Genomic DNA, 54107 nt, shown 5'->3' with positions numbered 1-54107 from the left:
AGCAAGGCGGTCTTGATGCTGGCCGCGGTCTTTTCCACGTAGCGCTGGTGGCGCTTCAGCTCCACGCTGTAGGGGTCGGCGGCTTGGCGGCCGCCGGGCAAGCCGGGCCGGCCGTACCAGGTGCGGGCGTTGCCGTCCTGGTAGTAGCAGACGAGTTTGGTGTGGGCCTGGTCGATGAATTTCTGCGCCGAGGCGCTGCGGGCGTAAGCCATGGGGAGAGAGAAGTGAGAAACAGAACGAATCAGGCGGTAGCGGCGCGGGGACAGGCCACTTGGGCGTAGAAGAGCTGCAGGGCCTCGGCGCCCAGGGCGCGCATCTTGGCCTCGCAGTCGCGGTAGAGCTGCAGGCGGGTCAGGTGCTGGTAGCGCTTCGGGGCCTCGCGCACGCGGTGCTGCTCCAGCAGCCGCAGGCAGCGCAGCAGCTGGCGCGTCATCACCTTGCGGCGCTGGTTACGCTCGTGGTTCACCAGCCACTGCAGCGTCTGGCCGAAGCCGTGGGGGTTCTCGGCGTCGAAGTAGCCGGTGCCGGCCACGAACTCGGCGAAGGGCATGGGCAGGAACTTGGTGGGGTGGCGGCGCAGGTAGCCCTGCACCAGGTTCAGGCGCTGAATGACCTGGGCGTGGTACCGCTCCCACTGGCCGCGGGTGAGGGCGTCGCCGAAGCCGCCGTACACCCCGTACCAGATGGCTTCCTCGGCCTTCTGCTCCTGGTGGGCCGAGAGCGGCAAGCCCCGGTACACGGTGCTCTTGGCGTAGCGCCAGCAGCGCCGGACCAGGTCGCGGGCCTCGTCCACCGGCAGCAATTCCGGCGGCGTAGCGGGGGCCGCCGCGCCCCCCGCCCCGTTTATTTCTTTCGCCGGTTGGCCGGCCTGGCGGGGCGGTGTAGGCGGCGTGGGCGCCGGTTTCGCGGCGGGCTGCGGCCCTGTGTTGCCAGTCAAAGCCAAGACCGCCGTGATAGTTTTCAACGAATCAACCGCGGTATCAATTTCCTTTTTACCCTGTTTATCCTGACCTACAATATGCGGAACTTTTGTAGCCCCGGCCGGGGCTAAAACGGCCTCGGGCGCTTTTGAGCGGGTTTGTGCCGGCTTGTGCTGCGCGGCCGCTGAGTCTGTTTCCCACAGCAGGTTTGTGCTGATCCACAGCTCGAAGTTGGCGTTGGTGCCGCGGAAGTGGCGGCGCACGATCACGCCGATGCGCGTGAGCTCGGCCAGGTGGTCGCGGATGGCGCGGCTCGACACCTTGCGGGTGCGGGCCAGCGCCTCGTTGTTGGTGCTCACGGGCGGCGGCACCGGCGGGCCGTCCGTGGCCGGCTCCAGCAGAAACGGCGTCTGGCGCACCAAGCGAATCGCCTCCAGCTGGAGGCGCAGCAGCAGCCGCAGCGTGGCCTGCGCCCCGTCGGAGCAGGGCTTGGGCGTGACGTAGTAGCGCTGCAGCTGCGGCACCGTCGAGCCGTCCGCCACCGGCACGTACACGGTGCGGGTGCGCAGCTGCGGCGTCAGGCGGGCCTTAAGCTGATCGAGCAGCGCGGAGGCTGCCCCGAACGCTCGGGTAAGGGTGTAAGGAGTCGGCAACATCTGGCGGGACGTTGGAAGCGTGGTGGAGAGAAAAAGGGGCCGCGAACGGTATGGACGCCAAAATCCATCCGCGGCCGAACCTGCGTGCAGGCCCTGTGCCTCCTGGCCAGCGTCGATGCTGGCGTTGCCCCGGCATTCCCACCCGCGGGGGCGACTTCGTTAGTCGACAGGAGGTTGCCCCCGGCTAAGCCGGCGGCGGTGCAATAGGGGTATCGAAAGGAGCCTTCGCGGCAGGCTCCGGCGCCGTACGGTCCAGCTCCGCCAGCACCAGCCACCGAAAGGCGAGGAGGAACCGGTATTCCTCCCAGTCGCGGCCGTGTTCCCGGGCCTGGTCGTCGAGCCAGGCGAGCAGCTCCACGGGCGAGGGAAACCGGCGCGGCCACGTGGCGGCTGGTGCGGGCGGAGCGTTCATGCTTGTTCGCGCAGGTGCTGCTCCAGCTCCTCGATCTGCTGGGCCAGGTTGCGCGCCTGGGTGGCCCACTGCCGGTAGGCCAGCGAATCCAGGGGCTGCTCGGCCATGTCGCGCTGCACGGCGCGCAGGTCGCGGCGCAGCTGGGCCAGCGTTTGGCCGGCCGCGTCGGCTTGCAGCAAGGTCATGCCGGCTGCCCTCCTTCCCCGCCCAGCCGGCGCTTCAGCTCCGCGATGAGCTGCTGGTGCCGCTCCTGGTCCCGGCGCAGCTGCGGCAGCTGCGCGTCGTAGCGCGGGGCGTGCTTCTCCCCCACCCCGAGCATGTGCTGGATCTGGGTCAGGCGGTTTTCGGCCTCGTGCAGCTCCGCCCGCAGCTTGGCATCGGGCGAGGTCAGGGCCGAGAACGGGAGGACTTCGACGTCCTTGCCGCTCACGCGGCGGATGTACGCCGCGAAGGCCTGCGCTTGCGGCGCATCGGGCGTGGAGGCAAATAAGCGAACCATACGGGCAGGTAGCGAGGAGTGACTAGGAGGCCACCCGCATGGGCGGCGGGGGCATGAGGCGGCTGGTGTCGAAGCCCACGCCCTGGCCGAAGGCGACCAGGGCCGAGCGCGGGATGCGCGGGAAACCGGGGGCGAATTCGAGCGTGTAGAGCGTGATGAGCTTGCCCTTGCGGTCGTACTTGCCCTGCGCAATCCACTTCTGCACCGTCTTGCGGTTGAAGCCGGTGAGCTGGGCCACCTCGTCGATGCTGAGGTAGTCGTCGCCGGCCGCGGGCGGGGGCGCGCCGGCCGCCGGGGCCAGCAGCGCTTCGAGGCGCTTGGCCAGGGCGTCCAGGTCGCCCTTGGTCACGAGGTCGTTCACGTTCATCGGGGGACGGGGGTAGCGGATGAAACAGCGGGGATGTGGGCGGCCTGCCGGCGCTGGCGGGCCGCGGCGAACTGGTCGTTGCCGAGCAGCAGCAGGCGCACGTCCTTGAGGCGGCGCACCTGCGTGTTGGCAAAGCACACGGTGGGCGCTTGGGCCCCGGGCGGCAGCACGCCCATGTTGCAGGCGGCCCAGGCCACCGGGCCGCCGGGCGGGTGGTGGTGGGCGTACTGAAAGCTGAACTGCTCGCCGGTCAGCCCGGTCCAGGTGCCGGTGACCAGCGACAGGCTCGGCACCGGCGTGGGTTGTTCCCACACCCGGAAGCCGAGTTGGCGCAGCAGCTGGGCCACGTGCGGGCCCAGGTCGCGGGGACCGTACGGCGCGTCCATCAGGCCGCGTCGGGTAAGAGCAGGCGGTACTCGCGCCGGCAGTCCGACCAGTCGATTTCGCGGATGCCGGCGGGCAGCTCCGGCACCAGCAGCACCTCGTGCGCGGTGGTGCCCTCCTGCTCGGCCGTGCGCAGGGCGGGCGGCATGGTCCCCCGCACGTACACCGTGAGGTGGCCGCGCTGGTAGGTGTAGCCCAGGATGGGCTCGGGCTGGGGCGCCGGCACCAGGGCCGCGCCGGCGGGCAGCTCCCGCACGCGCAAGCGCTTGCCGGTGCGGGCGTCGGTGAGCGAGAGGGGGCGGTCAAACAAGGGCTTGTGCATGGCTTAATGAGTGCCTTCGATGTGATGACGCAGTTTGTCGGGCGTGTTCAGGCCGCCCATCAGCAGCTCCAGCGTACCCAACTCGATGGCGCGGTGGCCGGCCGTGTCGGGGTGCTTGCCCAGGTCGCTCACGAAGCTGGCCCAGGCGTTGGGCAGGTCGCCGGCGTGGAGGTATTCCAGGGCGCGGTCTTTGGCCCATTGCAGGTGCGCGGCGCGGGTTGTGGTAGCCATAGCGGTTGGGGTTAGGCGACTTGGTCGGGTGATACCACCTGGGGGGCGGCGCTGAACTGGCCGCGGCGGCGCTGCTCGTAGGTCAGCACCAGGGGCGTTTCCTCGCGGTAGTGGGGGTGCGTCACGTTGATTTCGCGGCAGCGGCGCTCCAGCTCCGCCAGCGGCGTGAGCATGACCAGCGCCGGGGGCAGCAGCGTGGCGGTGAGCGTGGCCAGGTCGCGCAGGCACGGCCGACGGGCCGGCTCCTGCGGGTCGGTGTTGAGATGCATAGCGGTAAGGGAAAAGGATGAGTTAGCTCGCGAATAGGGGCGCCGTGGCCCGGGCCGGCGCGGCTGGCAGCAGCTCCGGGGGAATCTGGAACTCGGGCAGGCCGAAGCCGATGAGCGCCACCAGGTGCTCCAGGTTCATCACCCGGCCGATGCGCACGTTGGCCAGCATGGTGGCGGAAGCTTCGTAGTCCGCGCGGACGGCCGTATCGATGGCGCTGGTGGGCAGGTCCTCGATGACCATCGACAGCAGCCGCAGGTATTTCTGACGCTCAGTCATGCTCGTGATTGGCACAATTCACCCGGCAATTGCTTTCTTGCAGCTGCTCGGTACTGTACACCGCACAAACATACGCCTGTTACACACAAGTGATTATACACTTGTGATAAAAAATAAGCAATAGTGCAACAAACAACTATTAATCAACGACTTAAATTTTTGATTGAGACGCTATCAACTAGCGTCAGAGACTTTAGCGAGCAGATTGGGGAAAGCAGTGGCAACACAAACAACTATATCGGCTCCCGACAGCTGGCACCTAAACACGAGTACTTAGCTAAAGTGCTTAAACACTTCAGCAACATAAATGCTCACTGGCTCATTACTGGAGAGGGCGACCCCTTCACTGGTGAGGCTCCGAGCACATCCATCGACATCGACGCCAAGAAGAATAAGGGCAACGTCCAGAGCACGAACAGCGGCTCCAATACCATCAACCACATCACCCTGTCCGAATGCCAGCGTGACTTGGAGGCGGCCCGCAAGGAGGCTGAGCTGCTGCGGGAGCACATGAAGACCAAGGATGCCCTGCTGGACACCAAGGATGCGCTCATCGCAGCCAAGGAGGAGGTGCTAACACTGCTGCGGGGCAGCCATAACCGCCCGAATTGATCTTTACTGGTATGACTAGCTTCTCACAACGATACTCCTACAACCGTCCTAACCAAGAAATACTGATTCGGGAAGACGCGCCCAAGGGCTTACGAGAGTTCGTCGTCGAACTTGCGTACGGCACCGGCTATCACGAACCTGATCTACTCGACGTCATCTGCGCCACTCTGCACCGCAGAAAGTCTGATTTGGTAATCTGGCTTCCTGATTATCGAAAAGAAGTTATCAAATTCATCAAATCCTGCTCATGGAATAAAGTCTACGATATCATAGAAGCTCTATACAAATCTTCCACGCAGCCAGAAGCTTTTGCCGAAGAGATTAACAGCTTTTTTTTCAGCAACGGGATAGGTTGGCAGTTAGAAGACGGTCACATTAAACACAGAGGCGACGAAGGATTTGAAAGCCAGTTGCGACAGGCAGAACAAGTTCTTACAGCGGCTAATCTGCCGACGGCCAGAACGCAGATACACGAAGCCATCAATGACCTTTCACGTATGCCAAAGGCAGATGTTACTGGAGCTATCCAACACGCTTTGGCTTGCTTAGAGTGCGTTGCACGGGAGTCTGTCGGTGGATCTAAGGAAACGCTTGGGGCACTCATCAAGAAAAACAAGGGAATCGTCCCTCCTCCTCTTGACAGCGTAATCGAGAAAGTATGGGGATTCTCTTCTGAGCAGGGCCGTCACTTGGTAGAAGGTGGAGAACCCAGCTTCGAAGAAGCCGAGCTACTCGTTGGCCTTTCAGCGTCTCTTTCAACATACCTAGCGCGAAAACTTCAGGGCAAGCCCTTGCCCAGCTAATCGCGGTTGCCACATCTCATTACGCCTTCCGCCTCCTACCCCTGGAGCCGCAGCTGCCCGCATGAGCACGTGAAGACCAAGGATGCCCTGCTGGACACCAAGGATGCGCTCGTCGCGGCTAAGGACTAGGTAATCAGCTTGTTACGAGTTAGCCACAATCGCCCTAACTAGTATTCCTAATTCTGGACTCACATCCCATTTTTAGAAAATTCATTTATTACGGGTTCGTATAAGTATTTCCTCTTTTTTCTGCATTACTTAGTATCGTGCAAACTGTATAGTACAGTATCAATCTATTGCAGTGCATGCAATGGATTCTTTGGCTGCTTTCAGCTTTCGTCGTGCTAGTAAGCGACACGGCCTTCGCTTTCGTAATTCAATTCCTACTCTTTAATGGTCCGAGTAACTGTTGACTCTAGTAACATTGCTTCTATCGGCTATTCAGATGCTGATAGAATCCTAGAAGTAGAATTCCTGAATGGTAGTATCTACCACTACTACGGAGTGCCAGCGCACGTTCACGCCGGCATTATGGGAGCCGATTCGCACGGCAAATATCTAAACTCCGAAATCAAAGGCACTTACGGTTACGACCGGCTGGCATAGTGTTCCACGCTTAAAAGACCTGCTGTTCGACGCACCTACGAGGAACAGCAGGAAACGTGCTCTTTTCCTACTCGCTTACCGCTTACGCATAAGGCATTATGCTGCTTACCAAACTCACGATCAAAAATTTCAAGTGCCACGATAGCTTGGTCTTGAACAACCTCGATCCGCTGTGCATCATCATCGGGGAGAATGATTGTGGTAAGACAATCGTCCTTGATGCCATTGAAGCATTGCTTAGCCCCCAACCCTGCAAGGCCGACGACTACCGCACAATCGAGGATATAATAGCTGAGAAAGTTGAGTTGATAGGCGACTTTGTGCTTGATCATACTGACACCCTACCAGAGCATCTACGGCGAAGCGCTACGCATTTCCGCCTCACGAAGATTTGCACCAAGTCCTCCACGCGGTTTTTTGTAGATGGAGACGGATATGACCATGATGGAGCTAATAGTTTCCATGCTCAAACGGTGCCCGTTAAACAGGAAATCCTTGCTAGTCTTGGCGTTGCCAAGCCAGCTAAAACAATACCCAAGCTACAAGAACAGTTTAACGAACTGGTAGAGCAGGGTGTGCTTAAGAAGGACATAAGATCCGTTTTTACACCCTACGCCGATATCCGGCCCTTTTTACCTCGTGTCGAGCGCTTTTCTTCAGAAGATTACACTGATCCACAAACGGTTATACAACGCGGGTTAAAATCCGTGGCGTTGTCCGTAATGAAGCCTTTAGATACGACCACCGGCGAGCATGTGGAGGTAGAAGAACTGCAGCAAGTTCGTTTCAATATCACAGCTGCCCTAGATGACGAAATCAGGAAGGCGAAAGAGACTATCAGCCGAATCATTCCCGGGCTGGAGACAGTCAATATCATTCCAACTATTGATTTCGGCAACGCCCTCACCAATGTCCAACTGGCTATCAACGCGGGCAGTGGGCGGCGCAATGCTGCTTTATTCGGCCAAGGCACAAACCGCCGCTTATGGCTGGGCCTGCTGGACTGGCAACGCCAAGTAGAACGTGAAAACGCTGTCGGGGGCGTCATTTACTTATACGACGAGCCAGAAACTAACCTACATTACAACGCCCAGCAGCAGCTGTTTAAGCATATTTCTGATCGAAGCCGCGACGCAGTACCAGCGCAGAGCATTGTATGCACGCACTCGGTTCACCTCATCGACCGTGCCCCAGCTGACGCAATTCTTCTGCTTGAAGGCATCGGTGCCAGTCGTCGTCAAACCCGGCGCATTGATGGCGACACCGCTGAAAACATGCGCACCTTCTTTGACAGAATTGGTCGGAATTTGGGGTTATCCAACACGGCTCTGCTGTATGAGAAGGCCTTTTTAGTAGTAGAAGGCGCAACAGAGGATGAGGCGCTCCCTATTCTGTACCATACACTGTATGGCCGCACGCCAGCTGAGGACGGTATTGTGTTGGTGAATCTTTACAGCTGTAGCGCTTGGCCCACTGCTATGCGCATCTTGCTAAAAAGTCGCCAGGAATTCGTGCAAATGCTACTTGACCAAGATTGCACTTCGCCACACTCATCGGCCGATTTAACAATTGAACGCTTAGTTGAAGAAGGATGCTCAGAAACCTTCTTAGTCGAGCAAATTTCTTTTGTTGGCACAAAAGAATACGAAGATGCCTTCAGCAATGAAGTGATCCTAGCTGCTCTTAATGATACGTACCATCGCGAAGATGGCCGTGCATGGAATGATGTTGACATCGAGGCATTAAGATTGGAGCCCAAGTTCTCAGACGCTGTGATGAAGTCTCTGAAAACTCACTGTCAACCCATCCTTCGCTCGAAAGCAACAAAGCCCAAAATTGCGGTGGCTGTTGCCTCAAAGTGTACTGCAGCTGATGTGCCTACCGCAATTAAGCAAGCTTTCTATTTGCTGCGTCGACGTGCTGGCTTGGAGTCCACCGTTACGACCTCGCCAGTGGTTCTTACTAGTTCACCGTTTGAGCGCCCACTTTCGGATGAAAATCCTGCTTAGCAATAGCTTGGTTTTCATTTCTAAGTCCTTTGCCTGCTGCTACCTATTGCTGTGACTTTTTACGTGCTAGGAAGCGACACGGTCTTCGCTCCCATTATTTCCATTTTTCTTACCATGCCTGACGATTTAACCAATCGCGGCCCGGCCGATAGAGCCCGGGTCAATGTGAACGAACCGCACGAGCGCCGCTACTGGTGCCGTGAATTCAACTGCAGCGAGGCGCAGCTTCGTGCGGCTGTAGAAGCTGTAGGCGTTATGGCGGATAAAGTCCGCCGGTACATAGCAGGCCACTAACCTTTTACCCAGCCCCTCCACCAGCCGGTACTGGTGGAGGGGCATTAACTACCGTGATGCATGCGCAAAGCGATACTTATTGCAGCACTCTTCTTTTCATCCATTTGCCTTCATGCACAAACGTGGCGCGACTCCGTCGAAACGTCATTTGCAGATGCCGCTGATGATGCCAAGCTTGCTGGCCTGACCAAGCTCGATACCAAGTATGGCTTCCGGGACTTGAAGTTTGGAACCACCGTTGCATCTGTCAAAGGCTTGGCCCTGCTTGAAAGCAAAGGCGGCATGCGAGTTTATACCCGCGTAACCGATTCCAAGAAGGTTGGCAACTTCCAGGTATCACGTATTCTTTACTACTTCTACCGCGGTCAGCTGAGTAGTATCCGCCTCGACACCAAAGGCTATCTAAATAGCCGTGGCGTACTGGCAGCTTTTCAGGGCCTGTATGGCCCCGGCGAACAAGACAACGAGTACATAGAAGAATACTCGTGGGTAGGTGACCGGGTAGTGATGAATTACGAAGAAAACTCGGTCAGCAACAATGCCACCATCTACCTATTCAGCAGGAGCATGCTGGAGCGGCAGCGAGTTGATGAGGAAAAGGCCGCCCAAAAGGCTGGCGCTGATTTGTAACTCCTATCACCAGCCCTCGAAAAGCACTGCTACATTAAGTTTCCTTTCCCCATGAGGCACATTTTACTTTTTTCATCACTTCTACTGGCTTCCTGTACCCGGTCTGGCACTGACAGCTTCTACTCCGATCCAACAGCCACAGCCTCTGTGGCTGAGCGTCAGTTGACCTACGCTGAACAGCGCCAGTTGCTTGGCCAGCAAGAAGGCCGTGGCTGGGCAAGGTTTATTAACTACAACGGTCTTAGCAACCGCGGTAATCTTATTGGCCAAACCGTTATCGAGGGAGTAGTAACCAGCTCTGCTTCCGTAGCCACCTACAAAGACCTGGTACTGCACGTTGTCTTCGCCTCCAAAACCGGAACGCCGCTCAGCGAGCAAGACGTGGTGATTTATGAGTTTTTGCAGCCCGGCGGCTCCGTCAGACTCAAGCACAAATTCAATACCCCTGCCGACGCGGCGACGGTTCAATACGACATTACCGGTGCGGATTACTCCATTCGGTAACTCTTTTTGGCAATTCTTCTTTTCTCACATTAAATTTTAATACGATGTCTGGTTCTGGTGGCGGTGGCAATGGTGGTGGAGGTATTGGCGGTGGTAGTGGCGGCGGAAATGGCGGTGGCGGTGGTATGAGTGCAGATGCTTGCCTGCTTCTTTTCAAGCGCAAGGCACTCTCGTCACCTAATCCGGTAGCCCTAGGTGCGCTAAAAAAAGGAGACCGACTTTTGGTTGAATCACGCGGGACGGCATTAGAGATAGTATCACCTGGCGGCGTTGTTTGCGGGCGAATCATCTCTGATATTGAAGATGTTATCGCCTGTATAGAAGCTGGCAATGACTATGTCGCCATAGTGGAAGATGTTGCTTCTGGCAGGTGCACCGTAACTATTCGTCACCAATAAAGCCTGTACACATGCTAACTGTAGTTGGCGGTACGTACCGCGAAATCTGTCACGAGCCGCACTGGGATGAACTTTATGGTTCAGGGCTACGCGCTGCTGAGGTCATTTCCCATTTCGCGGGCGCAGCACGATATGTCACGCTGGTGGGTGCTGATGAGCAGCGCGAATTGGCCTTCAAATCCAAAGCACTACACCTAGACTCTGAGAGCGAGCGTATAGCAACTACCGTCCGGTTCGAGTATACTCATCCTCTCGCCACGCCCTACATTTACCCATCCGTAGAGCGGCTTGTTGAGCAACGGCATGACCTGGGTGTCACAGCACAGCACTTGCTTCGTTTCGGCATGTTGGAAGGGAATGCCGTGGTGCACGGCGAGTATGTTGTATACGACCCTCAATCTCCAAACAACCCGGCCCACTTCGAACAGAATGGCTCTACTGCCCAGCATTTGGCTGTTATCCTTAACCTTGGGGAGGGGAGGCTGCTCACTGGTCAAGAGGAAGTAGATTCGATTGGCCAGGCGCTTTTGGCCAGAGGAGCCGAAGTAGTAGTAGTTAAGCAGGGAGCTGCCGGCGCTACGGTGTTTGAAGCCTCGCAAAAAAAGACAGTTCCCGCTTATAAAACGGCGGCAGTGTGGCCCATTGGCTCAGGTGACGTCTTCTCGGCCGCGTTTGCCTATTACTGGATGGACCAGCAACTTGCTCCTGATAAGGCGGCAGACCTTGCGTCACGTGCCACAGCTTACTACTGTCAAACGCTGAGCCTGCATATCCCCAGTGAGGCAGAGGATTTTCAATCTTTGGGGATAACTCCGCTGTCTTCTGAGAAGCGCACGCCCAAATATGTCTACCTCGCTGGGCCATTCTTCACCATGGCAGAAAGGTGGCTGATCAACGAGAGTCGGCTATCCCTCCGGCAGACGGGTAACACTGTGTTCTCACCACTGCATGATGTAGGCCACGGCTTAGCGGACGACGTTGTCCCGCTAGACATCCAAGCCCTCGATAAGTCCGACGCTGTCTTTGCCATTGTCGACGGGCTCGATTCCGGTACTCTCTTCGAATTGGGCTATGCTCGTGCAAAAGGCATCCCCGTGGTAGCTTTTGTGCAAAATGAAACGGCCGAAAACCTTAAGATGCTGCAGGGGACCGGCTGCGTTATCTGCTCTGACTTCTCGACGGCCATATACACGCTGAACTGGTTGACGTGAAACGAGCAATACTACTGTCTGGGGGCATTGATTCAATAGCGCTTTCCTATTGGTTGAAACCCGAGCTAGCCATTACCATCGACTACGGACAGTTGCCGTACCAGGGTGAGTTGCGCGCTGCCACGCAAATCACCCAGCAGTTGGGAATCGACCATCATTTGCTAAGGATCAATTGCGAAGCTATTGGCTCCGGTGACTTGTCCGGCAAGGCCCCAAACCCGTTCGCTCCTGCCTCGGAGTGGTGGCCATATCGTAATCAGTTATTGCTAACAGCTTGTGCAATGAAGGCCATCGACTTAGGGGTGACGGAAATTCTTATTGGAACCGTGGCCAATGACGGCTTCCACAAGGATGGCACCCCGGAATTTGTGCGCATGATGAATGATGTCGTCTCCTACCAAGAGGGTCATCTGACGGTAAGTGCCCCTGCAATTGGAATGACCTCTACCGAGTTGGTTAGGCAGGCACAAATCCCCGAAGAGCTGTTATTTTGGGCCCACTCCTGCCACAAATCAGACTATGCTTGTGGTAACTGCCGGGGATGCAACAAGTACCGAAACGTAATGCACGAACTGTATGGGTCTGACTCAACTTCTAGCTGACCCAAAACCTCGAACTGTCATAAAATCAGTTGTTGGCGGGGGCAAGTACCACATTGTGGACAAATTTTATTTGCCCCCGCCAGCAGAGCCGCGGAGTCAAAAATCGTTCTTCAAGGTGCTTGGCGCACGTGCTTCACGACGTCGTTTTAAGCAAATTGCAGACGAGAAGTTGGCCGATTTCTTATGGTATAGCGCGAAGGCACTTACCATGAGCCAAGGCCCAGATGCTATTTTTTGCCAGCACCGGTATGTACCCTCTGCGGGCGGCATCCACCCAATAGATTTACTGATCATCTCTCCAGTGGAGCGAACGGTCAGCCTCTACGACCCGGTCGCGCATGCTCTATGCCTGCTAGACATTTCGGATGATCGACTTAATGCCTTCCTGACATACACGGAAGCCGTTCTAAATCCCGAGTCGGGAGTTATGATATGGTATGCAGCTCGCCCCGAAAAGGTCAGTGCCAAATACCAAAACGAAATAAGCCTGATTTGGCGGGATGCTGGGGCGCTCATCGCGTCGATGTATCTGATAGCGGAAGCACTCCGCCTAAACTGTTGCGCATTGGGTGTTTTGGGAAATAATGAACTCCGGGCTTTAACCGATAACTCGTCCATTTTGGGAGTTGGCGGTTGTATTATTGGCTCACGCTGAGCCAATGGAAATAACCCGCCAGCTGCGCAAGGACAAGCTTACCAAGAAAGGCTTTGCCCCCATCCAAATCACCATCTGCTGGGCGGGTCACCGCGTGCGCGTCTTCAGCGGCGAGAAGTGCCGGCCCGAGCACTGGGACGCGGACGACAGCCGGGTAAAAGCCATCAAAGGCTCCTACTACGCCCAGATTAACCCCAAGCTGGACGCCATCCAGAACGCCGCCGAGCTGGCCCAGGACGCGGCTGAGCAGCAGCGCCGGCGCCTGACGGAAGACGAGCTGCTGGCCGCCGTGGAGGCCGTCCTCAAGCCCCAGGAGGATGCGGTAGCTCCCCCACCCGCAGAGCCCGCGGATGAACGGCCCGAGTTCTTTCAGCTCATGAGCCGCTGGATCGAGGAATACGAGCAGAAGGTCAACCCGCGCACCTACCGGCCCATTCCGCCGCGCACCATCGAGGCGCTGCGCTCCACCCAGCACCGCTTCGAGCAGTTTGCTCAAGCCACCGGCCAGGAGCCGACCCTGGCGGGCATGAACCCCGAGTTCTACGACGCGTTCCGCCGCTACGTGCTCGAAGACTTGGGCCAGGAGCTGAACACCTTCGGCAAGCACATCAGCCGGCTGCGCACCTTCCTGACCTGGTGCGAGGAGCAGGACCTGGCTGTGAACCGCCGCTACCGCAAGTTCGTGGCCCCCTCGGTGTACGTGGGCGTCGACGCGCTGACCGAAGCGGAGCTGCGCCGCCTGCAGGCCCTGGACTTTGCATCCGCCGAGGTGCAGCAGCGGCTGCTGGAGCTGCGGGGCGCCACCCACGAGAAGGGCAACGACGCGGCCCGCTGGAGCTTTCAGCAGTGGGCGGCCAACGTGGAGCTGGCCCGCGACAAACTGCTGGAGTGCGTCTACACCGGCCTGCGCATCAGCGACGCGGACCTGCTCAGCTGGCAGCACGTCAAGCAGGACCAGCTGATTCACCTGCGCGCCGGCAAAAACCAGCATCTCTGCTACATTCCCTTCTACGACGACGAGCTGTTTCACCTGGTGGCGCTGGCCCGCAAGTACGAGGCGCGCACCGGCGGCACCCTGCTCGTGCCCAAGTGCTACCGCGTCAACGACTTTCTCAAGGTCGTGCAGGAGCTGGCCGGCATCAAGCGCCTCTCGCTCACGACCAAGATCGGCCGCAAGACCTTCGTCACGCTGAAGCTCTACCAGGGCGTGCCGCAGCGCCTGGTGATGCAGGCCACCGGCCACACCACCGAGAAGGCGTTCAACCACTACGTGGGCGTGGACACCTTGAAGCTGCTGCAGGAGTTCGTGCGCAAGTCGCCGGGCTTGCGCCGGCACGTGGCCTGAAAAAAGGGTGGCAAAAACGGGTGGCAGATTTGGGGGCAACGCCTTCCCGGCGGTTCCCACCCGCTCCCTGGCAACCGCCTGCACACGTCGCCCGCCCGGATTGCGTAGGAACCCTTGGGAACCTCTACCCCTCTGCTAAGTCCTGGCGCGACCACAAAAAACCCTCTTTGCACAGCGCAGAGAGGGTTTTTCTTTTCTAAATATCCCGGTTGGTAGACCGGAGAGTACCTACAGGCGCCGAGCGGTTCAACCGGGCTCTGGACCCCGGAAAAAGGCCGACAGCTCCATGGACACTGAAAAGTATCGCAGCAGGCCGCCGGCTCCGTACCCGTGGGCATTACTTGACCACCAAGTGGCCGCGCAGCATGCCCATGCCGCAGGTAAACTCGTAGCGCCCTGGCTTATCGGGCAGCAGGTCGATGTGGGTGGTTTGGAAGGCGGGCAGGTCGCGGCGGATGCGGAAGGCGGGCAGGAGCAGTTCTTCGGAGCAGCTGTTCTCCTCGTCGCGGTAAAAGCTCAGCCGCACGGGCGTGCCGCACTCCACCTCAATCACGTCGGGCGCGTAGCCGCTCTGCACGGTGATGTCCACCTGCTGCACCCCGCTCGACGAGGACGCGGCGCGGACCGGTTGGCGGGCCGCCAAGAAGAAGTACCAAAGGACGAAGGCGGCCAAGCCGACCCCAGCCAGCGTCACAAAGATTTCGGCGGTATCCATAACGGTTTAGCTTTTGAGCGGGGAAAAGCCACGCAGGCGCAGCGAGTTGGTCAGAACCGACACCGAGCTCAGGGCCATGGCCCCGGCCGCGAGCATGGGCGAGAGCAGCACGCCGAAGAAGGGATAGAGCAGCCCCGCGGCGACGGGAATTCCCAGCGTATTGTAGACGAAAGCAAAAAACAGGTTTTGCTTGACGGTCCGGATAGTCTGCCGGCTCAGGGCAATGGCCGTGACAACCCCGTTCAGGTCGGAGCGCATGAGGGTGATGCCGGCCGCTTCCATGGCTACGTCGGTTCCCCCACCCATGGCCAGTCCGACATCGGCCTGGGCGAGGGCCGGCGCATCATTGATGCCGTCGCCGACCATGGCGACGGTGCGGCCTTCCGCCTGCAACTGCTTCACCTTGCCGGCTTTGTCCTGGGGCAACACCTCGGCGAAGTAGCGCGTGATGCCTACCTGAGCGGCCACCTGGGCCGCCGTCTGCGGGTTGTCGCCGGTCATCATTACCACCTCCAGGCCCAGGGTCTGCAGCCGTTGGATGGCGGCCGCCGACGTTTCGCGCACGGTATCGGCCACCCCGATCAGTCCTGCCGCTTGCCCACCGATGGCTACGTAGAGCACTGTTTTGGCCTGGGCCAGCAGCGCTTCGGCTTGTGCTTGCAAGGCAACAGGCAGGCTTATGCTTGCTTCCGCCAGCAGACGAGCGTTGCCGATGAGCACTGGCTGGCCGTCGACGGTGGCAGCAGCGCCCTTGCCTTCCACGGCCTGAAACCCGGCTGCGGAACGCGCGGGCGCCTGTTGCGCGTCGGCGTGGCGCACGATTGCTTCGGCCAGCGGATGCTCGCTCTGTCGCTCGACGGCCGCCGCTACCGCCAGCAGCTGGGCCGTGTCCTGGCCCGGGATGGGTACCACGTCCGTCACGGCCGGCTCGCCGCGGGTGATGGTGCCCGTTTTGTCGAGTAACACGGTATTGACCCGGTGGGCTTTTTCCAGGGCCTCGGCGTTGCGGATGAGCACGCCGTGCTCGGCGCCCTTGCCGGTGCTCACCATGATGGCCGTGGGCGTGGCCAGGCCCAGCGCGCAGGGGCAGGCGATGATGAGCACGGCCACGAAGTTGACCAAGGCCAGCGGCAAGCGGGCCTCCACGGGTGCCAGGTCAAACCAGAGCACGAAGGTGAGAATGGCAATGACCACGACCGTGGGCACAAAGACGGCGCTGACTTGGTCGGCCAACCGCTGAATGGGCGCGCGGCTGCCCTGCGCGTCTTCCACCAGCTGCACGATCTGCGCGAGCAGGGTGTCGGCCCCCACCTTGGTGACGCGGAAACGAAAGGAGCCCGTCTTGTTCAGCGTAGCGCCAAACACCGGGTCGCCGGCTTTCTTCTCGACGGGCAGGCTTTCCCCGGTGAGCATGGCCTCGTCCACGGCCGAGTGGCCTTCTTCAATCACCCCATCCGTCGCCACTTTCTCACCGGGGCGCACCATCACCACGTCGCCCAGTTGCACCTGCTCGATGGGCACGTCCATCTCTTGCCCGTTAGGGCGCACCACGCGGGCGGTTTTGGCCCGCAGGCCCATCAGCGCCTTGATGGCCGCCGAGGTGCGGGTCTTGGCGCGCATTTCCAGCACTTTACCCAACAAGATGAGGGCAATGATGGTAGCGGTGGTGTCGTAATAGACCTCGGGCATCAGGCCGCGGTGCATAAACCAGCCCGGCGCCACGGTGGCGGCCAGGCTGTAGAGAAAGGCCGCGCCGGTGCCCACGGCAATCAGGGTATCCATGTTGGCGGCCCGGTGCTTGAAGCCGTTCCAGGCCGAAGCGTAGAACTCGCGGCCGCTGTACAGCAGCACCGGCAGGGTGAGCAGCAGCAGGACGTAGTTCAGCACCTGCATGTTCACGCGCTGCATCAGGGCGGGCCACAGCATGAGCATGCTCAGCGGCATGATGACAACTGCCAGCGCGGCGGCCACCCCGAACCGCCGCTTGAGCTTCAGGTACGCCAGTGCCTTTTGCCGATCGAGTTCGGCCTGCCGGTCCGCCGCGCTGGTGGCCGGTGCCCGCTCTGCCACCCCGTAGCCGGCCTTGACGACGGCTGCTTTCAGCGTGGCCGGCGAGGCTTGGGTGGGCTCGTATTCCACCGTGGCTTTCTCGGTGGCCAAGTTGACCATGGCCCGCTGCACGCCGGGTGTGCGGGATAAGGATTTCTCCACGAAGGCCGCGCAGGAGGCGCAGGTCATGCCTTCAATGTCGAGGGTTTCGGTTTTTGTGGTAGGCTCCATGGCAGGAATTGACGGCTGGCGCTGAACGCTCGTACAAGGTCCTGATCGAGCCGTTTAGCACCCTACAAAGGAACGGCCGCTACCGACCGAAGTTGGTACGGAATCCGTCCTCAGACTTGCATAATTCCGCCCTGCCCCAGCGCGTGGTAGTTTATAAAATTCGACTTGGGGGTTATATAATTTGGCCCCCTAAGCTCCGCCTGCCGGGCTGCCGTTCAGGCCTAAAGCCGTTTTCCCCGGATCTGGACGCGCATTTTCTGAGCGATGGGCAGGTAAGGGTTCCTCGTTGGGAAACCCTTTCTTGGCTACTGCTGTACAGGACCCGTCTTCTTTCATGCGGAAGAAGCCTATTTTTGCGGCAGCCTCCCTCCCGTTATGTTCCGTAGCCTGTTCCCTTTCCGACGACTGTTGGCGACGAGCTTTCTGCTCGTCTTCGTCAATGTGTTCGTAGGACAGTGCTGGTGCGCGGTCATCAACCCGGTAGTGGCGGCGCCGGTGCCCAAGACCTTGCCCCCCGTGGGCAAGCCCACGCATGCGGGCTGCCACGGCCACGCCACCAAGCAACCGGCGCCGGCCAACGCCAAGCATGCGCAGCAGAAGTCGGAATCCAAGCCGGGCAAATCGGCTGGTTCGCACGACTGCTGCAAGGACAACTCGGCAGCCGTTTTTAAGTCGCTCGCGACGCCCGGCGAAAAGCAGCTGCTCGCGCCGGCTCCGGCCCTATTGCCGGTAGCGTCGGATTTTTTCTTCCGGCCAGCCGCAGGTCGCTGGGACCGTTCCCGTTCGGTGGTGCTGGTGCCGCGCAAGCACCTGCCGCCCAAAATCCCTGACATCCGGATTTTCATTCGGTCCCTGACGGTCTGATTCCGTTGACGCGCCAAGGCTCGCCCTGGCATAGCTGTGCTATGTCCCGGGGCGGGCCTTGGCGTTGGCGTACCTGCTGCCCAGCGCCTTGGCGGTGCGCCCCCGCTTCCCCTGTTTGCTTGGAGTCCTTGCCTGCCACCACAGCGCGGTGGCCGGGAAACGGGTACCTCTATCCATCGAAACCCTCTCGCCGCCCGCTTTCCGGCCCTCGCGCTGTGGTGGCGCCGTGCCTGGTACCGTGCCCCGGCAACAACGGCAATCCATGAGCCGGCACCTGCGGGCGGTGGCCTTTCCCTCTTCTGTTCAACCCCGATTTCTTTTCGCATGTACCGCCTTCCTCTTTCCCTGCTGGCCCTCGCCGGCCTGCTTACCGCCACCAGCTGTTCGTCGGATACCGATTCCGGCAGCGACACCAATACCGTGACGACGCCGACCAACGGTTCGGCCGAAGGCACGGCTGAGCACGCCGGCGGGCACACCTACGCCTGCCCCATGCACCCCGAGGTAACCAGCACCAAGGCTGGCGAAAAGTGCCCCAAATGCGGCATGAACCTGGAGCACAACGACAACGTGGGCAACGGCAAGACCTACCAGATGCAGCTGGTAGCCACGCCGGCTCAGCCTACCGCCGGCCAGCCCACCACGCTGGCCTTCAAGCCCCTGGACGCGGGCAACACCGCGGTACCCGTGCCGCTGGATGTGGTGCACGAAAAGAAGATTCACCTGATCATCGTCAGCAAAGACCTGGGGCAGTTCTACCACGAGCACCCGGAGTACACTGCCGACGGCGACTACAAGGTGAAATACACGTTCCCCAAGGGCGGCGAGTACGTGCTGTTTCAGGACTACACGCCCACCGGCGCCGGCCACCAGCTGGGCCGCCAGCCCCTCACGGTAAAAGGCCCCGCTTACGCCCCGGTGAAGTTCAAAAACGACGACATGCAGTGGGAAAAGGACGGCTACCAGGCCACCCTGTCCTTTGACAAAGACCTGAAAGTAGGCCAGCTGCTGGGCATGAAAATCAACATCACCAAAGGCGGCCAGCCCGTCACCGACCTGGAGAACTACCTCGGCGCGCTGGGCCACGTGGTCGTTATCAGCGAAGACACCGAGCAGTACCTGCACGTGCATCCCAACGACCAGGCCGACAAAGGACCCGCCATTGGCTTCGGTACCAGCTTCGAAAAGCCCGGCCTCTACCGCGTCTTCCTGCAGTTCAACCACGGCGGCCAGATTCGCACCGGCGACTTCACCATCAACGTGAAGGCCTAAATCCCTCGCACTTACTTTTTGCTCCCTCCCATGAAGCTTTTGCAATTGCTCGCCGCCCTGCTGCTGGCCGCTCCCCTTTCTCTCTCAGCCCAGCACGGCCACAAGCCCGGCGCGGCGGCTCACGGCCACAACGCCGCCGGCGAAACCCACGCCCACGCAGCCCCCCACGGCGGCATCGTACGCACCGCGGGCAAGTATCACGTGGAGCTGCTGCTCAAGGGCGGCCAGATGACCGTGTACCTGCTCGACGACAAAGAGCAGAGCCAGTCCAACAAAGGCCTCACGGGCACGGCCATGCTGCAGCAGGGCGGCAAGACGACCACCGTGAAGCTGGCTGCCTTCGGCGACAATCAGCTGCGCGCCCAGCTGCCGGCTGGGGCCACGCCCACCACGGCCATCATCACGCTGCGTCGCGGCACCGAGACCATCAACGCCCGCTTCGACAAGCTGGCCAGTACCGCCGCCAAAGCCAAAGCCCTGAGCTACGCCTGTCCCATGAACTGCGCAGGTAGTGCCAGCGACAAGCCCGGCAGCTGCCCCAAGTGCGGCATGGCCCTGGTGAAGAAGTCGTAAGTGCCCGTTGGCCGGGCGCTGAGTGCCCGGCTCCGCCCTAGCCGCTCGGTGCTGCCTGCACCGGGCGGCCCCGGGGGCGGCTTTCCCCTGATGCTATGAAGTACCCTGGAATGCATGTACTCCTGGGCTGGCTGGCCCTGCTGACCTTGCTGCTGAGCGGCAGCGCGGGCCAGGCCCAAACGCCCATCAGCCTCGACAGCGCCGAAGCCCAAAGCCTGCGCCGCCACCCGCGGCTGCGGCAGAGTGAGCAGGAAATAGCCGAGCAGCGCGCCCTTAAGCGGGGCAGCTTCGCGCCGGCCAATCCGGATTTTCTGTGGGCGGCTCCCACCGGCGAAATGTGGGCGCCGGGCGTGGTCCAGACCATCGACCTGCCCAATGTGTACCGACGCCAGCGCCAGGTAGCCGAAGCGGGCGTGACCCTGGCCGAGCGCAACCGCGACGTGAGCCGCGCCACCGTGCTGCGCGACACGCGGCTGGCTTACCTCACCTTGCAGTTTGCCGAAGCCCAGGTGCGGCAGCTGACCTACCAGGACAGCCTGTTTCAGGTCCTGCGCGTGGCCACGGAGCGGCTGTATGCCGCCGGCGAAGTCACCTCCCTGCAGCGCATCAGCACCGATGCCGAGGCCCGGCAGGTAACCGTGCAGCGGCAGCAGGCCGAAGCCGACCTGAGCGCTGCCCGGCGGCGGCTGGGCTTGCTGCTGGGGCGGCCCGATGACGTGCTGACCACCAGCACCGATTTGCGCCGCAGCGGCCCCGAGCTGGCCCAGGCGGGCAGCTCCCTGCTCAGCGGCCTGCCCTCCGACGACAGCACGGCCCTAGTGCGCAGCCCCACGCTGGCGGTGGCCACCCAGAACGTGGCCCTGAGCCAGTCGGGCATCAGCCTGGTGCGGGCCCGGCGCACGCCGGCGCTTACCCTGGGCTATCAGAACCAGGGCTTTGAAAACTCGCCCATCCGGTACCGCTTTCAGTTCGGCGTGTCGGTGCCCATCTGGTTTTGGACCTACGGCGCGCAGCTGCAGGCGGCCACGGCCCGCAGCCAGGCGGCCAGTTACCAGCTCCAGACCCAACGCCTGGAGCTTAGCACCCAATACCAGCAGGCCCTGGCCGACTCGCGCAAGTTTGCCGCTTCGCTGGGCTACTACGAGCAAACCGGCCTGCCCCAGTCGCGGGCCATCATCAGCCAGTCGCAGCGCCTGTTTCGGGCCGGCGAAATCAGCTACCTGGTGCTGATTCAGAGTTTGAACCAGGCCTTCACCATCCAGAACACCTACCTGACCACCATCCGCGACTACCGTCAGGCCCTGGTGGAACTCACTTACCTGCGGGGCGACTAACATGAAACACCTCCTGATCCTGTTGCTGGGCCTCCTGCTGCTGAGCGGCGCGGCCCGTGCCCACGGGGGCGAAGACCACGGCGACGAGGCCAAGGCCTCTACCCCGGCCGGCGCCACCAGCTTTTCCGTGGCGGCACTGTCGGAGCAGTTTGAAGTGCTGCTGCGCTTCGAGCCGCTGGAAGGCGGCGAGCCGGCCGACCTGCGCCTGTTTCTCTCCGACTACGTCACCAATGCCCCCATTAAGGGCGCCAAGCTTACCCTCACCAATCCCGAAGACGCCAACCTGAAGTGGGCCGTGACGGAACAGGAGCCGGGCATCTACTTGGTGGAGGGCGAGTTTCCGGCCAACAAGCCCTACAGCTTTGCCCTGAACGTGGTGGCCGGGGAGCGGGCCGATCTGCTGCTGCTCGAAGGCATCCGGGTGGGCGAGAAACTGCCCGTGGCGGCCGCCGAGCCAGCCGCGGGTTCGTCGCTATTCGCTTCCTGGAAAGTCGTGCTGGCCCTCATTGGGGCCTTTGCCCTGGGCATCGGCCTCACGGCGCTGCTGTTGCGCCGACGCCGCGCCGTACCCCCGGTATCCACCCCAACGTCTCCCGTGTATGAAAACCGCGCATAAATTCCTGACTGCTTCGGCGGCCGCCGGCCTCGTGCTGACGGTATTGCTGCCGCCCCCGGCGGCCGTGTTTGGCCACGGCGGCGAAGACCACGGCGAAGCGGCCAAAGCCAGCACCGGCACGGCCCTCGCCGACGAGGTGCTGCTGCCCAAGGAAAGCCAGTTTCTGTTTCAGGTGCGCACTGCGCTGGCGACCTACTCCGCTTCCTACAGCCGCGCCACGCTCTACGGCACCGTGTCGGCCGCGGCCGGCGGCGAAGGCCGCATTGTGGTGCCCCAAACCGGCCGGGTGGTAAGCCTCTCGGCCCAGGTAGGGCAAGCGGTGCGGGCCGGTCAGCCGCTGGCCGTCATCGAGCAAACCCTGGACGCTACCCAGCAAATCGGGCTGAGCACCGAGCGCGCCAACGCCCAGGCCGAACTGCGCGCCGCTCAGCAGGACTACGCCCGCCTGCAAAGCATTGCCGATATAGCGGCCCGCAAGGACGTGGTGGCCGCCGAGCTGCGCCTGCGCCAAGCCCGGCAGAACGCGGCCATTCTTAACGGGCAGGGCCAGCAACGGCGTACCACCATTACCTCGCCCGTGAGCGGCACCGTGGACGTATTCAACCTGGCCGTGGGCCAGCAGGTAAACCAGGGCGACGAGCTGTTCCGCGTTATCAACCCCGGCAAGCTGCGCGTGGAAGCCCAGGTGTTTGCTCAGGACCTGGCCAAGGTGACGCCCGGCGCCCGGTTTCGGGTGGAGGGCCTGCAGGGCCAGGCAGGGGTGCCGGCCCGGCTGGTGGTGTTCAGCAACGTGGTAAATCCCGTGAATCAGGCCCGCCAACTCATTCTGGAGCTCGACGCCACCGAGGGCAGTGCCTACCGCCCCGGCCAGGCCGTGAACGTGCAGGTGCTAGGCCAAGGCGAGCAGGGCCGCAAACAGCTGGTGGTGCCCACCGCGGCCGTGACCGACCTGAACGGCAAGCCCGTGGTGTTTGTGCACACCGAGCCCGAGCACTTCAAGATCCGCTACGTGCAGCCCGGCGCCGTGAACGGCCAGCAAACCGTACTGGTGCAGGGCGAGGTCAACGAAAATGACCGCGTGGTAACCCAGGGCACCTACCAGCTCAAATCCATCTACCTGAATCAGTAGGCATGCTCGACAAGATCATTCGCTTTGCGCTGCAGAACCGCCTGCTGATGCTGGCCTTTGCCCTGGGGCTGGTCATTGCGGGCACCTACACCTCGCGCCAGCTGCCGGTGGATGTGCTGCCCGACCTGGACCGCCCCCGCGTGACCGTGTTTCTGGAAGCGCCGGGCATGGCCCCGGAAGAAGTGGAAGCCCTGGTGACTTTGCCGGTAGAAACGGCCCTGAACGGCGCCACCGGCGTGTCGGCGGTGCGTTCCAACTCGGCCATCGGCCTGGGCATGGTGTTCGTGGAGTTCGACTACGGCACCGACATTTTCACGGCCCGCCAGATTGTGAGCGAGAAGCTGCAAACCACCGGCGAGCAGCTGCCGGAGGGCATCACGCCGGTGCTAGGGCCCATTTCCTCGGTGATGGGCCAGATCATGCTGGTTGGGCTGTCGGTGGATGAGAAGGTTGGCGTTAAAAGCCAGGGGGCCGGCGCGGCTGCTTCAGCTGACAACCCAAAAACCAACGCCGCCGACCTGCGCACCCTGGCCAACTATACGGTGCGGCAGCGTCTGCTCTCCATTCCGGGCGTGGCCCAGGTGATTCCCATCGGCGGCGACAACCTGCAGTACCAGGTGCTGCTGGACATGCCCCGGCTCAACGCCACGGGCATCACCGTGAATCAGGTGGAAGACGCCCTGCGCCGCTCCAACCTTAACACCACCGGCAACTTTATCGACCGCAACGGCTCCGAGGTGCTCATCCGCAACCTGGGCCGGCTGCGCTCGGTCGCGGACATCGAGAATATCATCGTGGGCTACCGCGACCAGTCGCTCGTGCGGGTGGCCGACGTGGCCAAGGTGGAGTTCGGGGCGCGCTTCAAGCGCGGCGACGGTAGCGTAAACGGCCGCCCGGCCGTGATTCTAAGCATCGAGAAGCAACCGGGCGCGGCTACGGTAGGGCTGACCGAAGCGGTGGAAAAAGCCCTGGTGGAGCTGAAGCCTTCGTTGCCGAAGGATGTGCAGGTAAACACGCGCCTGTTCAAGCAGTCAGAGTTCATCAACTCGTCCATCACCAACGTGGAAGAGGCCCTGCGCGACGGGGCCATTCTGGTGGTTATCGTGCTGTTTGCCTTCCTGCTGAACGTTCGCACCACCTTTATTTCGCTGGTGGCCATTCCCCTCTCGCTGCTAGTCACGGCGCTGGTGTTTCGCTTTGTGGGCATCAGCATCAACACCATGACGTTGGGCGGGCTGGCTATTGCCATCGGCGAGCTGGTGGACGACGCCATCGTGGACGTAGAAAACGTGTACCGGCGCCTGCGCGAAAACAAGCAAAAGGCCAGGCCGCAGCCGGTGCTGCAGGTAGTGTACGCCGCGTCGTCGGAGGTGCGCAATTCCATCGTATATGCCACCATTATCGTGGTGCTGGTGTTTCTGCCGCTGTTTGCGCTGGAGGGCATGGAAGGCCGCATTTTCGCGCCGCTGGGCATTGCTTACATCACCAGCATCGTGGCTTCGCTCTTTGTCTCGCTCACGGTCACGCCGGTGCTGTGCTACTACCTGCTGCCGCGCATGAAGCAGATGGACCACCCCGAAACCGACGGACCGCTGGTGCGCTGGCTCAAGCGCAAAGACACGCGCCTGCTGCACTGGGGCCTCACGCACCCCAAGCTGGTGCTGACCACCACCGGGCTGCTGTTTGTGATGGCCGCGGCCATGGTGCCGTTTTTCGGTACCGAGTTTCTGCCGCCCTTCAACGAAGGCTCGCTCACGGTGAACTTCTCGGCGCCGGCGGGCACTTCGCTGGCTGAGTCGAACAAGCTGGGCACTTTGGGCGAGCAGCAGATGCTGCGGATTCCGGAAGTGGCCTACACCGCCCGCCGCACCGGCCGCGCCGAGCTGGATGAGCACGCCGAATCGGTCAACAACTCGGAAATCGAGGTGGCCTTTAAGACCGAAGAGGAGCTGGAAAAAGAGGGCAAAACCATGCGCAGCCGCGACGAAATCCTGGCCGACATGCGCCAGCGGCTGAGCCTGATTACGGGCGTGAACGTGAACATCGGCCAGCCCATTTCGCACCGCCTCGACCACCTCCTCTCGGGCGTGCGGGCGCAGGTGGCCATCAAGGTATTCGGCAACGATTTGCTGGAGCTGCGCCGCTACGCCAACGACATTCGGGCGGTGGCCAGCACCGTGCCGGGCGTGGTGGATTTGCAGGTGGAAAAGCAGGTGCAGATTCCGCAGCTGCTCATCCGGCCCCGCGACGAGGCCCTGCGCGCCTACGGCATGGCGCGCGGCGAAGTGGTGCGCGACCTGGAAACGCTGTTTCAGGGCGCGGTGGTGTCGCAGATGCTCGACGGCCAGAAGCGCTTCGACCTAGTGGTGAAGCTGCCTGAAACCCAGCGCAACGACATCACGGCCATCAGCCAGACCCGCATCGAAACGCCCAGCGGGGCCCTGATTCCCGTCAGCCAGGTAGCCGACATCAGCTACGAGCCGGGGCCCAACACCATCAACCACGAAAACACCCAGCGGCGCATCACCATCTCGCTGAACGTGGCCGAGCGCGACCTGGGCTCTACGGTGAAGGAAATTCAGCAGAAAGTAAGCCAGCAGGTGAAGCTGCCGCCGGGCTACTACCTGACTTACGGCGGGCAGTTCGAGAGCCAGCAGTCGGCCTCGCAAAAGATTCTCTGGCTGAGCCTGTTCTCCTTGGCCGGCATTTTCCTGGTGCTGTTCTCGCACTTCAAGTCCAGCTACATGGTGGGCCAGATCATGCTCAACATCCCGCTGGCCCTCATCGGCTCGGTGGTGGCGGTGCTGCTCACCGGGGGCACGTTCAGCATTGCCTCCATGGTAGGCTTCATCACCCTCACCGGCATTGCCTCGCGCAACGGCATCATGATGATTTCGCACTACATCCACCTCGTGGAGCACGAGGGCGAGACGTTCGGCAAGGACATGATCATTCGCGGCTCCCTGGAGCGCCTGGTGCCGGTGCTCATGACGGCGCTGGTGGCCGCCCTGGCGCTGGTGCCGCTCACGCTGGCCAAGGACGCGCCAGGCAAGGAAATTCTGTACCCGGTGGCCACCGTGATTCTGGGCGGCCTGCTCTCCTCTACCTTCCTCGATATCATCGTGACGCCGGTGGTGTTCTGGCTGGTGGGCGAAAAAGCCCTTGCTCAGTACTTTGCCGCGCACCGGGAAACGGGCCTGGACGACCACCCGCAGGAGCTAGATGCGGCGCCGCTCACGCCGCCTTCGGATCTGAACCCGGTGGGCCGCGCCTGAGCGGTGCACCGGTGCTTTCTCGCCGCAGGATGGTCTTTAGGAAAGGGTGATTCTCGGCATAGCCGCGCGGCCGCGCCAGTGGGCTTGCGTGGGCCGTTGTTGCCATCCGGCGCCAAGCCCTGGGGGCTGATTTTTTGCGGGCTTGGCAATCAGGCGTAGCGGCCCACGCCCTGCGCGCAAGCTCGCCGGCTTTTCTCCCGCTCTGGGTCGCGTACAGCAGCTTTTGCTGCGATATATAGCGGAAGCCCGATCCGACTGCCGCGCAACGCCGTAGATCCACCACAATTCCAACCACACCAAATCCCTAAACCCATGTTGAAGCACGTTTTTTCCGCGGCAGCCCTCCTGCTGGTCGTGAGTACTGGTTTGTCGACGACCTCGCTGGCCCAGACCAAAACCAAGACCAAGGAAGACAAGATGAAAATGAAGGAAAAGAAGGCCATGAACGGCTCTTCCACCGGCGGCAGCATGAGCAGTTCAGGCAGCATGGCGGGCTCTTCGGCCGGCGTGATGGTGGGCGGCGCCATGATGACGCCCGACAAGGACATCGTGGCCAACGCGCTGGGGTCGGCCGACCACACGACGCTGGTGACGGCCGTGAAAGCCGCCGATCTGGTACCGACGCTGCAGGGCGCCGGCCCGTTTACCGTGTTTGCGCCCACCAACGCGGCCTTCAACAAGCTGCCCGCCGGCACCGTGGAAACGCTGGTGAAGCCTGAAAATAAGCAAACCCTCACCACCGTACTGACCTACCACGTGGTGCCCGGCCGCTACCTGGCCGCCGACCTGGCCGATGGCCAGACGCTGACCACCGTGCAAGGCGAAAAGCTGACCGTAATGAAGAAAGGCGGCGCCGTGATGCTGCGCGACAGCAAAGGCGGCATGGCTACCGTCTCGATTCCCAACGTGGTATCGAGCAACGGCGTCACCCACGTGGTGGATACCGTGCTGATGCCGGGCCGCTAACCGCGCCGCGCGGCGTCGTGCCCAAAGCCCTTCCCGGTGCGCCGGGGAGGGCTTTTTTGTGCCCGCCGTGCGGCGGCGGCGGGCGCGCCGAAACCACGGCCGTTACCCTTATAGCTTTGGCTGCGTATACAGCCCGATTACCGTTCCTTTCCACACTCCCAACCCTGACTCGCCATGTTGAAAAAAACCATTTCCGCCCTAGCCCTGACGCTGGCCCTGTGTACCGTAGCCGAAGCCCAAACAACCAAGACCTCGAGCGACGGAGAGAAAACCAAGTCGAAAGACATGGACGGCACCAAGACCAAGACCAAAAACGACGACAACGGCAATACCAAGATGAAGGGTAAAACCGAAGCCGGCGACAAAATGAAGTCGAAGGTCAAGCCCATGAACGGCTCGACCATGGACGGCTCGATGAATTCGTCGGGTAGCTCCACCGGCGGCTCGATGATGAATTCCTCGGGCACCATGGACAACTCCGGCAACACGTCGGGGAGCATGAACTCCTCGTCGGGCACGGGCACGACCACCCCAAGCTCGACCGGTACCATGAGCACCCCGAGCTCGACCGGCACGATGAGCACCACGCCCGCCACGACCACTCCGACCACCACCCCCACCGGCACGACCACCGATCCGAGCATGAACTCCTCGGGCACCATGAGCGGTAGCGGCACCTCGGGCTCGATGAACAACAGCACGGGCACGATGACGACCACGCCCAGCTCCACCGGCACCACTACGGCCCCAATGGGCACCACGGACTCGTCGACGGGCACCATGAGCACCGGTTCGGCCGACGACATGCGCGTAGGCCGCCGCATGAAGCCGGGTAAAGAAACCAAAATGAAGGCCAAGAAGGATAAGATGAAAGCGAAGTCGGAAATGTAATTCTCCCGGCCAGCAGCCATTCCGCCGCGGCGGGTCACGAAAACATCATCGTGGCCCGCCGCTTTTTTTGTACCCACATGGTTCGCTAACTAAATGATTTGCGCACTTTTGCCGACGTTTTTCTTCCCTTTTTTTCTCCCGCTTACCGCATGAAACACTTCTTCGCCGCACTGCTGGCGGCTGGGCTGGGTCTGGCTTCGGCCACGGCTCAGGTGCTGCCGCCGGCTGCTCCTTCCAACCTCCAGGGAGTGGCCCTGCGGGACTGGCTGCGCCAAAACTGGTACGACGGCCTGCGCGTGGACCTGGGCTACAGCGACGCCCGCGGCAAAATGTACAACTACGTGGACGTGTTCAACAACCAGTTGACCTGCGTGTACTCCGGCTATTCGGTGCCCAAAACCCTCGACTCGACCAGCGTGAGCACCGCCAACGTGGGCCTCATCAACTGCGAGCATAGCATTCCGCAGTCGTGGTTCAACGAGGTAAGCCGCATGCGCTCCGACATCCACCACCTGTACCCTACCTACACGCAGTGGAACTCCAACCGGGGCAGCGACCCGTTCGGCGAGTTGCCCGACGCGCAGACGCAAACCTGGATGCGCGGCACCGTCAGCCAAAGCACTATTCCGACGACCAACATCGCGGAATGGAGCGAGGACACGAACAGCATGTTTGAGCCCCGCGAAGACCACAAGGGCAACCTGGCCCGCACGGCGTTCTACTTCTATACCATGCACGCCAACGAGACGTTCGACCCGGGCAAAAACGTGATTACCGCCCTGGCCGACCTGCCAACGCTCTACCAGTGGCACCTGGCCGACCCGGTAGACGCCCGCGAGCGGGAGCGGAACCGCCGCGCCGCCAAGGCTCAGGGCAACTTCAACCCCTACATCGTGGACCCCTCGCTGGTGGCCCGCGCCTGGGGCTTTGCGCCGGCCGGCCCGACGGTTTCCTTTGCTGCCGCTACGGGCAGCGCCGCGGAAGGCAACAGCGGTACGACCACCTACACCGCGACGCTGACCGTCAGCCCCGCGCCCACCGCCGCCGTGACGGTGCAAGTGGGCTTGAACACGGCCAGCTCCACGGCCACTTCGCCTGCCGACTACACCTTCAGCCCGCAGACGGTAACCTTCGCGGCGGGCCAGACTTCGCAGACCGTGGCGGTGACCATCAACGGCGACACGCAGCCGGAAGCCGATGAAACCGTGCGCCTGGTGCTGCAGACCACCTCGGCCGGTCTCTCCGTTGGCTCGCCGAACACCCACGACCTGACCATCCGCAACGACGACGGCAACCCCGCCCAGGTGCAGTTCTTCACGACGGGTGCCAGCAGCCCCGAAGGCAACAGCGGCCTGACCAACCACACCATCATCGTTTCGCTCTCGGGCGTGACGACGGGCGTCGCCTTCCCCCTCACCGTGCCCGTGACGGTGGACCCCGCCAGCACCGCCAGCAGCCCCGGCGACTACAACATTCCCGTGGGCAGCGTGACTTTCCAAAACGCGGCCGCCCAGACGGCTTCTTTCTCACTGGAAGTCAACGGCGACACCCAGGTAGAGCCGAACGAAACGGTTCGCCTCGTGCTGGGCACGCCCTCGGATGCGTCAGTGGTGCTGGCCGTCAACCGCACGTACACCCACACCATCGCCAACGATGACGCCCCGGCCCCCGGCAGCGGCGGCTGCGACGAGCTGTTCTTCTCCGAGTACGTAGAATCGAGCGGGGCCACCCGCGCCGTGGAAATCTACAACCCTTCGGCTAGCCCGGTGGACCTGACCGGCTACCGCTTGCTGCGCTTCGCCAACGGCAGCCGCACGCCCCAGGCGCCCTACAGCCTGAGCGGCACCATCGCCCCGGGCGGCACTTACGTGGTAGCCACGCCGGGTTCGGTAGCGGCGGTGCTGGCCCTGGCCAACGCTACCAGCACAGTGGTTGACTTCAACGGCGACGACGCCATGGCCCTCTTCAACGGCACCGACACGCTGGACATCATCGGCGTGATCGGGCAGCAGCTTAGCTGGCCCGTAGCCGGCGGCACCACCCTCAACAACACCCTGCGCCGCCTCGCGACGGTGGGCGGTGGCAGCACCAACTGGACCACTGCCGCTGCGGGCTGGCAGGCCGCCGGGGTGGATGCCTTTGCGGACCTGGGCCGCCACACCAGCACCGCCTGCACCGTTACGGGCACGGCGAAGGCTGCCGCGTTGGGCACTGGCATTCAGGTGTTTCCGAACCCCGCCGCCGACGCCCTGTACCTGCGCCTGCCCGGCCTGAGCGGCCGCCGCGCCGCCAGCATCGGCCTCTACGACGGCCTGGGCCGGCAGGTGCTGCGCACGCAGCGCACCCTCAACGGTGCAGAAGCGGCGGCGCTGACCTTGCCGGTGCTGCCGGCCGGCCTTTACACCGTGCGCGTCACGGTGGACGGCGTGCAATACAGTGCCCGCGTGGCCGTACAGCGGTAGCCCCCGCTTCGGCGTTGCTCGGCCATTTGTTCGAAAAGCCTCCCCGGTAGTGCCGGGGAGGCTTTTTTTGCGCCGAAAGCAGGGCCGGGGCGGGGCATGCGCGCCAGCTCCGCACCGGGTAGGCAACGCGCGCGAACCAGCAAACAAACGGCGCAATATTAACCCCGCTTAACACTTGACCAGCAAGACTATACCGCGTTTGCAAGCCCGACTGCAGCATCGTAACTTGGCCACCCCGCAACGCCCGCTGCGCCGCGGACTACCCCGTTTTCCCACCCCACTGACCACCTATGCTGAAATCTTACGCTCGTTGCGGCCGTGGCTGGCTGCTGTTGCTGCTGCTGCTGTTGCCGGGCTTGTCGGGCCGGGCCCAGCAAACCGACAAAAAAATAGTGCTCCAGGCTTTCTGGTGGGACTATTGGAACACCAACTACCCCGCCGGCTGGGCCAACTACCTGGCTGACTTGGCGCCGCGCCTCAAGGCCATGGGCATCGACGCGGTGTGGATTCCGCCCGTCTCCAAAAACAAGGATGCCATCAGCAACGTGGGCTACTCGCCCTTCGACCACTACGACCTCGGCGACAAGTACCAGAAGGGCGCTACCACCACCCGCGTGGGCACCAAAGACGAGCTGCTGCGCATGATTGCGGTGCTCCACGCCAACGGCATTGAGGTGGTGCAAGATGTGGTGCTCAACCACGCCGACGGGGCGGGCGGCACCAACGGCTACGGCGGCTACGACCCCGACCCCTACTCCACGCAGAGCAACGCCGGTTACAAGAGCTTCCGCTACGCCAGCTACGCCACGCCCGCCCCCGAAACCGAGCCCAGCCCGGCGGCGGCCCACGAGAGCAGCATTGCGGCGGAGTACCTGACCCGCCGGGGGCGCTGGCCAAAAAACTACGCCAACTTTCATCCCCACTTCGGCCACAACAGCACCTCGGGCGCCCTGGCCGAACCCATGTTCGGGCCCGACTTCTGCTACGGCGACGACGGAGCCGGCAACGGCTACGGCGGGCTGAGCAGCGCCGTACTCGCCCAGTACCCCGCCGCCTACAACCCCGCCCAATCCAACGACTACTCCCGCAACGAAGCCCGCAGCTGGCTGCTGTGGCTTAAAAAGCAAACCGGCGTGGACGGCTTCCGCTGGGATGCCGTGAAGCACTTCAGCTACGCCGCCCAGCAGGACTGGAGCTACAACCTGAAGTACCTGAACGGCTGGGCCAACGGCGGCCAGGCCATGTTCAACGTAGGCGAATACGTGGGCGGCAAGGCCGAGCTGGACGGCTACGTGAACGACGTAAACGCCCGCAACGGCGGTTCGGAGTTCATGCTGGGCACCTTCGATTTTGGCCTGCGCGAGGGGCTGTACGGGCTAGTGACGGGCAGCGGCAACTTCGATGTGGGCAGCCTGCCCAGCCGCCAGCAAGACCGCCGCGTGGCCCAATACGGCAGCGGAACCTCGGCCGTGTACGTGCACCGCACGGTGCCCTTCGTGAACAACCACGACACCTTCCGGCCGCAGCTGAGCGCCACCGGCACCTACACCGGCTGGAACACCGGCTCGGAGCTGGCCCCGCACATCGACCCGTTTGAGCCGCGCCTCTCGGCCGCTTACGCCGTGGCCCTGGCCGTGGACGGCGCCCCGCAAATCTTCTTCGAGGACCTCTTCAACGTGGGCGGCACGGGCAAGCGCTTCAGCCACCTGCCCACCTCCGCCACCGACCTGCCGGTGCGCCCCGACCTGGAAAACCTGATCTGGTGCCACCAGAACCTGCGCTTCAAGGACGGCGCCTACCGGGTGCGCTGGCAAGCCCAGGACCACCTGGTCATCGAGCGCAGCGCCCGGGCCCTCGTGGGCATCAACGACAGCTGGGACCAGTGGCAGAACCACACCGTGGAAACGGATTTTGCGGCCGGCACCCGCCTCAAGGACTACTCCGGCGCCAACGGCAACGACGTGAAGACCGTGTTTACGGGCGGCGACGGCAAACGCTACGTGAACATCAACACCCCGCCCTGCAACGGCTCGGCCGCCCAGGGCCGCCGCGGCTACTCGGTGTGGGGCCCCGAAAACCTGGGGGCCGCCTACGCTCCACCGCGCAGCGTGCGCACCGAGCAGGAGTGGGAAATGGCCGACGACCTGGGCGACCGAAACTGCCAGAGCCTGGGCCAGGGCGGCCGCCTGCCCGACTACTCCACCAACACGCGCGTGGTGGGCAAGATCTTCGTGCGGAGCGGGCAGGCCGTGAACTACGAGCTGTACCCCGAGTTGCCCAACACCGGCCGCCAACTTACGCTGAGCCTGCACGACGCCCAGGGCCTGCGCCTGCACGCGGCCGATGGCGCGGCCGCCCTCATCGGCAGCTACACGCCGGCCGCCACCGGCTGGCTCACGCTCAAAGTGCGCAACGCGGCCGCCACCTACACCGGGCAGCGCTGCTTCGTGAAGGCCAGCTACGTGGCTCCGGCTTCCCTGGACGCGCGCGCCACCCCGGCCGCGCCGGCTGTGGCCGTGTGGTCGGGCAACGACCTGACGGCCGACCCGACCAATTGCCGCAATTGGGAAGGCGGTTTGCTGCCCTCGGCCAGCGTGGACGTGCGTATTCCGGCCGGCAGCATGGTGATGCCGGCCTTGGGCACTGGCTCCCTGCAAGCCCGCCACCTCACCGTGGAAGCCGGGGCCACCTTGGCCGTGGCCGCCGGGGCCACGCTGCGCCTGAGCGGCAACCTCAGCAACGCGGGCACCCTGGCGGCGGCTGGCACCGTGGAGCTGGCCGGCAGCAGCCGCCAAACGCTGGAAGGCCCCGGCACGCTGAGCTTCAACCACCTGACCATCAACAACGCGGCCGACGTGCGCCTGCTCAGCTCCGCCATCGTGACGGGCACGCTGGCTTTCACCACCGGCCGCCTGCTGCTCGACAACCAGTCGCTGACGCTGACCGCCACGGCCACGCTGGCCGGCACCGACGCGGCGCGCTACGTGGTGACCAACGACGCCCCGACCGGGGGCGCGCTGCTGCGCCCGGCCGCCGCCGGCGCCACCCTGCTGTACCCGGTGGGCACCGCGGCCAGCTACACCCCGCTCACCCTGCAGAACACGGGCAGCACTGCAGCCGACGTGGCGGTGCGCGTGTTCGGCGGCACGCTGCAAAACGGCACCAGCGGCGCTCCGCACGCCCAGGCGGCCGCCTTCGTGGGCCGCACCTGGCAAGTGACGCCCAGCGGCCCGCTGACGGGCACGCTCACGCTGCAGTGGAACGCCGCCGACGAAAGCGCCAGCTTTGACCGCAGCCGGGCCACCGTGCTTCAGTACAACGGCGTGAGCTGGGGCTCGTGGAGCAGCACGGCCGCCGTGAGCGGCACCGGACCGTTTACGGCCACGGCCGCTGGTGTGAATAGCTTCTCCTCGTTCGGGGTGGGCACGGGTGGCGCCGTGCTGCCCGTGTCGCTGCTGGGCTTCCGGGCCGAGCGGCGCGGGCCGCGCACGGTGCAGCTGCGCTGGGCCACGGCCCAGGAGAAAAACAATGACCGCTTCGAGGTGGAGAAATCGACCGACGGCCACCGCTTCGGGCGGGTGGGCGTGGTGAGCGGGCACGGCACCACTACCCGGGCCCAGGCCTACGTCTTCGCTGATGCCGAAGCCCCGGTGGCCGCTTACTACCGCTTGCGGCAGGTGGACAGCGACGGCACGGCCACTTATTCCGATGTGCAGTACGTGGCTGCGGCCGACGCCGCCCTGGCGCTCTTCCCGAACCCGACCACCGGCGAGGTGCACCTGACGGGCCTGCCCGAGCACGCCCCGGTGCGCCTGGCCTTGCGCTCGGCCACGGGCCGCGACATTTACCGCAGCTCGGAAACCATGCCGGCCGCCGCCGCCCAGCAGCAGCTCAGCACCGCGCTGCGCCGCGCCGCGCCCGGCCTCTACGTGCTCACCGTGGACCTCGACGGCCACCTGCGGCAGCTGAAAGTACTGAAGCAGTAGTCGCGGCCCTGTGCACTACCCTTCGGGTGGCTTTTCGGCTGGTCTGATGATCGGCCGAAAAGCCACCTCTTTTTTGGGCGCCGGAGCCGGCCCACTCAAGCAGGCCCAGGGCGCTTATTCTGCGCCGCGCCGCTGGGTACACACATCCCAGGAGCCCACCCGGCTGGTGCCTGCCGGGTGGCAACTACTGCGCGGGGCGGCCGGCCGTTTCGAGCAGGTCCTGGTATTCGGCGTGTTGCTGCACGAACTTGGCCACGAAGGGGCAGCTGGCCCGTACGCGCAGCTTCTGCTGCCGGGCCCAGTTCAAGGCCTCTTTGGCCAGGGCTTCGCCGGCGCCTTTGCCGCGCAGCCCCTCGTCGACGTAAGTATGCTGGATGTCAACTAAATCAGCCTGCGGGCGGCTGTACGACAGCTCGCCTTCGTAGCCGTGGCTGGTGAGGTAAAAGGTCTGGTCTTCGGATTGGTGCTCGATGTGCATGGCCAGAATGAAAACGGTGGGAGGGGCGGCACAAGGCGCACCCGCCTTCACGAGTACGGTGCGCGGGCTTCGTCCGTTCAGCCGGCTGTTGCGTATAAGCACAAGCGCCGGCGTCCCACCGCTGTGTTTCTCACTCCCCTTTTATGAACCCACCCACTACCACCGCCGAGTCCTCCCTGACCCGCCCGACCGCTATCAGTACCGTCACCAATTCCGCTACGCCGACGGCAGCTCTGCCAGCGACGAGTCGGCCGGCCGCCACCGTACGCGTGCGCTACTGGGAGCACATGGACCCGGCCAGCAAGAGCCTCTACCCGGTAGATTAGGCAGCTCAGACGGCTGGCCTTTCACACCATCCTTCCCTTACTCCGATGAGTTCCAACCAACCTGAGAAGGCTGCCGATTCGCAACGGCCGCAGTCTACATCTGCAGCGACGGAGGCTTCCGAAGGCACTTCGCAATCCATGCTGGACCGCGAAACCTACGGGCAGATCCTCGACCAACCTGCCCCGGACGCGGACACTTCCGATCTGACGTCGGGCCTGAACCAACCCGCCTCGCAGCACCTCGGCAACGAAGAGCGCGTGCCCGGCGAGGAAAACCGCAACGCCCGCGGCGAATAAGCTCGTTGAGCGCCGCATGCACGCCCCGGCGCGGGGCGTGCATGCGTGGTCCTGCCAGCCAGCTTTGCGTACACTACTTTACGTTTCATTTACATCCGCAACCATGGCATCGACACCTCAGCCTCCGCAATCCGATAACTCCAACAAGCAACCGGCGCAGCGCCCCGACACAGCGGACCGCCCCACGCCCGCCGAAGAAAACAACAACACCGAGGGTGGCAGCACAGGCATGCTCAACCGGGAAACCCACGGGCAGATTATGGCTCGCAACACCGCCGACAGGATCTACTCCGACGGCAGCGACGACACCGAGACGCCGCGCCCGCCCACGCTCAGCGACGACACCGCGGGCTTCGACCCGACCAACCGCACCCGCTAGCCCACAGCGAGACGATTACGCCGCCCGGCCGCGGCTTCCAGCACCTGCTGGAAGCCGCGGCCGGGCGGCCTTTTGCGTGGGGAGGCTACCGCTTGGGCTAGTCTTAGGAGTTGCCGACCCGTGGCCATCAGTCTGCCACGCCCGGGCGTGTATATTCGCGCTGTTCATCACGCTAACCGCGCCGGTCTCCGCGACTGAGGCGCTCCGTACATGGCTATCCGCCCCCTCTCCGAAGTGCACTGGCCCGAAGCCCGCGCCATCTACGAAGCCGGCATTGCCACCGGCAACGCCACGTTCGCCACGGCAGCCCCCGACTGGCCGACGTGGGACCAGGACCACCTGGCGCACAGCCGCTTCGTGGCCTTGGATGATGCCTCTGGCCAGGTGCGGGGCTGGGCGGCGCTGTCGCCCGTGTCGGGGCGCTGCGTGTACGGAGGCGTGGCGGAGGTGAGCGTGTACGTGGCGGCGGCGGCCCGCGGCCAGGGCGTGGGCCGGCAGCTGCTGCAGGCCCTGGTGACTTCATCTGAGCAACACGGCATGTGGACGCTGCAAGCCGGCATTTTTCCGGAAAACGAGGCCAGCGTGCGGCTCCACGAGGCGGCGGGTTTTCGGCTGGTAGGTCGCCGCGAGCGAATCGGGCGGATGGGCGACCGGTGGCGCGATACGCTGTTGCTGGAGCGCCGCAGCGCCGTGGTCGGGGCTGAGGCGACGCTGCATGGCCGCTAACGGCTGGCCGGCCTGGCCCAGGCTACTGCTGGCGGAGCTGTTGGGCACCGGGTTTCTGGTCTTTTTCGGCACGGGAGCCGTGGTGGTGAACCAGCTCTACGGCGGAGCGCTGGGGCACGCCGGCGTTGCTGGCGCCTGGGGCCTGGTGGTGCTGGCCCTCATCTACGCATTTGGCGAGGTATCCGGGGCGCACCTGAACCCGGCCGTGTCGTTGGCCTTCGCGGCGGCGGGGCGCTTCGGGTGGCACTTGGTACCCGCGTACGCTGCGGCGCAGTGTGCGGGTGCCGTAGGGGGCAGCTTGCTGCTGCGGGGGCTATTTCCGGCCGCCGCCACGCTGGGGGGCACTTTGCCTTCCGGACCGCTGCTGCAGTCGTTCGTGCTGGAAACGGTGCTTACGCTGCTGCTGATGCTGGTGGTGCTGCGCGTTTCATCGGGGGCGCGCGAGAAGGGCATCACGGCGGGACTGGTGGTGGGGGCCGTGGTGATGCTGGAAGCCCTGGTGGCCGGCCCGGTATGCGGCGCGTCCATGAACCCGGCCCGTTCGCTGGGCCCCGCGCTGGTGAGTGGGCAGTTGCAACACCTTTGGCTGTACCTAGCGGCGCCGGTGCTCGGGGCGCTGCTGGCCGTGCCGCTGGCCCGGGCCCTGCGCCCCCCGGCCGAGCCCAGCTAGCCGTTCGGCATGCACGGCGGGCAGACCTAGCGCCCGACAAAAATCCGACAGGCCGCCGCCATTTCACGCGCAAGCCGTAAACTACGGCCCCGGACGCGCGCCACCGTCGGCGCCTCCGCAGCCTCACTCCCGGCCATGCTCACCCTGCTTGTCCTGACTGATTTCTCCCCCGCCGCCGACCATGCCCTGCAGTACACGGCCGCGCTGGCTGCTGCCGGCGGCGCACATCTGGTGCTGTTGCACGTACGCCCCTCGCTGCTCAGCTCCAATGCTCTGACCGCCTCTTCGGTGGTGGAAACCGACGAAGACGCGTACGCCTTGCTGCGGCAGCGCCTGCTCACGCTGCCGGCCGACCTGCCCGCCAGTGCGGCTGTCACCAGCGGCGAGGTAGCGGCCGAAGTAAGCGCGGCCGTGCGCCAGCGCGACGTGTCGGTGGTGGTGGTCGGGCGCCCCGACCTGAGCGAGGAGCCCGAGGAGTTGGCGCATACCACTGCCCTGGGGCTGCTGCGGCACCTCCCCTGCCCGCTGCTGGTGGTGCCCGACCAAGCCGCCGGCGCCGTGCCGCCGCAGCGGGCCCTGCTGGCCGTCGATGACCAACCGCTGCCGAGCACCCCCAGCACCGCGGCGCTGCAGCCCCTGCTGGGGCTGGCTGCCCTCACCGTGGCCTTCGTGGCCGACGACCCAGCCCACGCCGATCCGGCCCGCGCCTTCGCCAACGCTCAGTTGGCCGGCCTCACGGCGGGCTTCGGACCGGCCGAGGCGCGCGGGCTGGTGCAGGCCGACGTGGCCCGCGGTATTGCTCAGGCGGCGCAGCAACTGCCCGCCGATCTGCTGGTGCTGGTGGCGCGGCGGCGCAGCCTGCTGGGGCGGCTGTTTCACCGCAGCGTGACGGCCGCCGTGGTACACGCGGCGCAGGTGCCGGTGTTGGTGCTGCCCGAACACGCCGATTGAGCCGTAGCTTTACCTCAAGTTCCAGTCAATCACTACCCCGGCTGCCTCAAACGTGGTCCGGCATTCCGGCGTACGCCGGCTGTTATGCGCCTTTTCCCCTCCTTCTTGCTCATGCTCTGGCTGACCGCCGGAGTTGCCCAGGCCCAGATTCCGCAGGCTTTTCCCGCTGCCGCCCCGCCGGATACGATTAAGAAATACGAAAACCCCGGCGGCGTGCCCGCGCCCGAGAAAAAGCCCTGGTACCGGGGCAAGCTGGTGCGGGCCGTGGCCGTGCCGGCGCTGCTCATCGGCTACGGGGCCAGCACCATCAACGGCAACGGGCTCTACAGCAGCTACGACGCGCGCCGTGACATCCGCCGGCAGTTCCCGAACTTCCATACCAAGATCGACGACTACCTGATTTTCGCGCCGTACGCCGAGCTGGCGCTGGTGGAGCTGGCCGGCGTGGAAGGCCGCAATGACCGAATCAACACCCTGCTGGTGATTGTAAAATCGGAGGCCATTTACGGCGTGATGACCTACGCGGTGAAGAACACCACCAAGATCCTGCGCCCCGACGGGAGCACGCGCAACTCTTTTCCCTCGGGCCACACGGCCCAGGCCTTTCTGGCCGCCAGCATCGTGCACACCGAGTTCCGCGACAAAAGCCAGTGGTACGGCGTCGGGGCCTACGCCATTGCCACCAGTGTGGGCGCCCTGCGCATGCTCAACGACCGGCACTGGCAGTCCGACGTGCTGGCCGGCGCCGGCGTGGGCATTCTCTCGGCGCACCTGGGCTACCTCACCCACCGCAACCGCTGGGGCCGCAAGCCGCTGCCCGGCAAGTACAGCGTGATGCCCATGCTCTACCCCGGCGCCACCGGCCTGACCATGGTGTGGCGGCCATAAGCGGCCGGGGTCAAGAATTTGACTGGCGTGGTGCCACGGCTCTGAGCCGTGGCACCACTTATTTTAAGCCGGCTGGTACTGTCCTATCCTGGTCCAAGGCGCGGGGTAAATGAAGTGGTGCCACGACTTTTAGAGTCGTCACACCACCGGGCGTCACCAGCGCCAGCCCAGCGTGGCGCCGCCGTAATAGTTACGCCCCGGCGCCGGCTGAAAATAGCGGCCGCCAAAGGCGTTCAGGTCGTTGCCCAGGGAGTAGCGGCGGTCGGTGGCGTTTTCGACGCCGGCGTACAGCTCGGTTTCCAGCCGTTCAAACAAGGTGCGTCGCCAGCCCGCGCGGGCCGCAAAGGTCCAGTAGCCGGCGGCGTATTCGGTGTTGGCATCGTTGAGCGGCAGCCGGGCCTGGTGGCTGGTGGTGGGTTTCAGGTAGAAACCCCGACGCTCCGCGAAGTCGAATCCGGCGGTCAGCGTGTGCGGGGCGGTGCCCGTCAGGCGCTTGCCGCTGAAGTCGTTGCCGCCCGACTCGTAGCGCCCGAAGCGGTAGTGGTTGTAGGCGTAGCTGACAAAGCCGTGCAGACCGGCCGGCGACAGGGGTTCGGACGGCGGCAGGGTTGGGCCGCTGCTTGGGCGGGGCCGCCACAGCCAGCCGCTCAGGGCTGCTTCCACGCCGCGCTGCCGGGTGGTACCGGCGTTGGAAAACAGCTGGGTGCCCTGCTCGTTGGAGCGCACCACGATGGTGTTGCGCAGGCTAAAGTCGTAGGCCGCCACGTCGAACTTCAGCCGCTGGCCGAGCAGGGTGCCGCGGGTGCCCACCTCCAGGCTGGTGCCGCGCTCGGCCTGCAGGGCCTGGTTGAGCGAACCGTCCGAGGGCCGGATTTCCTCCTCAGTGGGCGGCGAAAAGCCCTGGCTCACGCTGGCATAGGCAGAAATCAGCGGCGTCAGCTCCTTGAGCAAAGCCAGCCGCGGCGACACCTCCGGCCGGAAGTCGCGCGTCACGTTGTAGGGCTGCGCGGGCGTGTTCAGCGCGTCCTGCAGGCGGCGGATGCGGTAGCGCAGGCGGTTGTAGCTAGCACCGGCCGTGGCAATGAAGCCGTAGGGCAGCTCCCAGTCGGCCTGCGCGAAGCCGAAGCCGGTGAGCGTGCGGATTTCGTCGTCGTAGCGCAGCGGGCCGGGCGTGCCGGCTAGGTTCTGGTAGTTGCGGGCGTTTTCGAAGGCCGTCTGCAGCTCGGCGCCGGCCGTCAGGCGCAGCGGGCGGCCCATTAGCAGGATGCGGTAGTTCAGGCTGCTGCGTCCGCCACCACCCACCTGGGTATTGCGCTCAAAATCGATGAGGTAGGGCGTGCGAATGACGCTGCCAGTGCCGTACAGCGTGGTTTTGAGGCTGATCTGCGGGCTGAAGCGGACCTCGTGGGTGGCGCCGAGCAGGGCCGTGCGCGAGGCGTAGAAGGTGCGCTGGGCCACGGTGCCGGGTGCGGCGGCCGTGCCGGGCCGGGCCTGCCGCGGGTTTTGCGCGTACTGGGCCCGCGTGAGGCCGCCGGGCAGCTCGTAGCGCAGATCGGTGTACAGCAGGTGCAGCGCCAGCGTCTGCCGCTCGGAGGCGGCCACTTCGCCATCGAGGGCCAGCACGTCGCGCCGCTGGGCACTTTGCTGACGGTAGCCGTCCAGCTCCTGGCGCACGTACTGGACGCGTAGCAGGCCACCCGCGCTGCCGGCCGTTTCGGCCGTAGCGGAGAAGCGCCGTAGCCCGAACGAGCCGGCGGCAAAGCCCACCTCGGCCCGCGTGGTGCCGGGTGCGGGCCGCCGGTTGCTGAGCAGCACCGCGCCGCCCGTGCCGGCCCCGTATACGCTGCCCGCCGGCCCCTTAATAACTTCGATGCGCCCGAGCAGCGCCGGGTCGAGCAGGTTGAGCGGGGTGCTGCCGCTGGCTTCGGTAAACGGGATGTCGTGGTAGTACACTTTCACGTTGCGCACCCCGAAGGGCGAGCGAAGCGTGCTGCCGCGCACGCTCAGGCGGTAGCTGGCCGTGGCCCGCTCCTCCAGCCGCACGCCGGGCAGGGTGTTGACGGCCTGCGCCAGGGAGGCCTCGTTGAAGCGCCCAATCACGGCGGCGTCCACCACGCCCACGGCGGCGGCGGTGCGGCGCAGCGGCAGGCGCTGGCCGTAGCCCACCACGGTGGCCTCGGGCAGGGCCACCGGCCGGGTGGTATCGGGCGGCGCGGCGGACTGCGCGCGCAGCCCCCCGGGCAATATCAGGAGCAAGAAAAAGGGCAGCGCGGCGCGGTCGGACATGCAACAATCAACTCGAAGAACAACACGTACCCGCCAACGCGAAAGCCCCACCCGGGGTTGGGCGGGGCATTTTCAAAGCATGCTCCTTGGTTACGAGCCGAGCACTCTCCAGCAGGAAGCAGAGCAGATGCTGCCTCTGCATTTTACGCCTTACGCACACGCATCAGCGAGGGCAACACCTGCACCAACATCCCAGGACCCGACACCTTACAGGGCTGGCCGCACGTAGATTGACGGCCCATCACCTGCAACCAAAAATCAGTGCTGCCACGGATGCCTATATCCCCAATATATCTTTGATTAACAACTGTTTAAATTTTTTTAAATGTATGAAACAACTATCCGCAGAAGAGCAAGCCAATTATCTGGCAGTACTCGACAAGCATAGAAAGGATTTGCTGAAGTACGATGGCGTCACCGAAGTAGCCATTGGCTACCCGACACAACGAGGCATTCTAGACACCAGCCGCATTTCCATTCTAGTTTACGTGGTACGCAAGTTTGCCCAAGACGAGCTTGAACCGGCCCAAACGCTCCCGACGGTGTTGGAAGGCGTGCCCGTCGACGTGATACAGTCCGCTCCCATGGAACATGCAGAAGAACTGCGCGCCCCTCTCATTGGCGGTGTAGGCATCTCCAACGTCAACTTGCAAGGGCGGGGTACGCTCGGCCTGATTGTCGTTAGCCGGGCCGATGGTCAGCTGTGGGGGCTCACCAACTGGCACGTCGTCAAGCGCCGCCGGGGTCGCAGTAACGACGCCATTGTTCAGCCGGCGTGGAAGCCCAACAACAGCCAGTACCGTATCGGTCGGCTACTGAAATGGAACCGGAAGCTTGATTGCGCGGTGTTTGCGGTGGAGCACGCGCGTGGCTCGAACGTATGCGCTCTGCTGGACGTGCCCGGGACCGTCGTGGGGATGGCCCAACCCCTGGTCGGGATGTTTGTCACCAAATCAGGGGCCCGAACGGGGGTTACCTACGGCTTTGTGAGCGGCGTCAACGGCATCAACGTACGCATCGCCCCCAACCCCGCCAAGCCCGCAGCGAACAACGAAATTTCCCGCCCTGGCGACTCGGGCGCAGTCTGGGTTACGGACGAAGCCGCACCACTTGCTGTAGCGCTCCACTGGGGCGGCGACGGGGAGAACAGCAGTTCCACCGAACAGGCCTTGGCGCGGGATATAGCGGCTGTAGCCGCCGCGCTTGAATTTGATTTTCAGCCGCGTTCGGTTTAGCGGAATTCTATATTAATGGCGGCTTTTACCTGCCTGCCTCGGCCCCCGAAACTATCTGTTTCGGGGGCTTGTGTCTTTGGGCTGCCTCCTATCTTCTATTCGCTTATCCCTTTGCCCCGCACTGCATTGCCTATTTTGCGCCTTTCCAGCTCCCGCATGAAGCAGCTTTCCCGCAACCTCACCTTCCAGGTGCTTACCGCCATTGCCCTGGGCGTGCTCGTGGGGGTGCTGTTTCCGGCCGTGGGCAGCGCCCTGAAGCCGGTGGGCGAGACGTTTATCCGCCTCATCAAGATGCTCATCGCGCCCATCATCTTCCTGACGGTGGTGCTCGGCATCGGCAGCATCGGCTCGCTGCGGAAGGTGGGGCGCGTGGGCGGCAAGGCCCTGCTCTACTTCGAAATCATCACTACGCTGGCCCTGGTTATCGGGGTGGCGGCGGCCAACCTGGTGCAGCCCGGCGCGGGCGTGGACACCAGCGCGGCCCGCGCCAACGCCGGCGCCACCGCCAAGTACGCCGAGCAGGCCGCCGGCATGGATTGGGTGGCCTTTTTCACCCACATCGTGCCCGAAAACCTGGTGGGCGCCTTTGCCCAGGGCGAGGTGCTGCAGGTGCTGCTGGTGGCGGTGCTCTTTGGCCTGGCCCTCACGCGGGTGCCCGAGGCGGTGGGCCGCCCGCTGCTCAGCACCTTCGAGCGCCTTTCGCACGTGCTGTTTGCGGTGCTGGGCATGGTGATGAAGCTGGCCCCGCTGGGCGCCTTCGGGGGCATGGCCTACACCATCGGCACCTACGGGCTGCGTACGCTGCTGCCGCTGGCCAAGCTCATGGCCTCGGTGTACCTCACGATGGCCCTGTTTATTTTCGGCGTGCTGGGGCTGGTGGCGCGGTATTACCGGTTCAGCATCTGGCGGCTGCTGGGCTTTATCAAGGAAGAGCTGCTGATCGTGCTCGGCACCTCGTCGTCGGAGTCGGCCCTGCCGCGGCTCATCGACAAGCTCACGGCCTACGGCTGCTCCCGCTCGGTGGCGGGGCTGGTCATCCCGACGGGCTATTCGTTCAACCTCGACGGCACCACCATCTACCTCTCGATGGCCAGCATTTTTCTGGCGCAGGCCTTCCATATCCCGCTCACGCTGAGCCAGCAGCTCACCATCATCGGCATCCTGATGCTCACCAGCAAGGGCGCGGCGGGCGTCACCGGCTCGGGCTTCGTGGTGCTGGCTTCCACGCTGGCGGCCACCAAAACCATTCCGGTGGAGGGCATGGCCCTGCTGCTGGGCGTGGATCGGTTCATGTCCGAAGCCCGGGCCATTACCAACATCATCGGCAACGCGGTGGCGACGGTGGTGGTGGCCAAAAGCGAAAATGAGTTTGACGAGGTGAAGAACAAGCTGGCCCTGGCCGGCGTGGTGCACCCCGAAAGCGACGTGGCCGCCGACCAGCCCGAGCACGCGCCGGCGCCCCGGTAGCCCGGGCCGCGCGGCACTTGCCAGCTCGCCGGGCCACCCGCCCCGCGGCTGGGGCGCTAGGTTATTGTCCTTTTTGGAGCCAAAAGAGCCTTTTTTGCGTTATTAAAGGCCGACTACTTGTACGCTTATTCTCCGGCTCGATGCCTTCCCTGTCACCCGCCCTGCGCAAAGCCCTGCTCAACCTCCCCCAGAAGGAAAAGGACCAGTTGCTGGTGCGCCTCGTCTGCCAGGACAAGGTGCTGACCGAGCAGCTGCAGTTTCGCCTACTCGAAGGCCCCGACGGCCTGGAGGAGCGCCGGGCACGCCTGCGCGAGCGGCTCGACGACCCGGTGCGCGGCTACCACCAGACGCCCAACGATTTGCTGCTCATTCTGCGGCAGCTGCAGAACCAGATCGGCTACCACGGCAAAATCACCGGCGACCAGTTTGGCGAGGTGGAGCTGACGGTGCGCCTGCTCAACAACGTGTTTCGCCACCAGCCCGCTTCGGTGGCCCGCCTCACCGGCATCACCCAACCCCTGCTCAGCCACCTGGCCCGCCGCGCCGATACCGCCCTGCGCCTGGCCGAGAAGCTTGACGTGGACTATCACCTGGAGCTGGCCGACGCCGTGAATGAGCTGCTGACCAACCTGTGGAGCACCGCCGCCGCCCCCCTGGCCCGCGACCTGGGCCTGCCCCGGCAGTGGGGCGTGTATCAGTAATGGCTGAATGGCTGCCGGGTTACAACAAAAAGGCCCTTTTCGTGCAGGAAAGGCCTTTTTCAGCTCTTGCACGGCCAATAATTTAACCGCTCAGCCATTCAGCCATCTACAAGCTTTATTCCAGGGCCCTGAACACGATGGGCAGGGTGCACTGCACCCGCACGGGCTGTCCGCCGATGAGTCCGGGCGTCCACCAGGGCATGATGCGCACCAAGCGCAAGGCTTCCTGATCGAGGCCGTAGCCCAGGCCCTTCACCACCTGCGGGTCCTGAATGCGGCCGCGCTCATCCACCACAAACTGCACCAGCACCTTGCCCGACAGGCCCCGGCGCAGGGCCTCGTCGGGAAAGCGCAGCTTGTCGCGCAGAAACGCCTGCTGCGCGGCCGCGCCGCCCGGAAACGCGGGCATTACCTCGGCCACGTGGTAGACGGCCGGTGCGGGGGGGGCGGCCGGACTGCTTTCGGCGGCGGCCGGCTCGGCAGCGGTGATGGTGCTGCTGGCTGATGGGTGGCCCGCTTGCGCGAGGGCACCGGCCCGCGCGGCCAGCGCCAGGGTAAACACTAGGGCAAGAACGCGTTGCATGGGCGGCGGTAACGACGGGCGGTAACGCCGGCAAAGCTAGCGCGGGGCTGCGACCGGGCCGTGAAGGGCGCGTTACGCTTCGGTTGCCCTTAGGTTGGTAACACGGGCAAGCATCTTTTCGGCCCGAAGGCCAGTACAATGCTTTACCGCCGGACCCGAGCCGGCCCCTCTCCTGCTTACCGCTATGACTTACGTTCCCAACCCCGACCACATGCGTGCGCCCCACCACCTGAGCACCGCCGAGCTGCAGCAGGCCCTGGAAGAGCTGGACTCGAAAATCAAGACCCTGCACGCGCGCGCCAACGCCACCACGGCCAACGCGCCGCACCACTACCACGAGCACATTGCGGCCCTGGAAGTGAAGCGCCGCCAGCTGGGCGAGCAGCTCGGGGCCGCCGACCAGGGCAGCCACCCCGACGACGACCGAAGCGGCAGCGTGTGGACTGACTTGAAGCGCGGCATCGACACGCTGCGCGAGGACATCAGCAAACTGTTTTAGCTCCGCCCCGATGCTAGCCAAACGACTTCTGGGCCTGATGCTGCTCGTGCTGCTGGGCTGGGTACTGCACGCGTGCACCGCGCAGGAAAGCTTCCAAAACGCGGAGCAGTGCCTGAAGGTGGATATCGGCATGACGCAGGACCAGGTGCGCCGCACCATGGGCGCCCCCACCGGCGACGACGCCACCGCCGACGGCGGCCATACGTGGTCGTACCTGTTCGGCAGCGCGACTGATACCCAACCCATCAAAATCACGTTCGGCGCCGACGGCCGCGTGACCAATAAGCAGTGCGCGCCCGCAGCTCGCGGCGACCAGCGCCCCGACGCCAACACCTCGACGGCGGAGTAGCCGGTGGGCGTCTGCCCGCAAGTCCGGCGTTCTGCGCCCGGCAAGCCGTAGGGCGGCGTCACCGCTCCCGTACGAACGACAACGCCCCGGCTTCGCCACCAGTTTTACAGTAAAATCCAAACGCGCCGCCCCCAACGCCTCCTGCCAAGTGTTGGGGGCGGCGCGTTTTCCGTTGGTGCCGGCGCGGGTAATGCTGCGGCATGGGCCGCCCTGTGAAGTGCCGGGCGCCGGCCGGCGGTGCTTGTTGCGCCACCGGCTGCCCTGACGGCGGCCGCCATTCGGCCCGGCTTTTTTGCCACTCGGCCCGACGCCCTACCGTTCGGCCAGGTTTTGCTTCCGCCCGGCGCGGCGCGGCGCCACCTTTGGATCATCAACCACGCCCCAAACTCCCTGATGACCATGAAACGCTTCGCTACCGCCCTCCGCCCCCTCTGCGCCGCCCTGCTGCTCGCCACCGCGGCCCTGCCCGCGGCTACCGCTGCCGCCCCGGCTGCTCCGCTGGCCGCCTCGGCCAAAGACAACCCCGCCGAGCACCCCACCTTTACGGTGCGCGTGGTGGGCAAGGGCCGCCCGGCGCTCCTGATTCCGGGCCTCACCTGCCCCGGCGCGGTGTGGGACGAAACCGTGGCCCGCTACCAGCAGCAGTACCAGTGCCACGTGGTATCCTTGGCCGGCTTCGGCGGCGCGGCCGCCCCGGCCAGCACCGATAAGCTGCTGCTCAATGTGCGCGACCAGCTGCTGGCCTACATCAAGGCGCAGAAGCTGCAGCGCCCGGCCGTTATTGGCCACAGCCTGGGCGGCTTCCTGGGCCTGTGGATGAGCACCACGCAGCCCGAAGCCGTGGGCCCGCTGGTCATCGTGGACTCGCTGCCCTTCCTGGCGGGCGTGCAGAACCCGGCGCTGACCGCCGAAACGGCCCGGCCCATGGCCGAGGGCATGCGTCAGCAGATGAGCCAGGGCCGCATGAGCCCCGCCCAGCAGCGCCAGATGGTGGCCGGCCTGATTACCGACACGGCCCGCCAGACCACCGCCATGCGCTGGGGCCAGCTCTCTGACCCGCGCACCGTAGCCCAGGCCATGTACGACCTCTACACCACCGACCTGCGCGGCGAGTTGGGCCGCATTCAGCAGCCGGTGCTCGTGCTCGGCGCCTGGGCCGCTTACAAGGCGTACGGTTCCACCAAGGAAAGCACCCGCGCCATCTTCGCGCAGCAGTACGCGCAGCTGCCCCAGCACCGCATCGAAATGTCGGAGGCCGGCAAGCACTTCCTGATGTGGGACGATACGCAGTGGTTTTTCGCCCAGACCGACGCCTTTTTGAAGCAGCACGCGCTGGCCAAAAAATAGAAATACCTTGCCGGGCGGCTTTATTCGCAGTCTTTCCTGAGCCCTGCGGGGTAAAGCCGCCCGGCCACTAACTTTTCACCTCCTACCCTCCCTCACGGCTATGGTAACGCAACAAGACTTCGACGCCCTGCGCTTGGAACTGTCGGTCAAGGCCAAAAACGGCGTCGACTTTATCACGGCGGCCACCTTGCTCTGGGCCGCCATTGCCGGTATCTGGGCACTGCCGTACAGCGTGTCGCAGAAAGCGTTGTTCACCTTCATGATGGGCGGGGCCATGCTGCCGCTGGCCTGGCTGTTTTCCAAGGTCTACAAGACCACCTGGACGTTGAAGAACAACCCGCTGGACCCGTTGGGCTTGTGGCTGAACTTCGCGCAGCTGTTTTACTTCCCCTTCCTGATCTTCGTGTACATCAAGGCGCCGCAGTACTTCATCATGAGCTACGGCATCATCACCGGGGCCCACTTCTTCCCCTACGCGTGGTTTTTCAACCAGAAAGCGTACGCCGTGTGGGCGGGCCTGATTGCCTTCGGCTGCATGTTCATCGGCCTGCAGGTGTCCGTGGATCAGCTGTACCTGATTCCGGTATTTGTGTCGGGGTCGTTGCTGGCGCTGGCGGTGGTGCTGCTCGTGGCGTATCAGCGCAACAAAGGCAGCTACTCGCCCGCCGTCTTGGAGCTGAGCTAATTTTCTTCCCGAAGCCCATCGTTTTTTGCTCATGACCGATTCAGCCCGGCGTATGCGTCAGTACTGGCGGCTGCAACTTTTGGGTTGGGGGTTGTATGGCGTGTTCGGCGTGGCGGTCTACGCCATGTTCTCCCGCAGCTTCTCGCTCAGCATCGTGCTCATCCAGGTGGTGGTGGCCGCCACCCTGGTGGGCATCTCGCACGGGCTGCGCTACCTCATCCGGCGCTTCGACTGGGTGCAGATGCCCTTGCTGTCGGTGCTGTGGCGCCTGCTCCTTACCAACCTGCTGCTGTCGGTGCTCAGCCAGGTGGTCATCTGGGCCGTGATACTGCTGCTGATTGTTCCGCTGCTGCAGCCCAACGGCAAGCCCCAAGGCTGGGGCGAGTTTCTGGGGTACACGCTCAACGTCAACTTCGTGCTGTGGCTGTGGGCGGCGGTGTACTTCGGGCTGCAGTACCTACGCCGCTACCGGCAGGCCGAGGTGGATAAATGGAAGCTGGCCGCCGCCGTGCGCGAGGCCGAGATGCAGACGCTCAAGGCCCAGATCAACCCGCACTTCCTCTTCAACGGGCTCAACAACATCCGCGCCCTCATCGGCGAAGACCCCGAGCGGGCCCGCACCATGCTCAGCCACCTCTCCGAGCTGCTGCGCTACGCCATTCAGCTGAACCGCACCGAGCAGGTGCCGCTGCACCGCGAGCTGGCCGTGGTGCGCGACTACCTGCAGCTGGAGTCGCTGCAGCTGGAGGAGCGCATGCAGTACAGCCTCGACGTGCCCGACGAATGCCTGGCCGTGCCCGTGCCGCCCATGCTGGTGCAGGTGCTGGTGGAAAACGCCATCAAGCACGGCCTGGCCTCGCTCCCCGACGGCGGCGTGCTGCGGGTGCAGGCCCGCTGCTCGGCCGGCTTCCTGCTGCTCACCGTGCAAAACACCGGTCAGCTGGCGCCCAAGGCCCTGCCGCAGCGCCCCGACGGCACCGGCACCGGCCTGCGCAACGCGGCCGAGCGCCTGCGCCTGCTGTTTGGCGAACGGGCCGAGCTGCGCCTGGAGCAAACCGAGCCCGACGTAGTAACCGCCCTGGTACGCCTGCCCCTGAGCGTTGAGCCCTTGCCGGCAGCGCCGTCCGATCCGTGGGCTTCGCCGCGGCCGGAGCTGGCCAAACCGGCGTAAGCCCCGCTTTCTTTTCCCTTGTTATTGCGCCGATGAAAACCCTTATCGTGGACGACTCCCGCTTGGCCCGCCAGGAGCTGCGTCGCCTGCTGCAGCGGCACCCCGACGTGGTGGTGGTGGGCGATGCGGCCCACGCCGCCGAAGCCGAAGCCCGCATCGCGGAGCTGACGCCCGATCTGCTGCTGCTCGACATTCACATGCCCGGCCGCTCGGGCTTCGAGCTGCTGGCCGGGCTGCCCAGCGCCGCGCCGCAGGTCATCTTCACCACTGCCTTCGATCAGTACGCCGTGCAGGCCTTCGAGGTCAATGCCCTCGACTACCTGCTCAAGCCCGTGGACGAGCAGCGCCTGGCCGCCGCCCTGGCCAAGGCCCGCGCCGCCCTGGTGGCCGAGGCCGACGCGGCTCCCGAGCCCGCGCCGCCCAGCCGCGAGCTGCTGCGCGAAACCGACCAAGTGTTCGTGAAGGACGGCGAGCGGTGCTGGTTTGTGCGCCTGCAGGACGTGAAGCTGCTGGAAGTGGCCGACAACTACACCCGCCTGCACTTCCACGACGTGCACCCGCTGATTCCGCGCACCCTGCAGCAGTTGGAGGCCCGCCTCGACCCGGCCGTGTTTTTCCGCGTCAACCGCCAGCAGATCATCAACCTCAAGTGGGTGGAGCACATCGAGCCCTGGTTCAGCAGCACGCTCAAAATCAGCCTGCGCGGCGGCGGCGAAGTGGAAGTATCGCGGCAGCAGTCCATGCGCTTCCGCGAGGCCCTCAGCTTCTGACCCCGACGGCGGGGCGCCCATTTTTGCCCTTGCGCTACCGCTGCCCGCTTTTTGTGCGTCTTTGACTACCCCTGACGCCCCTACGGGCAGCTTCCTGCTGCGCCCGGCGGCCAAATGCGGCCGCCGGCACCCCGGCATTTTGTCGGGGGAAAGTTCGCCTGTTCGGGCACATCCTTTTTAGCGCGGTTGGAGTAAAAGGCCATGGCACCCAGCCTATAAGCTGGTACTTCTGCCATTCCACCTTCTTCGTCTCCACCTGCCATGAAACCTCTACTATACCTGCTTGCCTTCAGCTTTTTCATCCTGAGCACCGCCTGTTCCCGCAGCGGCGACGCAACCATGCAGAACCCGCGCAACTACAAGTCCGTGTCGACCAAAGGCCCCTCGCGCGACAACGACCGGCGCCAGTACAAGCAGACCCGCGGCGGCAGCATCGGCCTCGGCATCGACACCAAAGCCAACAACCCCTACCAGTTTCGCACGGTGAAGGGCCAGAAGAAGTACAAGTACACCAAGGGCCGCGAGTAGGCCCTGCAGGAACTGCCAAACAAGCGACAAGGACCGCCCGGAAGCCCGGGCGGTCCTTGTCGCTTACGCAGAAGGTTGATGCTTCCCTAAGCCACCGGCTCGCGGAAGCCCACCCAGGTAAAGCGCTTAATCACGAACTCGGGGTTGGTGAAGGACGCGTTGCCGGCCGGGTTGCCCCCGGTCACGTGGAAGTCGGAGAAGGAGGCATTCTGGTTCACGTAGATGCCGCCGGTGAGGTTGAAGCTCACGGCGGTGCCGGCCAGGCTCATCTGGTCCATGATTTCCTCTTTCAGCTCGGGGTCGGTGGTATAGGCCGCGCAGCTGATGGCGCCGTGCTCCCGCGCCAGCTCGGCCGCGAGGCGGATGCTCTCGTGCGTGTCCTTGGTCTTGATGGCGAGCATGATGGGCCCGAACAGCTCCTGGCTGAAGTGCTCCTTGTTGGTGGCGTCCACCTCGTAGAGGGCCGGCGAGCAGGTGCGCGCGTTCTGGAACATGGGGTTGTCCACTTTGCCCGAGGCCAGCACCGAGCGGTGGCCGCGGCCGGCCAGCTGCTCCACCCGCTCGTGGGTGGCCGGGTTCTGGATGGCGCCCAGCACGTGCGGCGCCGCTTTGGGGTTGGTAGCCAGCCCCTGCACGGCGGCGGCCAGCTTTTGCGTCACCTCATCGAAGGGCACCAGCGTGCCGGCCACCTTCACGCCCTCGGCCGGGATGAAGAAGTTCTGCGGGGCGGTGCACATCTGGCCCGAGTACAGGCTCACCGAAAACGCGAGGTTCTGGGCTACTTTGTCCAGGTCGTCGCAGCTGTCGAGGATGACGGAATTGACGCCGGTTTTCTCGGTAAACACGATTTTGCCCTGGCTCTGCAGGCCCTCGATGTAATTGCCGAACTCGGTGCCGCCGGTGTAGTCGATGAGCTTCACGGCCGGGTTTTCGGCCAGTTCCTTGGTGATAAGGCGGTCATCGGCGTCCACGGCCAGCTGGCAGATGGTAGCGGGCAGGCCGGCGGCCACCAGCACCTTCTGCACCTCGGCCACCACGATGGCGATGGGGAGCACCGCCTTGGGGTGCGGCTTGATGATGACGGGGTTGCCGGTTACCAGCGAGGCGTACATGCCGGGCACGGTGTTCCACGTCGGGAAGGTGGAGCAGCCAATCACCAGGGCCACGCCCTTGGGCACCGGGCGCCAGGTTTTATTCAGGCTGATGGTAAACTTGCCCATGGGCTTATCCCAGCGGGTTTCCTCCGGGAAGCGCGTCTGCTCCTCGTAGCCGGCGGCCACGGCTTCCAGGGCGCGGTCGGCGGCGTGGGGCCCCGAGGCCTGGAACGACATCAGGTAGGCCTGGCCGGTGGTGTGCATCGTGGCGTAGGCAATTTCGAAGAAGCGCTGCTTCATGCCCTCCAGGCTCTCGATGAGCAGGGCGGCGCGGTCGGCGGGCTTCACCTTGCGCCAGGCGTCAAACGCCGCCTGGGCGTTCTGCACCAGCGTTTCGGGCGCGTAGTACGGGTACTGAATGCCCAGCGCGGCCTGCTCGTAGGGCGACTCTTCCTGGCCGGCCCAGCCCTGCGGCTCGCCCTGCTGCAATTCCTGGAACTGCTGGCCGCGGCGGGCGGCGAAGGCCTCGCGGCCCTGCGCGTCGGCCTCGGCGCCGTACACGTCGGGTGAGGGGTTTTCGGGGTACTGCGCGAAGAACGTGCGGCCGTGCAGGGCCTGCACCGCCTGCTCCAAGGTGGCCTGGTGCTTTTGGGTCGTATCGTTCATAAAGGGGAATTGAGGGAATGCGAAGCGAAGTTGGTCGAAAAGTTCGAGCGGGTTGCGGCTCGGGGGCTAAATTTACGTAGTTAGCCCCGACCGGTCCTATCACATCATTTGCATCGATGAAACAACTTCTACGTCTGCTGCTGGCGGCCTGCGCCGGCTGGCCGGCCCCCGTGGCGGCGCAGGCACCCGCGCCGGCAGCGGCCGTTGCGCCCTCGCCCACCGCCCCCGGCGTAGCCGTGTTCAAGCTAGCCGCCGGGGCCCGGCTGGCGCGCGTGGAGGCGGCGCTGGAGCAATTGGAGGCCGGCAGCCTGCGGCAGAAGTACCCGCGGGCACAGGCCCCCAGCCCCGAAAAGCCCGGCAGCGTGGAGCTGCGCGGCATCTACCAGTTTAGCTACGCGCCGCAGCTCAGCCTGAGCAAGGTGCGCCAGGTGCTGCTGGCCACCGGCGCCGTGCAGTACGTGGAGCCGCTCTACCAGCGCCTTCCGCTGCTGCAGCCCAACGACCCGCTGGCCGACTCGCTCAACGCCGCCGGGCAGTACTACCTGAAGAAGATTCAGGCCTACCGCGGCTGGGACCTGGGCCGCGGCGACTCCACCGTCGTCATCGGCATCAGCGACACGGGCACGCGCTTCACCCACCAGGACCTGCGCCAGCAGATCAAGCTGAACTACGCCGACCCCATCGACGGCCGCGACAACGACAACGACGGCTACGTGGACAACTTCCGCGGCTGGGACACGGCCGACAACGACAACGACCCGAGCGTGGGCCCGCCCTACGGCGGGCACGGCGTGCTGGTGGCCGGCAGCGCCGTGGCCCGCCCCGACAACGCCAGGGGCCTGGCGGGCGTGGGCTACCACTGCCGCTACCTGCCCCTGAAGATCTACCCGAGCACCGCCAACGGCATATTCGGCGGCTACGAATCGGTGGTGTATGCCGCCGACCACGGCTGCCGCGTCATCAACCTGTCGTGGGGCGGCACCGGGGGCAAGTCACAGTACGAGCAGGACGTCATCAACTACGCGGCCCTTAACCGCGACGTGGTGGTGGTGGCCGCGGCCGGCAACGCCAACGCCGAGCTGGACTTCTACCCCGCCTCCTACGACAACGTGGTGTCGGTGGCCGGCGTCTCGCCCACCGACCGGCAGGTACTCACCTACAGCTACCGCGTCACCCTTTCGGCCCCCGGCGACGTGATTCTGACCACCTCCGCCGACCACGACAGCGCCTATGCGGCCGTGGGCGGCTCCTCGTTTGCCAGCCCCATTGTGGCCGGCGCGGCAGGCCTGGTGCGCAGCAAGTTTCCGCAGCTCTCGGCCGCGCAGGTGGCCGCCGTGCTCCGCCAAAGTACCGACGATATTTACGGCGTGACGGGCAACACCGCCGTAGCGGGTCGCCTCGGCTCGGGTCGGCTCAACGTGCGCCGCGCCCTCGCTTCGGGCCCCAACCAGACGGCCGTGCGCATCCGCGGCCAGCGCCTGAGCCGCCCGCGCCTGCTCGCCGCCGACACCGCCCGCCTCACGCTCACCATCGAAAACCTGTTGCTGCCGGTGCAGGGCCTCTCGCTCACCGTCACCTCGCTCACGCCGGAGCTGACGGTCACCAGCGGCCCCGCCAGCCTGGGCGCGCTGCCGACCGGCGC

At 64.1% G+C, this 54107-nt stretch carries 59 protein-coding genes (2 of these 59 running past the window's edge); 42 read left to right on the top strand and 17 right to left on the bottom strand.

Annotated elements, in window-relative coordinates:
- From ACYVKQ_RS10185 to ACYVKQ_RS10135, 11 genes are all read right to left on the bottom strand, one after another.
- Positions 1–212, bottom strand: the 5' portion of a protein-coding gene (locus ACYVKQ_RS10185) for a hypothetical protein (protein WP_460578051.1). The gene continues 70 nt to the left of window position 1, outside the view; the window shows 212 of its 282 coding nt (coding positions 1–212); it begins with the start codon at positions 210–212; its stop codon lies beyond the left edge, outside the window.
- A 29-nt stretch (positions 213–241) separates the two neighbouring features.
- On the bottom strand, positions 242–1576 hold the full coding sequence (locus ACYVKQ_RS10180; RefSeq protein ID WP_460578050.1) for a hypothetical protein: 1335 nt from the start codon (positions 1574–1576) through the stop codon (positions 242–244).
- A 184-nt stretch (positions 1577–1760) separates the two neighbouring features.
- Positions 1761–1988: a hypothetical protein gene (locus ACYVKQ_RS10175; RefSeq protein WP_460578049.1), complete on the bottom strand. Its 228-nt coding sequence runs from the start codon at positions 1986–1988 to the stop codon at positions 1761–1763.
- Entirely contained in the window at positions 1985–2173 is a 189-nt protein-coding gene (locus tag ACYVKQ_RS10170; RefSeq protein WP_460578048.1) for a hypothetical protein, read from the bottom strand. Before ACYVKQ_RS10170 ends, ACYVKQ_RS10175 begins: the two co-directional genes overlap by 4 nt.
- Positions 2170–2487, bottom strand: a complete 318-nt coding sequence (locus tag ACYVKQ_RS10165) for a hypothetical protein (RefSeq protein WP_460578047.1) — start codon at positions 2485–2487, stop codon at positions 2170–2172. Before ACYVKQ_RS10165 ends, ACYVKQ_RS10170 begins: the two co-directional genes overlap by 4 nt.
- A 22-nt stretch (positions 2488–2509) precedes the next feature.
- Positions 2510–2854 (bottom strand): helix-turn-helix domain-containing protein, encoded by a 345-nt coding sequence (locus ACYVKQ_RS10160; RefSeq protein WP_460578046.1) that lies wholly within the window; start codon positions 2852–2854, stop codon positions 2510–2512.
- Positions 2851–3240 carry a hypothetical protein gene (locus tag ACYVKQ_RS10155; RefSeq protein WP_460578045.1) on the bottom strand — a complete coding sequence of 130 codons (390 nt, stop codon included), beginning with the start codon at positions 3238–3240 and terminating at the stop codon, positions 2851–2853. The genes ACYVKQ_RS10160 and ACYVKQ_RS10155 overlap by 4 nt, the downstream gene beginning before the upstream one ends.
- Complete coding sequence (locus tag ACYVKQ_RS10150) at positions 3240–3560, bottom strand: hypothetical protein (protein ID WP_460578044.1); 321 nt, start codon at positions 3558–3560, stop codon at positions 3240–3242. The genes ACYVKQ_RS10155 and ACYVKQ_RS10150 overlap by 1 nt, the downstream gene beginning before the upstream one ends.
- A gap of 3 nt (positions 3561–3563) precedes the next feature.
- Positions 3564–3791, bottom strand: coding sequence for a hypothetical protein (locus ACYVKQ_RS10145; protein ID WP_460578043.1), 228 nt, complete (start codon positions 3789–3791; stop codon positions 3564–3566).
- An 11-nt stretch (positions 3792–3802) separates the two neighbouring features.
- Positions 3803–4060 (bottom strand): hypothetical protein, encoded by a 258-nt coding sequence (locus tag ACYVKQ_RS10140; RefSeq protein WP_460578042.1) that lies wholly within the window; start codon positions 4058–4060, stop codon positions 3803–3805.
- Between the two features lie 22 nt (positions 4061–4082).
- Positions 4083–4337 (bottom strand): hypothetical protein, encoded by a 255-nt coding sequence (locus ACYVKQ_RS10135; RefSeq protein ID WP_460578041.1) that lies wholly within the window; start codon positions 4335–4337, stop codon positions 4083–4085.
- Positions 4338–4496: 159 nt separating this feature from the next.
- On the opposite strand from ACYVKQ_RS10135, the gene ACYVKQ_RS10130 reads away from it, so the two are divergent.
- The 13 genes from ACYVKQ_RS10130 (at position 4497) to ACYVKQ_RS10070 (ending at position 14006) form a co-directional block, all read left to right on the top strand.
- Positions 4497–4949, top strand: a complete 453-nt coding sequence (locus ACYVKQ_RS10130) for a hypothetical protein (RefSeq protein WP_460578040.1) — start codon at positions 4497–4499, stop codon at positions 4947–4949.
- Positions 4950–4960: 11 nt separating this feature from the next.
- The gene (locus tag ACYVKQ_RS10125) at positions 4961–5752 is read left to right on the top strand and encodes an AbiJ-NTD4 domain-containing protein (protein WP_460578039.1); all 792 of its coding nucleotides are present in this window, start codon (positions 4961–4963) and stop codon (positions 5750–5752) included.
- 6 nt (positions 5753–5758) lie between these two features.
- Positions 5759–5881 (top strand): hypothetical protein, encoded by a 123-nt coding sequence (locus ACYVKQ_RS10120; protein ID WP_460578038.1) that lies wholly within the window; start codon positions 5759–5761, stop codon positions 5879–5881.
- Between the two features lie 264 nt (positions 5882–6145).
- Positions 6146–6358, top strand: coding sequence for a KTSC domain-containing protein (locus ACYVKQ_RS10115; RefSeq protein WP_460578037.1), 213 nt, complete (start codon positions 6146–6148; stop codon positions 6356–6358).
- 98 nt (positions 6359–6456) lie between these two features.
- Positions 6457–8367 (top strand): ATP-dependent nuclease, encoded by a 1911-nt coding sequence (locus ACYVKQ_RS10110; protein ID WP_460578036.1) that lies wholly within the window; start codon positions 6457–6459, stop codon positions 8365–8367.
- A gap of 51 nt (positions 8368–8418) precedes the next feature.
- Positions 8419–8661 (top strand): DUF3606 domain-containing protein, encoded by a 243-nt coding sequence (locus ACYVKQ_RS10105; RefSeq protein ID WP_460578035.1) that lies wholly within the window; start codon positions 8419–8421, stop codon positions 8659–8661.
- A gap of 60 nt (positions 8662–8721) precedes the next feature.
- Positions 8722–9291 (top strand): hypothetical protein, encoded by a 570-nt coding sequence (locus ACYVKQ_RS10100; protein WP_460578034.1) that lies wholly within the window; start codon positions 8722–8724, stop codon positions 9289–9291.
- Between the two features lie 51 nt (positions 9292–9342).
- Positions 9343–9795, top strand: coding sequence for a hypothetical protein (locus tag ACYVKQ_RS10095; RefSeq protein WP_460578033.1), 453 nt, complete (start codon positions 9343–9345; stop codon positions 9793–9795).
- A gap of 44 nt (positions 9796–9839) precedes the next feature.
- Positions 9840–10193 (top strand): hypothetical protein, encoded by a 354-nt coding sequence (locus ACYVKQ_RS10090; protein ID WP_460578032.1) that lies wholly within the window; start codon positions 9840–9842, stop codon positions 10191–10193.
- 11 nt (positions 10194–10204) lie between these two features.
- Positions 10205–11404, top strand: a complete 1200-nt coding sequence (locus tag ACYVKQ_RS10085; protein WP_460578031.1) for a PfkB family carbohydrate kinase — start codon at positions 10205–10207, stop codon at positions 11402–11404.
- Positions 11401–12006 carry an adenine nucleotide alpha hydrolase family protein gene (locus ACYVKQ_RS10080; protein ID WP_460578030.1) on the top strand — a complete coding sequence of 202 codons (606 nt, stop codon included), beginning with the start codon at positions 11401–11403 and terminating at the stop codon, positions 12004–12006. The genes ACYVKQ_RS10085 and ACYVKQ_RS10080 overlap by 4 nt, the downstream gene beginning before the upstream one ends.
- 55 nt (positions 12007–12061) lie before the next feature.
- Complete coding sequence (locus tag ACYVKQ_RS10075) at positions 12062–12661, top strand: nitroreductase family protein (protein ID WP_460578029.1); 600 nt, start codon at positions 12062–12064, stop codon at positions 12659–12661.
- 4 nt (positions 12662–12665) lie between these two features.
- On the top strand, positions 12666–14006 hold the full coding sequence (locus tag ACYVKQ_RS10070; protein WP_460578028.1) for a tyrosine-type recombinase/integrase: 1341 nt from the start codon (positions 12666–12668) through the stop codon (positions 14004–14006).
- Between the two features lie 337 nt (positions 14007–14343).
- Here the strand turns inward: ACYVKQ_RS10070 and ACYVKQ_RS10065 are convergent, their stop codons facing one another.
- Positions 14344–14721, bottom strand: coding sequence for a cupredoxin domain-containing protein (locus ACYVKQ_RS10065; protein ID WP_460578027.1), 378 nt, complete (start codon positions 14719–14721; stop codon positions 14344–14346).
- A gap of 6 nt (positions 14722–14727) precedes the next feature.
- Positions 14728–17001 (bottom strand): heavy metal translocating P-type ATPase, encoded by a 2274-nt coding sequence (locus ACYVKQ_RS10060; RefSeq protein WP_460578026.1) that lies wholly within the window; start codon positions 16999–17001, stop codon positions 14728–14730.
- 408 nt (positions 17002–17409) lie between these two features.
- On the opposite strand from ACYVKQ_RS10060, the gene ACYVKQ_RS10055 reads away from it, so the two are divergent.
- The 11 genes from ACYVKQ_RS10055 to ACYVKQ_RS10005 all read left to right on the top strand — a co-directional run bounded on the left by ACYVKQ_RS10055 (position 17410) and on the right by ACYVKQ_RS10005 (position 34369).
- Complete coding sequence (locus ACYVKQ_RS10055) at positions 17410–17865, top strand: hypothetical protein (protein WP_460578025.1); 456 nt, start codon at positions 17410–17412, stop codon at positions 17863–17865.
- Between the two features lie 324 nt (positions 17866–18189).
- Positions 18190–19137, top strand: a complete 948-nt coding sequence (locus ACYVKQ_RS10050) for a heavy metal-binding domain-containing protein (RefSeq protein WP_460578024.1) — start codon at positions 18190–18192, stop codon at positions 19135–19137.
- A 30-nt stretch (positions 19138–19167) separates the two neighbouring features.
- Positions 19168–19710 carry a heavy metal-binding domain-containing protein gene (locus ACYVKQ_RS10045; RefSeq protein ID WP_460578023.1) on the top strand — a complete coding sequence of 181 codons (543 nt, stop codon included), beginning with the start codon at positions 19168–19170 and terminating at the stop codon, positions 19708–19710.
- Positions 19711–19805: 95 nt separating this feature from the next.
- Positions 19806–21044 carry a TolC family protein gene (locus ACYVKQ_RS10040; RefSeq protein ID WP_460578022.1) on the top strand — a complete coding sequence of 413 codons (1239 nt, stop codon included), beginning with the start codon at positions 19806–19808 and terminating at the stop codon, positions 21042–21044.
- Position 21045: 1 nt separating this feature from the next.
- Positions 21046–21660: a hypothetical protein gene (locus ACYVKQ_RS10035; RefSeq protein ID WP_460578021.1), complete on the top strand. Its 615-nt coding sequence runs from the start codon at positions 21046–21048 to the stop codon at positions 21658–21660.
- A complete protein-coding gene (locus ACYVKQ_RS10030; protein WP_460578020.1) occupies positions 21644–22789 on the top strand; it encodes an efflux RND transporter periplasmic adaptor subunit in 1146 nt (381 codons plus the stop codon). The genes ACYVKQ_RS10035 and ACYVKQ_RS10030 overlap by 17 nt, the downstream gene beginning before the upstream one ends.
- A gap of 2 nt (positions 22790–22791) precedes the next feature.
- On the top strand, positions 22792–26064 hold the full coding sequence (locus ACYVKQ_RS10025) for an efflux RND transporter permease subunit (protein ID WP_460578019.1): 3273 nt from the start codon (positions 22792–22794) through the stop codon (positions 26062–26064).
- A 468-nt stretch (positions 26065–26532) separates the two neighbouring features.
- Positions 26533–27030: a fasciclin domain-containing protein gene (locus tag ACYVKQ_RS10020; protein WP_460675465.1), complete on the top strand. Its 498-nt coding sequence runs from the start codon at positions 26533–26535 to the stop codon at positions 27028–27030.
- Between the two features lie 174 nt (positions 27031–27204).
- Positions 27205–27921 (top strand): hypothetical protein, encoded by a 717-nt coding sequence (locus tag ACYVKQ_RS10015; protein WP_460578018.1) that lies wholly within the window; start codon positions 27205–27207, stop codon positions 27919–27921.
- A gap of 149 nt (positions 27922–28070) precedes the next feature.
- Entirely contained in the window at positions 28071–30383 is a 2313-nt protein-coding gene (locus ACYVKQ_RS10010) for an endonuclease (RefSeq protein WP_460578017.1), read from the top strand.
- 290 nt (positions 30384–30673) lie between these two features.
- Positions 30674–34369, top strand: coding sequence for an alpha-amylase domain-containing protein (locus tag ACYVKQ_RS10005; protein ID WP_460578016.1), 3696 nt, complete (start codon positions 30674–30676; stop codon positions 34367–34369).
- 184 nt (positions 34370–34553) lie between these two features.
- On the opposite strand, the gene ACYVKQ_RS10000 is transcribed toward ACYVKQ_RS10005, so the two are convergent.
- The gene (locus ACYVKQ_RS10000) at positions 34554–34847 is read right to left on the bottom strand and encodes a GNAT family N-acetyltransferase (RefSeq protein ID WP_460578015.1); all 294 of its coding nucleotides are present in this window, start codon (positions 34845–34847) and stop codon (positions 34554–34556) included.
- 143 nt (positions 34848–34990) lie between these two features.
- Between ACYVKQ_RS10000 and ACYVKQ_RS09995 the strand changes: the two genes are divergently transcribed.
- The 7 genes from ACYVKQ_RS09995 (at position 34991) to ACYVKQ_RS09965 (ending at position 39084) form a co-directional block, all read left to right on the top strand.
- A complete protein-coding gene (locus ACYVKQ_RS09995) occupies positions 34991–35173 on the top strand; it encodes a hypothetical protein (RefSeq protein ID WP_460578014.1) in 183 nt (60 codons plus the stop codon).
- A gap of 45 nt (positions 35174–35218) precedes the next feature.
- On the top strand, positions 35219–35470 hold the full coding sequence (locus ACYVKQ_RS09990; protein WP_460578013.1) for a hypothetical protein: 252 nt from the start codon (positions 35219–35221) through the stop codon (positions 35468–35470).
- Positions 35471–35573: 103 nt separating this feature from the next.
- The gene (locus tag ACYVKQ_RS09985; protein ID WP_460578012.1) at positions 35574–35849 is read left to right on the top strand and encodes a hypothetical protein; all 276 of its coding nucleotides are present in this window, start codon (positions 35574–35576) and stop codon (positions 35847–35849) included.
- A gap of 210 nt (positions 35850–36059) precedes the next feature.
- The gene (locus ACYVKQ_RS09980; RefSeq protein WP_460578011.1) at positions 36060–36575 is read left to right on the top strand and encodes a GNAT family N-acetyltransferase; all 516 of its coding nucleotides are present in this window, start codon (positions 36060–36062) and stop codon (positions 36573–36575) included.
- Positions 36565–37245 (top strand): MIP/aquaporin family protein, encoded by a 681-nt coding sequence (locus ACYVKQ_RS09975; protein WP_460578010.1) that lies wholly within the window; start codon positions 36565–36567, stop codon positions 37243–37245. Before ACYVKQ_RS09980 ends, ACYVKQ_RS09975 begins: the two co-directional genes overlap by 11 nt.
- 135 nt (positions 37246–37380) lie before the next feature.
- A complete protein-coding gene (locus ACYVKQ_RS09970) occupies positions 37381–38196 on the top strand; it encodes a universal stress protein (protein WP_460578009.1) in 816 nt (271 codons plus the stop codon).
- A gap of 111 nt (positions 38197–38307) precedes the next feature.
- The gene (locus ACYVKQ_RS09965; protein ID WP_460578008.1) at positions 38308–39084 is read left to right on the top strand and encodes a phosphatase PAP2 family protein; all 777 of its coding nucleotides are present in this window, start codon (positions 38308–38310) and stop codon (positions 39082–39084) included.
- Between the two features lie 153 nt (positions 39085–39237).
- Here ACYVKQ_RS09965 and ACYVKQ_RS09960 read toward each other — a convergent pair whose 3' ends face one another.
- Entirely contained in the window at positions 39238–41370 is a 2133-nt protein-coding gene (locus ACYVKQ_RS09960; RefSeq protein ID WP_460578007.1) for a TonB-dependent receptor family protein, read from the bottom strand.
- Between the two features lie 329 nt (positions 41371–41699).
- Here ACYVKQ_RS09960 and ACYVKQ_RS09955 point away from each other — a divergent pair, with 329 nt between their 5' ends.
- The 3 genes from ACYVKQ_RS09955 to ACYVKQ_RS09945 all read left to right on the top strand — a co-directional run bounded on the left by ACYVKQ_RS09955 (position 41700) and on the right by ACYVKQ_RS09945 (position 44773).
- Complete coding sequence (locus tag ACYVKQ_RS09955; protein WP_460578006.1) at positions 41700–42605, top strand: chymotrypsin family serine protease; 906 nt, start codon at positions 41700–41702, stop codon at positions 42603–42605.
- A gap of 156 nt (positions 42606–42761) precedes the next feature.
- Positions 42762–44072 (top strand): cation:dicarboxylase symporter family transporter, encoded by a 1311-nt coding sequence (gene dctA / locus ACYVKQ_RS09950; RefSeq protein ID WP_460578005.1) that lies wholly within the window; start codon positions 42762–42764, stop codon positions 44070–44072.
- Between the two features lie 140 nt (positions 44073–44212).
- Positions 44213–44773: a hypothetical protein gene (locus ACYVKQ_RS09945; protein ID WP_460578004.1), complete on the top strand. Its 561-nt coding sequence runs from the start codon at positions 44213–44215 to the stop codon at positions 44771–44773.
- Positions 44774–44888: 115 nt separating this feature from the next.
- On the opposite strand, the gene ACYVKQ_RS09940 is transcribed toward ACYVKQ_RS09945, so the two are convergent.
- Positions 44889–45356: an energy transducer TonB gene (locus tag ACYVKQ_RS09940; RefSeq protein WP_460578003.1), complete on the bottom strand. Its 468-nt coding sequence runs from the start codon at positions 45354–45356 to the stop codon at positions 44889–44891.
- Between the two features lie 184 nt (positions 45357–45540).
- On the opposite strand from ACYVKQ_RS09940, the gene ACYVKQ_RS09935 reads away from it, so the two are divergent.
- The 7 genes from ACYVKQ_RS09935 (at position 45541) to ACYVKQ_RS09905 (ending at position 50705) form a co-directional block, all read left to right on the top strand.
- Complete coding sequence (locus ACYVKQ_RS09935) at positions 45541–45855, top strand: sll1863 family stress response protein (RefSeq protein WP_460578002.1); 315 nt, start codon at positions 45541–45543, stop codon at positions 45853–45855.
- 10 nt (positions 45856–45865) lie between these two features.
- The gene (locus tag ACYVKQ_RS09930) at positions 45866–46204 is read left to right on the top strand and encodes an outer membrane protein assembly factor BamE (RefSeq protein ID WP_460578001.1); all 339 of its coding nucleotides are present in this window, start codon (positions 45866–45868) and stop codon (positions 46202–46204) included.
- Between the two features lie 399 nt (positions 46205–46603).
- A complete protein-coding gene (locus ACYVKQ_RS09925) occupies positions 46604–47551 on the top strand; it encodes an alpha/beta fold hydrolase (RefSeq protein WP_460578000.1) in 948 nt (315 codons plus the stop codon).
- A 100-nt stretch (positions 47552–47651) separates the two neighbouring features.
- On the top strand, positions 47652–48236 hold the full coding sequence (locus ACYVKQ_RS09920; RefSeq protein WP_460577999.1) for a DUF7010 family protein: 585 nt from the start codon (positions 47652–47654) through the stop codon (positions 48234–48236).
- Between the two features lie 31 nt (positions 48237–48267).
- The gene (locus tag ACYVKQ_RS09915) at positions 48268–49407 is read left to right on the top strand and encodes a sensor histidine kinase (protein WP_460577998.1); all 1140 of its coding nucleotides are present in this window, start codon (positions 48268–48270) and stop codon (positions 49405–49407) included.
- 32 nt (positions 49408–49439) lie between these two features.
- The gene (locus tag ACYVKQ_RS09910) at positions 49440–50177 is read left to right on the top strand and encodes a LytR/AlgR family response regulator transcription factor (protein WP_460577997.1); all 738 of its coding nucleotides are present in this window, start codon (positions 49440–49442) and stop codon (positions 50175–50177) included.
- 261 nt (positions 50178–50438) lie between these two features.
- On the top strand, positions 50439–50705 hold the full coding sequence (locus ACYVKQ_RS09905) for a hypothetical protein (protein ID WP_460577996.1): 267 nt from the start codon (positions 50439–50441) through the stop codon (positions 50703–50705).
- An 86-nt stretch (positions 50706–50791) separates the two neighbouring features.
- Here ACYVKQ_RS09905 and paaN read toward each other — a convergent pair whose 3' ends face one another.
- Positions 50792–52465, bottom strand: coding sequence for an aldehyde dehydrogenase family protein (gene paaN, locus ACYVKQ_RS09900; RefSeq protein WP_460577995.1), 1674 nt, complete (start codon positions 52463–52465; stop codon positions 50792–50794).
- Between the two features lie 116 nt (positions 52466–52581).
- On the opposite strand from paaN, the gene ACYVKQ_RS09895 reads away from it, so the two are divergent.
- Positions 52582–54107 carry the 5' portion of a S8 family peptidase gene (locus ACYVKQ_RS09895; protein WP_460577994.1) on the top strand. 1270 nt of this gene lie beyond the right edge of the window, so the window shows 1526 of its 2796 coding nt (coding positions 1–1526); its start codon is at positions 52582–52584; the stop codon falls past the right edge of the window.

This window comes from Hymenobacter coalescens, assembly GCF_054783195.1.
This window is presented reverse-complemented; position numbering and strand designations above follow the sequence as displayed.

What these genes read in the sequence shown, in the direction of transcription:
- ACYVKQ_RS10180 (WP_460578050.1), bottom strand. Translation starts at nt 1,576, where the DNA reads ATGTTGCCGACTCCTTACACCCTTACCCGAGCGTTCGGGGCAGCCTCC.
- ACYVKQ_RS10175 (WP_460578049.1), bottom strand. Translation starts at nt 1,988, where the DNA reads ATGAACGCTCCGCCCGCACCAGCCGCCACGTGGCCGCGCCGGTTTCCC.
- ACYVKQ_RS10170 (WP_460578048.1), bottom strand. Translation starts at nt 2,173, where the DNA reads ATGACCTTGCTGCAAGCCGACGCGGCCGGCCAAACGCTGGCCCAGCTG.
- ACYVKQ_RS10165 (WP_460578047.1), bottom strand. Translation starts at nt 2,487, where the DNA reads ATGGTTCGCTTATTTGCCTCCACGCCCGATGCGCCGCAAGCGCAGGCC.
- ACYVKQ_RS10160 (WP_460578046.1), bottom strand. Translation starts at nt 2,854, where the DNA reads ATGAACGTGAACGACCTCGTGACCAAGGGCGACCTGGACGCCCTGGCC.
- ACYVKQ_RS10155 (WP_460578045.1), bottom strand. Translation starts at nt 3,240, where the DNA reads ATGGACGCGCCGTACGGTCCCCGCGACCTGGGCCCGCACGTGGCCCAG.
- ACYVKQ_RS10150 (WP_460578044.1), bottom strand. Translation starts at nt 3,560, where the DNA reads ATGCACAAGCCCTTGTTTGACCGCCCCCTCTCGCTCACCGACGCCCGC.
- ACYVKQ_RS10145 (WP_460578043.1), bottom strand. Translation starts at nt 3,791, where the DNA reads ATGGCTACCACAACCCGCGCCGCGCACCTGCAATGGGCCAAAGACCGC.
- ACYVKQ_RS10140 (WP_460578042.1), bottom strand. Translation starts at nt 4,060, where the DNA reads ATGCATCTCAACACCGACCCGCAGGAGCCGGCCCGTCGGCCGTGCCTG.
- ACYVKQ_RS10135 (WP_460578041.1), bottom strand. Translation starts at nt 4,337, where the DNA reads ATGACTGAGCGTCAGAAATACCTGCGGCTGCTGTCGATGGTCATCGAG.
- ACYVKQ_RS10125 (WP_460578039.1), top strand. Translation starts at nt 4,961, where the DNA reads ATGACTAGCTTCTCACAACGATACTCCTACAACCGTCCTAACCAAGAA.
- ACYVKQ_RS10115 (WP_460578037.1), top strand. Translation starts at nt 6,146, where the DNA reads ATGGTCCGAGTAACTGTTGACTCTAGTAACATTGCTTCTATCGGCTAT.
- ACYVKQ_RS10110 (WP_460578036.1), top strand. Translation starts at nt 6,457, where the DNA reads ATGCTGCTTACCAAACTCACGATCAAAAATTTCAAGTGCCACGATAGC.
- ACYVKQ_RS10100 (WP_460578034.1), top strand. Translation starts at nt 8,722, where the DNA reads ATGCGCAAAGCGATACTTATTGCAGCACTCTTCTTTTCATCCATTTGC.
- ACYVKQ_RS10095 (WP_460578033.1), top strand. Translation starts at nt 9,343, where the DNA reads ATGAGGCACATTTTACTTTTTTCATCACTTCTACTGGCTTCCTGTACC.
- ACYVKQ_RS10090 (WP_460578032.1), top strand. Translation starts at nt 9,840, where the DNA reads ATGTCTGGTTCTGGTGGCGGTGGCAATGGTGGTGGAGGTATTGGCGGT.
- ACYVKQ_RS10085 (WP_460578031.1), top strand. Translation starts at nt 10,205, where the DNA reads ATGCTAACTGTAGTTGGCGGTACGTACCGCGAAATCTGTCACGAGCCG.
- ACYVKQ_RS10070 (WP_460578028.1), top strand. Translation starts at nt 12,666, where the DNA reads ATGGAAATAACCCGCCAGCTGCGCAAGGACAAGCTTACCAAGAAAGGC.
- ACYVKQ_RS10065 (WP_460578027.1), bottom strand. Translation starts at nt 14,721, where the DNA reads ATGGATACCGCCGAAATCTTTGTGACGCTGGCTGGGGTCGGCTTGGCC.
- ACYVKQ_RS10060 (WP_460578026.1), bottom strand. Translation starts at nt 17,001, where the DNA reads ATGGAGCCTACCACAAAAACCGAAACCCTCGACATTGAAGGCATGACC.
- ACYVKQ_RS10050 (WP_460578024.1), top strand. Translation starts at nt 18,190, where the DNA reads ATGTACCGCCTTCCTCTTTCCCTGCTGGCCCTCGCCGGCCTGCTTACC.
- ACYVKQ_RS10045 (WP_460578023.1), top strand. Translation starts at nt 19,168, where the DNA reads ATGAAGCTTTTGCAATTGCTCGCCGCCCTGCTGCTGGCCGCTCCCCTT.
- ACYVKQ_RS10040 (WP_460578022.1), top strand. Translation starts at nt 19,806, where the DNA reads ATGAAGTACCCTGGAATGCATGTACTCCTGGGCTGGCTGGCCCTGCTG.
- ACYVKQ_RS10035 (WP_460578021.1), top strand. Translation starts at nt 21,046, where the DNA reads ATGAAACACCTCCTGATCCTGTTGCTGGGCCTCCTGCTGCTGAGCGGC.
- ACYVKQ_RS10030 (WP_460578020.1), top strand. Translation starts at nt 21,644, where the DNA reads ATGAAAACCGCGCATAAATTCCTGACTGCTTCGGCGGCCGCCGGCCTC.
- ACYVKQ_RS10025 (WP_460578019.1), top strand. Translation starts at nt 22,792, where the DNA reads ATGCTCGACAAGATCATTCGCTTTGCGCTGCAGAACCGCCTGCTGATG.
- ACYVKQ_RS10020 (WP_460675465.1), top strand. Translation starts at nt 26,533, where the DNA reads ATGAGCAGTTCAGGCAGCATGGCGGGCTCTTCGGCCGGCGTGATGGTG.
- ACYVKQ_RS10015 (WP_460578018.1), top strand. Translation starts at nt 27,205, where the DNA reads ATGTTGAAAAAAACCATTTCCGCCCTAGCCCTGACGCTGGCCCTGTGT.
- ACYVKQ_RS10010 (WP_460578017.1), top strand. Translation starts at nt 28,071, where the DNA reads ATGAAACACTTCTTCGCCGCACTGCTGGCGGCTGGGCTGGGTCTGGCT.
- ACYVKQ_RS10005 (WP_460578016.1), top strand. Translation starts at nt 30,674, where the DNA reads ATGCTGAAATCTTACGCTCGTTGCGGCCGTGGCTGGCTGCTGTTGCTG.
- ACYVKQ_RS10000 (WP_460578015.1), bottom strand. Translation starts at nt 34,847, where the DNA reads ATGCACATCGAGCACCAATCCGAAGACCAGACCTTTTACCTCACCAGC.
- ACYVKQ_RS09995 (WP_460578014.1), top strand. Translation starts at nt 34,991, where the DNA reads ATGAACCCACCCACTACCACCGCCGAGTCCTCCCTGACCCGCCCGACC.
- ACYVKQ_RS09990 (WP_460578013.1), top strand. Translation starts at nt 35,219, where the DNA reads ATGAGTTCCAACCAACCTGAGAAGGCTGCCGATTCGCAACGGCCGCAG.
- ACYVKQ_RS09985 (WP_460578012.1), top strand. Translation starts at nt 35,574, where the DNA reads ATGGCATCGACACCTCAGCCTCCGCAATCCGATAACTCCAACAAGCAA.
- ACYVKQ_RS09980 (WP_460578011.1), top strand. Translation starts at nt 36,060, where the DNA reads ATGGCTATCCGCCCCCTCTCCGAAGTGCACTGGCCCGAAGCCCGCGCC.
- ACYVKQ_RS09975 (WP_460578010.1), top strand. Translation starts at nt 36,565, where the DNA reads ATGGCCGCTAACGGCTGGCCGGCCTGGCCCAGGCTACTGCTGGCGGAG.
- ACYVKQ_RS09970 (WP_460578009.1), top strand. Translation starts at nt 37,381, where the DNA reads ATGCTCACCCTGCTTGTCCTGACTGATTTCTCCCCCGCCGCCGACCAT.
- ACYVKQ_RS09965 (WP_460578008.1), top strand. Translation starts at nt 38,308, where the DNA reads ATGCTCTGGCTGACCGCCGGAGTTGCCCAGGCCCAGATTCCGCAGGCT.
- ACYVKQ_RS09960 (WP_460578007.1), bottom strand. Translation starts at nt 41,370, where the DNA reads ATGTCCGACCGCGCCGCGCTGCCCTTTTTCTTGCTCCTGATATTGCCC.
- ACYVKQ_RS09955 (WP_460578006.1), top strand. Translation starts at nt 41,700, where the DNA reads ATGAAACAACTATCCGCAGAAGAGCAAGCCAATTATCTGGCAGTACTC.
- dctA (WP_460578005.1), top strand. Translation starts at nt 42,762, where the DNA reads ATGAAGCAGCTTTCCCGCAACCTCACCTTCCAGGTGCTTACCGCCATT.
- ACYVKQ_RS09945 (WP_460578004.1), top strand. Translation starts at nt 44,213, where the DNA reads ATGCCTTCCCTGTCACCCGCCCTGCGCAAAGCCCTGCTCAACCTCCCC.
- ACYVKQ_RS09940 (WP_460578003.1), bottom strand. Translation starts at nt 45,356, where the DNA reads ATGCAACGCGTTCTTGCCCTAGTGTTTACCCTGGCGCTGGCCGCGCGG.
- ACYVKQ_RS09935 (WP_460578002.1), top strand. Translation starts at nt 45,541, where the DNA reads ATGACTTACGTTCCCAACCCCGACCACATGCGTGCGCCCCACCACCTG.
- ACYVKQ_RS09930 (WP_460578001.1), top strand. Translation starts at nt 45,866, where the DNA reads ATGCTAGCCAAACGACTTCTGGGCCTGATGCTGCTCGTGCTGCTGGGC.
- ACYVKQ_RS09925 (WP_460578000.1), top strand. Translation starts at nt 46,604, where the DNA reads ATGAAACGCTTCGCTACCGCCCTCCGCCCCCTCTGCGCCGCCCTGCTG.
- ACYVKQ_RS09920 (WP_460577999.1), top strand. Translation starts at nt 47,652, where the DNA reads ATGGTAACGCAACAAGACTTCGACGCCCTGCGCTTGGAACTGTCGGTC.
- ACYVKQ_RS09915 (WP_460577998.1), top strand. Translation starts at nt 48,268, where the DNA reads ATGACCGATTCAGCCCGGCGTATGCGTCAGTACTGGCGGCTGCAACTT.
- ACYVKQ_RS09910 (WP_460577997.1), top strand. Translation starts at nt 49,440, where the DNA reads ATGAAAACCCTTATCGTGGACGACTCCCGCTTGGCCCGCCAGGAGCTG.
- ACYVKQ_RS09905 (WP_460577996.1), top strand. Translation starts at nt 50,439, where the DNA reads ATGAAACCTCTACTATACCTGCTTGCCTTCAGCTTTTTCATCCTGAGC.
- paaN (WP_460577995.1), bottom strand. Translation starts at nt 52,465, where the DNA reads ATGAACGATACGACCCAAAAGCACCAGGCCACCTTGGAGCAGGCGGTG.